The sequence below is a fragment of the Dyella sp. genome (genome assembly GCF_036384435.1).
In the GTDB taxonomy this organism is placed as follows: domain Bacteria; phylum Pseudomonadota; class Gammaproteobacteria; order Xanthomonadales; family Rhodanobacteraceae; genus GSA-30.
Map to the genome: position 1 here is coordinate 1 of NZ_DASVMI010000042.1, position 55,142 is coordinate 55,142.

The 55,142-nt window shown below is 62.2% G+C and carries 49 protein-coding genes and 1 riboswitch; of the genes, 19 read left to right on the forward strand and 30 right to left on the reverse strand.

Annotated features, from left to right (window positions below):
* Both VF436_RS03690 and VF436_RS03695 read left to right on the forward strand, forming a co-directional pair.
* Positions 1-1,299 (forward strand): MFS transporter (locus VF436_RS03690; RefSeq protein ID WP_330902631.1); only part of this gene is annotated, 1,299 nt, incomplete at its 5' end.
* A 29-nt stretch (positions 1,300-1,328) separates the two neighbouring features.
* The gene (locus tag VF436_RS03695) at positions 1,329-2,963 is read left to right on the forward strand and encodes an alpha-amylase family glycosyl hydrolase (protein WP_414649810.1); all 1,635 of its coding nucleotides are present in this window, start codon (positions 1,329-1,331) and stop codon (positions 2,961-2,963) included.
* 71 nt (positions 2,964-3,034) lie between these two features.
* Here the strand turns inward: VF436_RS03695 and VF436_RS03700 are convergent, their stop codons facing one another.
* Both VF436_RS03700 and polA read right to left on the reverse strand, forming a co-directional pair.
* Positions 3,035-4,069 carry a LacI family DNA-binding transcriptional regulator gene (locus VF436_RS03700; protein WP_330902632.1) on the reverse strand — a complete coding sequence of 345 codons (1,035 nt, stop codon included), beginning with the start codon at positions 4,067-4,069 and terminating at the stop codon, positions 3,035-3,037.
* A 370-nt stretch (positions 4,070-4,439) separates the two neighbouring features.
* Positions 4,440-7,172, reverse strand: coding sequence for a DNA polymerase I (gene polA / locus VF436_RS03705; RefSeq protein WP_330902633.1), 2,733 nt, complete (start codon positions 7,170-7,172; stop codon positions 4,440-4,442).
* Positions 7,173-7,304: 132 nt separating this feature from the next.
* Here polA and VF436_RS03710 point away from each other — a divergent pair, with 132 nt between their 5' ends.
* Entirely contained in the window at positions 7,305-7,835 is a 531-nt protein-coding gene (locus VF436_RS03710) for a DUF2782 domain-containing protein (protein ID WP_330902634.1), read from the forward strand.
* A 5-nt stretch (positions 7,836-7,840) separates the two neighbouring features.
* Complete coding sequence (locus VF436_RS03715) at positions 7,841-8,272, forward strand: EamA family transporter (RefSeq protein WP_330902635.1); 432 nt, start codon at positions 7,841-7,843, stop codon at positions 8,270-8,272.
* A 9-nt stretch (positions 8,273-8,281) separates the two neighbouring features.
* On the opposite strand, the gene VF436_RS03720 is transcribed toward VF436_RS03715, so the two are convergent.
* A complete protein-coding gene (locus VF436_RS03720) occupies positions 8,282-8,989 on the reverse strand; it encodes a glutathione S-transferase (protein WP_330902636.1) in 708 nt (235 codons plus the stop codon).
* 193 nt (positions 8,990-9,182) lie between these two features.
* Positions 9,183-10,073 (reverse strand): LysR family transcriptional regulator, encoded by an 891-nt coding sequence (locus VF436_RS03725; RefSeq protein ID WP_330902637.1) that lies wholly within the window; start codon positions 10,071-10,073, stop codon positions 9,183-9,185.
* Between the two features lie 91 nt (positions 10,074-10,164).
* Here VF436_RS03725 and VF436_RS03730 point away from each other — a divergent pair, with 91 nt between their 5' ends.
* Positions 10,165-11,163: a bile acid:sodium symporter family protein gene (locus tag VF436_RS03730; protein ID WP_330902638.1), complete on the forward strand. Its 999-nt coding sequence runs from the start codon at positions 10,165-10,167 to the stop codon at positions 11,161-11,163.
* A gap of 190 nt (positions 11,164-11,353) precedes the next feature.
* On the opposite strand, the gene VF436_RS03735 is transcribed toward VF436_RS03730, so the two are convergent.
* From VF436_RS03735 to cutA, 15 genes are all read right to left on the reverse strand, one after another.
* Positions 11,354-12,418 (reverse strand): alpha/beta hydrolase family protein, encoded by a 1,065-nt coding sequence (locus tag VF436_RS03735; RefSeq protein WP_330902639.1) that lies wholly within the window; start codon positions 12,416-12,418, stop codon positions 11,354-11,356.
* Positions 12,415-13,608 (reverse strand): DUF459 domain-containing protein, encoded by a 1,194-nt coding sequence (locus tag VF436_RS03740; RefSeq protein ID WP_330902640.1) that lies wholly within the window; start codon positions 13,606-13,608, stop codon positions 12,415-12,417. The genes VF436_RS03735 and VF436_RS03740 overlap by 4 nt, the downstream gene beginning before the upstream one ends.
* Before the next feature lie 3 nt (positions 13,609-13,611).
* Positions 13,612-15,027, reverse strand: a complete 1,416-nt coding sequence (locus VF436_RS03745; protein WP_330902641.1) for an MBOAT family protein — start codon at positions 15,025-15,027, stop codon at positions 13,612-13,614.
* A 461-nt stretch (positions 15,028-15,488) separates the two neighbouring features.
* Positions 15,489-17,099 (reverse strand): bifunctional phosphoribosylaminoimidazolecarboxamide formyltransferase/IMP cyclohydrolase, encoded by a 1,611-nt coding sequence (purH, locus tag VF436_RS03750; protein WP_330902642.1) that lies wholly within the window; start codon positions 17,097-17,099, stop codon positions 15,489-15,491.
* Positions 17,100-17,177: 78 nt separating this feature from the next.
* Positions 17,178-17,459, reverse strand: a complete 282-nt coding sequence (locus VF436_RS03755) for a helix-turn-helix domain-containing protein (RefSeq protein WP_330902643.1) — start codon at positions 17,457-17,459, stop codon at positions 17,178-17,180.
* 250 nt (positions 17,460-17,709) lie between these two features.
* On the reverse strand, positions 17,710-18,519 hold the full coding sequence (locus tag VF436_RS03760) for a zinc-ribbon and DUF3426 domain-containing protein (RefSeq protein ID WP_330902644.1): 810 nt from the start codon (positions 18,517-18,519) through the stop codon (positions 17,710-17,712).
* A 132-nt stretch (positions 18,520-18,651) separates the two neighbouring features.
* Positions 18,652-19,551: a 50S ribosomal protein L11 methyltransferase gene (gene prmA, locus VF436_RS03765; protein ID WP_330902645.1), complete on the reverse strand. Its 900-nt coding sequence runs from the start codon at positions 19,549-19,551 to the stop codon at positions 18,652-18,654.
* Between the two features lie 81 nt (positions 19,552-19,632).
* Positions 19,633-20,277: a DUF7716 domain-containing protein gene (locus VF436_RS03770; protein ID WP_330902646.1), complete on the reverse strand. Its 645-nt coding sequence runs from the start codon at positions 20,275-20,277 to the stop codon at positions 19,633-19,635.
* A gap of 152 nt (positions 20,278-20,429) precedes the next feature.
* Complete coding sequence (gene accC / locus VF436_RS03775; RefSeq protein ID WP_330902647.1) at positions 20,430-21,803, reverse strand: acetyl-CoA carboxylase biotin carboxylase subunit; 1,374 nt, start codon at positions 21,801-21,803, stop codon at positions 20,430-20,432.
* Between the two features lie 10 nt (positions 21,804-21,813).
* On the reverse strand, positions 21,814-22,272 hold the full coding sequence (gene accB / locus VF436_RS03780; RefSeq protein WP_330902648.1) for an acetyl-CoA carboxylase biotin carboxyl carrier protein: 459 nt from the start codon (positions 22,270-22,272) through the stop codon (positions 21,814-21,816).
* A gap of 58 nt (positions 22,273-22,330) precedes the next feature.
* On the reverse strand, positions 22,331-22,777 hold the full coding sequence (aroQ, locus tag VF436_RS03785) for a type II 3-dehydroquinate dehydratase (protein ID WP_330902649.1): 447 nt from the start codon (positions 22,775-22,777) through the stop codon (positions 22,331-22,333).
* A 193-nt stretch (positions 22,778-22,970) separates the two neighbouring features.
* Positions 22,971-23,510 carry a TlpA disulfide reductase family protein gene (locus tag VF436_RS03790; protein WP_330902650.1) on the reverse strand — a complete coding sequence of 180 codons (540 nt, stop codon included), beginning with the start codon at positions 23,508-23,510 and terminating at the stop codon, positions 22,971-22,973.
* Positions 23,511-23,711: 201 nt separating this feature from the next.
* Positions 23,712-25,901: a protein-disulfide reductase DsbD gene (locus VF436_RS03795; protein WP_330902651.1), complete on the reverse strand. Its 2,190-nt coding sequence runs from the start codon at positions 25,899-25,901 to the stop codon at positions 23,712-23,714.
* A gap of 337 nt (positions 25,902-26,238) precedes the next feature.
* Positions 26,239-26,916 carry a glutathione S-transferase N-terminal domain-containing protein gene (locus VF436_RS03800; protein WP_330902652.1) on the reverse strand — a complete coding sequence of 226 codons (678 nt, stop codon included), beginning with the start codon at positions 26,914-26,916 and terminating at the stop codon, positions 26,239-26,241.
* A gap of 153 nt (positions 26,917-27,069) precedes the next feature.
* Entirely contained in the window at positions 27,070-27,384 is a 315-nt protein-coding gene (gene cutA / locus VF436_RS03805) for a divalent-cation tolerance protein CutA (protein ID WP_330902653.1), read from the reverse strand.
* Between the two features lie 307 nt (positions 27,385-27,691).
* On the opposite strand from cutA, the gene groES reads away from it, so the two are divergent.
* The gene (gene groES, locus VF436_RS03810) at positions 27,692-27,985 is read left to right on the forward strand and encodes a co-chaperone GroES (protein ID WP_049623107.1); all 294 of its coding nucleotides are present in this window, start codon (positions 27,692-27,694) and stop codon (positions 27,983-27,985) included.
* Between the two features lie 127 nt (positions 27,986-28,112).
* Positions 28,113-29,756: a chaperonin GroEL gene (groL, locus tag VF436_RS03815; RefSeq protein ID WP_330902654.1), complete on the forward strand. Its 1,644-nt coding sequence runs from the start codon at positions 28,113-28,115 to the stop codon at positions 29,754-29,756.
* Between the two features lie 255 nt (positions 29,757-30,011).
* On the opposite strand, the gene VF436_RS03820 is transcribed toward groL, so the two are convergent.
* Together VF436_RS03820 and VF436_RS03825 are read right to left on the reverse strand one after the other, a co-directional pair.
* Positions 30,012-30,308: a hypothetical protein gene (locus tag VF436_RS03820; RefSeq protein ID WP_330902655.1), complete on the reverse strand. Its 297-nt coding sequence runs from the start codon at positions 30,306-30,308 to the stop codon at positions 30,012-30,014.
* A gap of 228 nt (positions 30,309-30,536) precedes the next feature.
* Positions 30,537-32,456, reverse strand: a complete 1,920-nt coding sequence (locus tag VF436_RS03825) for an LTA synthase family protein (protein ID WP_330902656.1) — start codon at positions 32,454-32,456, stop codon at positions 30,537-30,539.
* Positions 32,457-32,644: 188 nt separating this feature from the next.
* On the opposite strand from VF436_RS03825, the gene glnE reads away from it, so the two are divergent.
* Complete coding sequence (gene glnE / locus VF436_RS03830) at positions 32,645-35,497, forward strand: bifunctional [glutamate--ammonia ligase]-adenylyl-L-tyrosine phosphorylase/[glutamate--ammonia-ligase] adenylyltransferase (protein ID WP_330902657.1); 2,853 nt, start codon at positions 32,645-32,647, stop codon at positions 35,495-35,497.
* On the opposite strand, the gene VF436_RS03835 is transcribed toward glnE, so the two are convergent.
* Positions 35,485-36,474, reverse strand: a complete 990-nt coding sequence (locus VF436_RS03835; RefSeq protein WP_330902658.1) for a mitochondrial fission ELM1 family protein — start codon at positions 36,472-36,474, stop codon at positions 35,485-35,487. The two genes, glnE and VF436_RS03835, sit on opposite strands and share 13 nt — an antisense overlap.
* A 129-nt stretch (positions 36,475-36,603) precedes the next feature.
* Between VF436_RS03835 and VF436_RS03840 the strand changes: the two genes are divergently transcribed.
* Entirely contained in the window at positions 36,604-37,197 is a 594-nt protein-coding gene (locus VF436_RS03840; protein WP_330902659.1) for a malonic semialdehyde reductase, read from the forward strand.
* Positions 37,198-37,252: 55 nt separating this feature from the next.
* A complete protein-coding gene (locus VF436_RS03845) occupies positions 37,253-37,828 on the forward strand; it encodes a YceI family protein (protein WP_330902660.1) in 576 nt (191 codons plus the stop codon).
* An 83-nt stretch (positions 37,829-37,911) separates the two neighbouring features.
* Here the strand turns inward: VF436_RS03845 and VF436_RS03850 are convergent, their stop codons facing one another.
* The gene (locus VF436_RS03850) at positions 37,912-39,174 is read right to left on the reverse strand and encodes a Yip1 family protein (RefSeq protein WP_330902661.1); all 1,263 of its coding nucleotides are present in this window, start codon (positions 39,172-39,174) and stop codon (positions 37,912-37,914) included.
* A 189-nt stretch (positions 39,175-39,363) separates the two neighbouring features.
* Between VF436_RS03850 and VF436_RS03855 the strand changes: the two genes are divergently transcribed.
* The 4 genes from VF436_RS03855 (at position 39,364) to VF436_RS03870 (ending at position 42,968) form a co-directional block, all read left to right on the forward strand.
* Entirely contained in the window at positions 39,364-39,567 is a 204-nt protein-coding gene (locus VF436_RS03855) for a zinc-finger domain-containing protein (protein ID WP_330902662.1), read from the forward strand.
* Positions 39,568-39,662: 95 nt separating this feature from the next.
* Positions 39,663-40,793: a glycosyltransferase gene (locus VF436_RS03860; RefSeq protein WP_330902663.1), complete on the forward strand. Its 1,131-nt coding sequence runs from the start codon at positions 39,663-39,665 to the stop codon at positions 40,791-40,793.
* A gap of 149 nt (positions 40,794-40,942) precedes the next feature.
* Positions 40,943-42,223 carry an O-antigen ligase family protein gene (locus tag VF436_RS03865; RefSeq protein ID WP_330902664.1) on the forward strand — a complete coding sequence of 427 codons (1,281 nt, stop codon included), beginning with the start codon at positions 40,943-40,945 and terminating at the stop codon, positions 42,221-42,223.
* Positions 42,213-42,968, forward strand: a complete 756-nt coding sequence (locus VF436_RS03870; protein ID WP_330902665.1) for a glycosyltransferase family 2 protein — start codon at positions 42,213-42,215, stop codon at positions 42,966-42,968. Before VF436_RS03865 ends, VF436_RS03870 begins: the two co-directional genes overlap by 11 nt.
* Before the next feature lie 86 nt (positions 42,969-43,054).
* Here VF436_RS03870 and VF436_RS03875 read toward each other — a convergent pair whose 3' ends face one another.
* Complete coding sequence (locus VF436_RS03875; RefSeq protein ID WP_330902666.1) at positions 43,055-43,972, reverse strand: VirK/YbjX family protein; 918 nt, start codon at positions 43,970-43,972, stop codon at positions 43,055-43,057.
* A 114-nt stretch (positions 43,973-44,086) separates the two neighbouring features.
* Complete coding sequence (lpxL, locus tag VF436_RS03880; protein WP_330902667.1) at positions 44,087-45,013, reverse strand: LpxL/LpxP family Kdo(2)-lipid IV(A) lauroyl/palmitoleoyl acyltransferase; 927 nt, start codon at positions 45,011-45,013, stop codon at positions 44,087-44,089.
* Between the two features lie 146 nt (positions 45,014-45,159).
* Here lpxL and waaA point away from each other — a divergent pair, with 146 nt between their 5' ends.
* Positions 45,160-46,425: a lipid IV(A) 3-deoxy-D-manno-octulosonic acid transferase gene (gene waaA, locus VF436_RS03885; protein WP_330902668.1), complete on the forward strand. Its 1,266-nt coding sequence runs from the start codon at positions 45,160-45,162 to the stop codon at positions 46,423-46,425.
* Between the two features lie 47 nt (positions 46,426-46,472).
* Here waaA and VF436_RS03890 read toward each other — a convergent pair whose 3' ends face one another.
* The 4 genes from VF436_RS03890 to VF436_RS03905 all read right to left on the reverse strand — a co-directional run bounded on the left by VF436_RS03890 (position 46,473) and on the right by VF436_RS03905 (position 50,805).
* Positions 46,473-47,837, reverse strand: a complete 1,365-nt coding sequence (locus tag VF436_RS03890; RefSeq protein ID WP_414649809.1) for a TolC family outer membrane protein — start codon at positions 47,835-47,837, stop codon at positions 46,473-46,475.
* 386 nt (positions 47,838-48,223) lie between these two features.
* Entirely contained in the window at positions 48,224-49,612 is a 1,389-nt protein-coding gene (locus tag VF436_RS03895; protein ID WP_330902670.1) for a TolC family outer membrane protein, read from the reverse strand.
* Between the two features lie 34 nt (positions 49,613-49,646).
* Positions 49,647-50,306, reverse strand: a complete 660-nt coding sequence (locus VF436_RS03900; RefSeq protein ID WP_330902671.1) for a protein-L-isoaspartate O-methyltransferase — start codon at positions 50,304-50,306, stop codon at positions 49,647-49,649.
* Positions 50,307-50,469: 163 nt separating this feature from the next.
* Entirely contained in the window at positions 50,470-50,805 is a 336-nt protein-coding gene (locus VF436_RS03905) for a hypothetical protein (protein ID WP_330902672.1), read from the reverse strand.
* A gap of 89 nt (positions 50,806-50,894) precedes the next feature.
* On the opposite strand from VF436_RS03905, the gene VF436_RS03910 reads away from it, so the two are divergent.
* From VF436_RS03910 to VF436_RS03920, 3 genes are all read left to right on the forward strand, one after another.
* Entirely contained in the window at positions 50,895-51,545 is a 651-nt protein-coding gene (locus tag VF436_RS03910) for a TetR/AcrR family transcriptional regulator (RefSeq protein ID WP_330902673.1), read from the forward strand.
* A gap of 242 nt (positions 51,546-51,787) precedes the next feature.
* A riboswitch (TPP riboswitch) is annotated at positions 51,788-51,886 on the forward strand.
* Between the two features lie 84 nt (positions 51,887-51,970).
* On the forward strand, positions 51,971-53,848 hold the full coding sequence (gene thiC, locus VF436_RS03915) for a phosphomethylpyrimidine synthase ThiC (protein ID WP_330902678.1): 1,878 nt from the start codon (positions 51,971-51,973) through the stop codon (positions 53,846-53,848).
* Positions 53,849-54,001: 153 nt separating this feature from the next.
* Positions 54,002-54,601, forward strand: coding sequence for a ferritin-like domain-containing protein (locus VF436_RS03920; protein WP_330902674.1), 600 nt, complete (start codon positions 54,002-54,004; stop codon positions 54,599-54,601).
* Here VF436_RS03920 and VF436_RS03925 read toward each other — a convergent pair.
* Positions 54,595-54,786, reverse strand: a complete 192-nt coding sequence (locus VF436_RS03925; protein ID WP_330902675.1) for a hypothetical protein — start codon at positions 54,784-54,786, stop codon at positions 54,595-54,597. The two genes, VF436_RS03920 and VF436_RS03925, sit on opposite strands and share 7 nt — an antisense overlap.
* Before the next feature lie 52 nt (positions 54,787-54,838).
* Here VF436_RS03925 and VF436_RS03930 point away from each other — a divergent pair, with 52 nt between their 5' ends.
* Positions 54,839-54,997 (forward strand): hypothetical protein, encoded by a 159-nt coding sequence (locus VF436_RS03930; protein WP_330902676.1) that lies wholly within the window; start codon positions 54,839-54,841, stop codon positions 54,995-54,997.
* Positions 54,998-55,142 lie beyond the last annotated feature (145 nt).

Here is a 55,142-nt window from a genome sequence, read left to right on the forward strand (position 1 = left end):
ATCGTGCAGCCGATCGTCGGCCATTATTCCGACCGCACCTGGACGCGGTTGGGACGTCGCCGCCCTTACTTTCTCGTAGGCGCGATACTGACGACCCTCGCGCTGCTGTTCATGCCCAACGCGCCGAGCTTGTGGATCGCAGCTGGCCTGCTATGGATCATGGACGCCTCGATCAACATATCGATGGAGCCATTTCGCGCCTTCGTCGGCGACCAGTTACCGACCACGCAGCGGCCGCTCGGCTATGCAATGCAGAGCTTCTTCATCGGCATCGGCGCGGTGATCGCTTCGGCGCTTCCCTGGATATTGGAATACCTGGGAGTCAGCAACGTGGCGGTGGACAAGGCCATTCCCGACACGGTGCGCTATGCGTTCTACGCTGGCGCCGTGGTGCTGTTCGGTTCGGTACTGTGGACGATCGTCTCGACGCGAGAGTATCCACCTCAAACGTTGCATGCGTTCGACGCGGCGCCGGCGCATGCCATCCCTCCCATCGGGCCGCGGGCCCGGCTGTGGGGCATGTCATGGCTGTTACTGGGTGCTTTTGCCACTGTCATGGTCTGGGTGTTGCGGATCGATCACCAGTTGCTCTTGCTCACGGTTGGCGTGGCGCTGTTCGGGGCGGCGCTATGGTGGCTGAGCGTGACGGAAAGCAAAGGCATGGCCAGACAGGTGTTGACTGACCTGTTCGCCATGCCCGATGCCATGCGTCGCTTGGCATGGGTGCAGTTCTTTTCATGGTTTGCGTTGTTCGCCATGTGGATCTACACCACTGCCGGCGTGACCGCGGTGCACTACGGCAGCAGCGATCCGCATTCGGCCGCCTATAACGAGGGTGCCAACTGGGTGGGCGTGCTGTTTGCCGCCTACAACGGCTTTGCGGCCATGGCGGCCGTCATCATTCCCTGGATGGTGCGCTGGTGGGGCTTGCGCGTGAGCCATCTGATCAATACCTGGCTGGGTGCCGCAGGATTCGTCTCGATCCTGTTGATCGGCAATCCGCACTGGTTGCTGGCGTCGATGGTCGGTGTCGGTTTTGCCTGGGCGTCGATTCTCTCGCTGCCTTATGCACTGCTGTCGGACAACCTGCCCGCGGCGAAGATGGGCATATATATGGGCATCTTCAATTTCTTCATCGTCATTCCACAGTTGCTCGCCGCCAGCGTGCTTGGCCTGTTGTTAAAGCTGTTCTTCCATGGGCAACCCATCTACGCCTTGGTGCTGGGTGGCATCAGCCTGTTTATCGCCGGGCTTTGCACGCTGCGCGTGCGCGAGCCGATTCAACGAGTGGAACCATGAAAAAGCACTTCCTTGGGCTCGCGCTGGCCATGACCATGGCGCCGGCAATGGCGCAGCAGGCCGAGTATGTGGGCACCGATGCACCGTTTGCCTCCAACGCGATCTATTTCGTCATGACCGATCGCTTTGTCAATGGCGATCGGTCCAACGATCATCGTGACCAGGGTGGAGCGCACCATACCTTCGATATTCCCGTGCCCGGTCCGAACGGCGAGACTGCGAACATCGGCTATCTGGGTGGTGACTTCAAGGGCGTGCTGGACAACGCGCGTTACATTCGCGACATGGGGTTTGGTGCGGTGTGGATCACGCCGATCGTGGACAATCCGGATGAAGCCTTTACCGGCGGCGATCCGGTGACCTGGGGCGCATCGCTTGCCGATCGTGGCAAGGCTGGTTATCACGGCTACTGGGGCGTGAATTTCTACAAGCTCGACGAACACCTGCCGAGCAAGGGCCTGGACTTTGCGCAGTTTACCCAGAAAATGCGCGCGCAGGGGTTGAAGACGGTGTTGGACATCGTGGCCAATCACGGCTCGCCATCCTTCAGCATGCCCCAGGCGCAGCCGCAATTCGGACAGATCTTCGACAAGGATGGCAAGCTGATCGCCGATCACCAGAACCTGCGCCCTGAGCAACTCGATCCGGTGCAAAACCCCTTGCATCGCTTCTATCACGCATACGACGACCTGGCGCAGTTGTCCAATAACGACGACGAAAATCCGCAGGTGCTCGATTATTTTGTGGGCGCCTACGAGAAGTGGGCCGACCAAGGCGCCGATGCTTTCCGTATCGATACCATTAGTCACATGTCTACGGATTTCTGGCGTCAGTTTGCCGCGCGGATCCGTGCGAAGCATCCGGGCTTTTTCATGTTTGGCGAGGCGTTTGACTACAGTCCCGACGATATCGGCCAGTACACCTGGACGCGCAACGGCGGCATCAGCGTGCTGGATTTTCCGTTGCGTCAGCGTGTGGCCGAGGTGTTCGAACATCCGCACAGCGACTATGCGCGCATTGCCGAGCGTCTGTATCTGCGTAATGGTCCGTACCACAATCCCTATGAGTTGGTGACGTTCTACGACAACCACGACATGGCGCGCCTCAATGCCACTGATGATGGTTTCATCGATGCCAACAACTGGCTGTTCACCGCACGAGGCATTCCGGCTATCTATTACGGTTCGGAAATCGGTTTCGAGCGCGGTCGTGCCGAGCACCAGGGCAATCGCAATTACTTTGGCCAGGAACGTATAGACACGGCACCCAAGAGCCGGATCTACCAGCAGCTCAAGCGCATCGCACAACTAAGGGCACGTACGCCGGCCTTGCAGCGTGGCTTGATGTTGCCAGTGGAATTGAAGGGTGATCATGCGGTGTTCTATCGGGTCTACCAGAAGGGTGATGAGCATCAGTTGGCCCTGGTCGTTCTGAACAAGGGCGACACTGCTATCGATATTCCCGTGTCGTCATGGTTGCAGGCAGGCGCCTGGAAACCTGCTCTGGGCGGAAACTCCGTGAAAGTCGGTGAAAACGGCACTCTGCAGGCACATGTCGGCCCCCATGACGTGCAGGTGTACCTGCTGGATGCCCCGGTGACGCGTCGTGACTTGCGTGAACAGTTGGCGCTATCGATGGAAGAGCGCGGGCATCCGGAGCGGTGAGGTGCGGGTGAAGGCGCTCGCTGCGCAACTTCACAGCTCGCGCTGCCAGCGGCCTTCCTGCCACACGCCGCTTACTTCCCCAGCAAGCTCGACTTGCGCACCACCAGCTTGACCGGCAATACGTCGCTTGCCACCGGCTCGCTGCGGATCAGTTTCAACAAAGCATCCACCAACGCTTCTCCGGCTTGTCCGGTGTCCTGGCGTACCGTCGTCAACGGTGGATTGACGAACGTGGCCGTAGGGATGTCGTCGAAGCCGGCGACAGCGACATCGCCGGGAACTTGTTTGCCGTGATCGGCCAGCGCACGCATGGCGCCGATGGCGATCAGGTCGCTGGCGGCGAACAGGGCGTCGAACGGCTTGCCCCTTGCCAGCAGGGTTTCCATGGCGTCATAACCGGATTGCTCAGAGCTTTCCGCGTTGACTTGAAGCTCGGGATCGACGGTCAGGTCCGCTTCGCGCAGCACCTGTGCATAACCACGATAGCGAGCGAAGAATTCGGGGTAATGGCTGGATGCGTCGCCCAGGTAGGCCACATGGCGGCAGCCTTGGTCGAGCAAGTGGCGCGTTACATCCTGGCCGCCGACATAGTTGTCGCAGCCAATGGAGATATCGGGCTGGTCGGCCAATACCGCCCCCCAGCGGACCGAACGGGTGCCCTGGGCGACCATCGCGTCGAGTTTGTCGCGGTAAGCCAGATAGTCGCCATAGCCGAGCAGGATGATACCGTCGGCCTTGCGGGTGTCGGCGTAGTCGGCGTGCCAGTCGTGCGACAACTGCTGAAATGACACCAGCAGATCGTAGCCGCGCTGGGCGCAGGCACGTGTGATCGATCCCAGCATGGATAGAAAGAACGGGTTGATATGGGACTCATCAGCCGTCGGATCCTCGAACAACAGCAGGGCCAGCGTGCCGGAGTGGCGCGTGCGCAGATTGGAGGCGTTCTTGTCGACCTTGTACTTGAGCTCGGTGGCTGCCTGCTGGATGCGCTGTCGGGTCTCCTCGCTGACCAGTGGGCTGCCGCGCAAGGCGCGTGACACCGTGGACTGGGATACCCCAACCCGGTGGGCAATGTCGAAGGAAGTGGCCTTGTCTTTCTTTTGCACTGTTGCCGCAATCCGATGAAGTCACGTCCGGGTGTTTTGGTGCCCGGCTGGAAACGCACCGATGCTAGCGGGTTTTGCCGGTCGCTGCCCCTCAACCCGGTGAGCGGGCATAAAAAAGCCCCGAAGGTTAGGGGGGAACCTTCGGGGCCGGTAGGCTGCGTGACCCAGGGGAGTGGTCCGCCTTGCCTGGTTGGGGCTCGCTATAGGGAGGTAGCGAGGATCCCAGGAGGACGCCGTTGCGTGCGTCCCAAGACTTAGTACGCACCAGACGCCTTTAAGTTTCGTGGGTGAGCCAAAAATGTTTAGCCAGCATTCATTTTTGATATAATGTAACAATTGTGACTATCGCCATGACGGTCATGTCCCAGGCTCAATGGGCTTCGTCCCAGTTGGTGCCCACACCGGCCTCGACCAGAAGCGGCACGCTGAGCTCGGCTGCGCCGGACATGCGCTCGACCACGGCGCTACGCACGATGTCGATGGCGTCTTCGCGGACTTCGAAAACCAGTTCGTCGTGCACCTGCATCAGCATATGCGCGTCATCGCGGTCCTTGAGCCAGGCGGCAACGGCGATCATGGCGCGCTTGATGATGTCTGCCGCGCTACCTTGCATCGGCGCATTGACGGCGGCGCGTTCAGCGCCAGCGCGCAAAGCCTGGTTGCGCGCGGTCAGATTCTCCAGGTACAGGCGTCGGCCGAAGATGGTTTCAACGTAGCCATCCCGATGGGCCTGCTCGCGCGTGGCTTCCATGAATGCCTGCACGCCGGAGAAGCGCGAAAAGTAGCGTGCCATGTAGTCACTGGCCTCGCCGCGATCCACACCGAGCTGGCGAGCCAGCCCGAACGCGCTCATGCCATACATGAGGCCGAAGTTGATTGCCTTGGCGGCGCGGCGCTGGTTGGTGGTAACTTCATCGGGCGCGACGCCGAAGACCTCTGCGGCGGTCGCGCGATGGACGTCGCCACCTTCCTGGAACGCACGTACCAGGCCCTCGTCGCCGGACAGGTGCGCCATGATGCGCAGTTCGATCTGCGAGTAGTCGGCTGCCATCACCCGCCAGCCTGGCGGCGCGACGAATGCCTTGCGGATGCGCCGGCCCTCCTCGGTGCGCACGGGAATGTTCTGCAGGTTCGGATCGGATGAGGAAATGCGCCCGGTGGCCACCGCGCCCTGGTGATAACTGGTGTGCACGCGACCCGTCCGCGGATTGACGTTGTCGGCCAGCTTGTCGGTATACGTCGACCGCAGCTTGGCCAGGCCGCGGTAGTCGAGGATCAGCCGCGGCAGCTCGTGCGCATCGGCGATCGCTTCGAGCGCTTCTTCATTGGTGGAAGGCTGGCCGGTGGGCGTCTTGAGCTTGACCGGCAGCTTCAGTTCATCAAACAGCACCGCCTGCAATTGCTTGGGCGAATCGAGGCTGAAATCGTGACCAGCCAGCTTGTAGGCTTCCTGTTGCAACTCGACCATGCGCTTGCCTAGTTGCTGGCTTTGCAGGCGCAACTGGCTCACGTCGATCAACACGCCGCGCTGCTCCATGCCGGCCAGCACGGATACCACCGGAATCTCGATCTCTTCGTAGACCTGGCGCAGTTTCGGTTCGCCCTTGAGCCTGGGCCAGAGCGCGTGATGCAGGCGCAAGGTGATGTCGGCATCCTCGGCGGCATAGCGGCAGGCAGTATCAAGGTCCACTTGGGAGAATGAAATCTGCTTGGCGCCCTTGCCGGCGACCTGTTCATACTTGACGGTTTCGTAGCCTAGGTATTTGCGCGCCAGCGAGTCCATGTCATGGCGGGTCGCGGTGGCATTCCAGACGTATGATTCGAGCATCGAGTCGTGTTGCAACCCCTGCAACGTGATGTCGTAGTGCGACAGGATGTTGATGTCGTACTTGGCGTGCTGGCCCAGCTTGGGACGGGAAGCATCTTCGAAGATCGGCTTGAGCGCGGCGAGTACGGTGTCCCGATTCAACTGGACGGGTACGCCAGGGTAATCGTGCGTCAGCGGGATATAGCAGGCCTCGCCAAGCTCGACCGCCAAGCTGAGGCCGACGATTTCCGCCTGCATGGAATCGATGCTCGTGGTTTCCGTATCGAAGGCGATCAAGGGTGCATCGCGCAGCTTGGCGATCCATAGGTCGAAGGCTTCGGGGGTGGTGACCAGTTCGTAACTGCCAGGGCCCGACAAGGCCGTGTCCTGCGCCTGGACTGGTATGACCGCGGCGGTTGCCGTCACCGGCGCATCGCTTTCGCCAGTGGGACTGTCGGCGTCCAGGTCCTTCAGCGCGGCCTTGAATTCGTAGCGGATGAACAGCTCGCGCAGTTGCTCGGTATGCCGCTCGCGCATGGTCAGTGCGCTCACTCCTGCGTCAAGTGGCACATCGGTCTTGATCGTCACCAGCTCCCGCGACAAGGGCAGCGTCGGCAAGGCGTCACGTAAATTGTCGCCGATCTTGCCGCCAATCTTGTCGGCATGAGCGATTACGCCATCGAGCGTGCCGTATTCGGCTAGCCACTTGGCAGCGGTCTTGGGGCCGCACTTGGTCACGCCGGGCACATTATCGACGGTGTCGCCGGTCAGCGAGAGGAAGTCGACGATCTGCTCGGGCTTGACGCCGAACTTGTCGAACACGCCATCGACGTCCATGGTGGTGTTGGTCATCGTATTGACCAGGGTCACGCCGGGGCGCACCAATTGCGCCAGGTCCTTGTCACCGGTGGATATCACTACTTCGATGCCCTGCTCGTGCGCTTGCCGCGCAAGCGTGCCGATCACGTCGTCGGCTTCCACGCCCGGCACGCACAGCACGGGAAAGCCCAGCGCGGCCACGATGGCGAGCATGGGCTGCACCTGCGCGCGCAGGTCATCGGGCATCGGCGGGCGGTTGGCCTTGTACTGGTCGTACATGTCGTTGCGGAAGGTCGGGCCGGGGGCATCGCTGACGAAGGCCAGGTATTCGGGCCGCGCCTTCAGGGTGGAGCGCAGCATGTTGACCACGCCGAACAGCGCCCCGGTGGGTTCGCCCTGGGCATTGCTCAACGGGGGCAACGCATGGAAGGCGCGATAGAGATAGGACGAACCGTCGATAAGGATGAGCTTGGCCATTGCCCATTGTCTCATGCGCGGAATTTTTCGATGTTAGGGATGTCTTGGTTTCGCTCTCCCATGGCAAACCGTTCACGCAGTGCATGGCGCCACGGCTGTTAAACTGAGTCACCCGCCCGGAGGCCTTACCCGATGAAAAACCTTGTCTTGCTCGCCCTCCTGGGCGCCGCGCTTGCAGCACCGGCCTTCGCGCAAGATACCCGGCCTGCCTTCCAGCCGGCACCGCCGCCGCCGGGCATGAACGATCCGGGCGTCAAACCGACCGCCAGTGCACCGAAGGCCTCCAGCGCCACCGCATCGACGCCGGCCGAGACCACGCCGACGGTACTGCCTGGCAAGCCGATCCCGCTGCCCAACATGCAGGACAACAGCCCCCGCGATGCGCGTGGCGAGCCGCCGCCGTCGGTCAAGGTGTACAAGCGCGGCGAGGACACTGTGCAGGAGTACAGCCGCAATGGACAGGTCTACCAGGTCGTGGTGACGCCCAAATCCGGCGTCTCGCAGACCTACGACGTCGACCAGAATGGTAAGTACCGCAGTGGTGCCCACGAACAGGTCAAGCCGGTGATGTACAAGGTAGCCGAGTGGGGAACGTCCAAGCCGGCGGCTGACGACAACGACAGCGCCCCCGCCGCCAAGCAAGGTACCGAAAGCGGCCATTGAGCTGGATGGACGCACGCGGCAGCTGGTTGCTCTTCGCACTGGGCTCGGCGCTCTTCGCCGCGCTCACGGCGATATTCGGCAAGCTCGGTGTCGCTGGTATCAACGCCAACCTGGCAACATTCATTCGGACGATCGTGATCGTGCTCGTCGTAGCCGGAATCGTCACGTGGCGTCACGAATGGAGCCGGCCCACGGGTCTGCCGTGGCACGCCTGGTTGTTCCTGGTGCTGTCGGCGATCGCGACAGGGCTTTCCTGGCTGTGCTACTACCGAGCCCTGCAACTGGGACCTGTCAGCAAGGTGGCGCCGGTCGACAAACTGAGCGTAGCCATAGCCATAGTGCTCGGCCTGGTATTCCTGGGGGAGAAGCCAAGCCTCCCCTTGATGATCGGGGGTGGCCTGATCCTTGCCGGTACGCTGGTGATTGCGCTCTTCTAGCGCACCTGATCAATGATCGTCCAATGCTCGATAGTGACGAAAGATGCCGCTCTCGTTGAAGGCAAGCCGACGACCGGAGGTCAGGTAAGCGGCGATGTTGGGACGATCGGCCACCCGCTGCTGCACACCGCGCAGCAATGGCATGCGTCGATTCAATCGGCGCATGGCCTTGGGAAACGCATAGTCCAGGCCGGACATCATCTGGAACAATGACAGGTCCACGTACGAGTGCGTGCGCAGTACGTGCTTCTTGCCACCCCGTTCGAGCACGTGCTCGAAGTAGTCGAGAAACTTCGGTAACCGATGCTTGCGGAAATCCTCCGAGCGCCGGATGGCTGCCTCGCGCTGGTCCTCGAAGTATTGGCCACTGGCGATCGGATGATGGGTGTCGTGGATCTCCACGACGAAATCGGCCAGAGTCAGTTGTACCTGATGCGCATAGGACTGCGCGGATGCACTGTCTGGTACCAGCTTCAGTCGTGGACCGAGGAACAGCAGGATGTTGGCGACCTGTGCAATGACCGTGCGTCCTGCCTTGAGGAAAGGCGGTGCGAACGGCAGGCTACCTGGATGTTCGCCTCGAAGAAACGGCGTGATCGCGTCATCGCCCTTTTCTCGCGCCACATCGATGTAAACGGCGCCGGCATCTTCCAGCGCCAGCCGCACGTACTCGCCACGGCCCTGTATACCTGTCCAGTAATAGAGTTCGTAGCGCACGTGTTTCTCCCAAGGTTTACGAGGCGGGCAGCGTATCTAATGTGCGCTCAAGCCGGTGTGTAAGAGGGACGGGAGGCGAGCAGCGAGGGTGCCCACTTAGCTACTTGTCGCTCGGCCAAGGTAGACGATCATGAGCTAACCGCATTATCACGGGCTGCGAAAGACCTGAATTCGTGCCCTCGCTGCGCACCCGTCAGCCGACCCAGCTAGCCGTCTCTCGCATCTGCGCCCATACCAGCTCCGCCACGGGTGATAGCGAGCGATGGCGGCGGCGGATCAGGGTGATGGCGCGACGGGCGACAGGAGTCAGCGGCAGAGCGATCAGGGCGGGTGGCAGGCGTGCGGTCGACAGGGTGGGGGTGATAGTGATGCCCAGGCCTGCCTCGACCATGCTGAATGCGGTGTGCGTGTGTCCTGTCTGTTGTACGACACGCGGTTCGACGCCGTGTTGACTGAGCTGATGGTCGATCAGGCGGCGGCTGCCTGAGTCGTGATCGAGCAGGATCAGGGGGTGTGCCTGGAGTCTTTTCCAGCCAACCTGTTTTTGTCGCGCCAAGGGGTGGGCGCGTGGGCAGACCAGTACGAAAGGGTCGTGCAGGATGGTTTCGCTGTCGAAGTTTTCCGTGTCGGCTGGTTCCACCGTGACACCGAAATCCACTTCGCCGCCACGCACGCTTTCCAGGACCAGGGTCTGCGCCTGGTCGTGCATCTGTACGGTCAATTGCGGATAGCGCGATGCACAGGCGGCGATGCAGGCAGGCATCAATGCGGCCGAGAGCGTGGGCACCGAGGCAACGCGCACCTTGCCATGACGACGCTCACTCTCGGAGTGGGCGTGCGCCAGCACGCCTTCCAGTTCGTCCAGCACGCGCTCGATCGCGCTGTGCAGATAGCGGCCGGCCTCGGTAGGCACCACTTCGCGCGTGTTGCGGTCGAATAGTTTCACCTCCAACTCGCCTTCCAGCTCGGCGATGTGTCGGCTGACTGCCGGCTGGGTCAGGTGCAGGCTATCGGCGGCCCGACGGAAATGCCGAAGCTTGGCGACCGCCAGGAAGGCCCGGAGTTGGCGCAGACTGATATTCATTCGGAAATCGTATCAATAAATAAGATAAAACGATTTGAATTATCAGTCCGGAGGCGCTGCAATAGCTCCTGCATTCCTCGGCTCGCCGTCCATGAACCTGCGCCGCTTTCTTCCCGACCGCTTTACCTGCTGCCTAGTACTGACCGTGCTACTGGCCAGCTTCCTGCCTTGCCAGGGCGCCACGGCGCAGGTCTTTGGCTGGCTGACCGACCTGGCCATTGCGCTGCTGTTCTTCCTGCATGGGGCCAAATTGTCGCGCGATGCGGTGGTGGCGGGCATGACCCATTGGCGGCTGCACCTGACCGTCTTGAGCAGTACCTTCGTGTTGTTCCCGGTGCTGGGCTTGCTGCTCAAGCCCTTGCTCGCGCCCCTGGTCACGCCGGACCTGTACCTGGGCGTGCTGTTCCTGTGCACATTGCCCTCAACGGTGCAATCGTCGATTGCCTTCACGTCGATGGCGCGAGGCAATATTCCCGCTGCCATCTGCGCGGCATCGGCATCCAGCCTGCTCGGCATCGTGATTACTCCGCTGCTGGTTGGGTTGGTGCTGCAGTCGCACGGCCAGGGAGCGATGCGCTGGAATGCAGTCGGCGATATCGTGTTGCAACTGCTGGTGCCCTTCGTCGCAGGCCAAGTGGCGCAGCGTTGGATTGGCCGCTGGGTCGAGCGGCACCGCGCGATGCTTGGTATCGTCGATCAGGGTTCGATCCTGTTGGTGGTCTATACCGCTTTCAGTGCTGCGGTGCTGCAAGGCCTGTGGAAGCAGACGCCGCTGCCGGTATTGCTGGGCCTGCTGGTGGCCGATGCGGTGTTGCTGGCCTGCGCCTTGCTGGTGACCCGCTACGGTGCGCGCGCCATGAGGTTTGGTCGCGAGGATGAAATCACTATTGTTTTCTGCGGCTCGAAGAAGAGCCTTGCCAGCGGTGTGCCGATGGCCAAGGTGCTGTTCGCCAGTCAGCCCCTGGGAGCGATCGTGCTGCCGCTGATGCTGTTCCACCAGGTGCAGTTGATGACTTGCGCAGTACTGGCTCGCAGGTATGCGCGCGGGCTCGACGATGTGGGCGCTTCACGAGATCGTGCCGTGCGGTGAGGCGGGTAGTGGGGGGCGCAAGTTCGAACGTGTGAGGTATGCGGTGAGGTTGCGAAAGTTTCTTCGATGCGTGTCGGCTTGAGAAAGTACTCAGCGATATGCTCCCACTACTTCGCCTTGCATCTCTCGCTTCGCGCGCAACGTCAAAGCGCCCAACCCCATCAATCGCTCCGAAACGCCCATCAACACCTCATCGGCAAGCCTGCTCCACGCGAGCCGGTGCATACGGTGTGCCGTCTGGCCAGGTGCCCAGGTATAGCTGTGCGGGTGTGCCGTTGCCAAAGACCGCGTCAGATAGCTTGCCGGTAGCCAGGGTATCGGTCATGGCGTCGATGACCTTCCAGTAGCCATAGATATCCAACTGGTTGAACGAGGGCGATGCTTCGAAACCGGCTCGGCCGGGAATCTGCGTGGGAATGTCCTGCCGCTTGAGCGCGAAGTCGTAGCGTTGATCCGGGGCGCCCGGCGAGCCGTGCGCGGCATGTACTTTCTTGCCGCCGTGTTCATCGCTGGGCAGCACCATCAGCACGCGGCGGTCGGCGCGGATCTGGCACAGCCGTGCAGCCAGCTTGCGCGCGGTCGGCAGGCCGATGGAGGTATCGGATGAGCCGGTGAGAATGGCTACCGGCAGGTCGGCGGGAAGCTTCTCGACATCGCCGATGATGCTGCGCGCATCGGCGCCATGGGCGACGTGATAGGCATCGCCGGGCGCTTCGAGCACCAGGGCGCGCGGTGCCGGCAGCTGGTAGCGTGCATGATCCAGGGCGAGATTGAGCGAGATCGCCGCGCCCATGGAATAACCGACATAGAGCACTCGCTGTGGATCGGGTCGCAGGCCGCGTCGGGTCTTCAGCGCGTTCAGTGCACGCTGATCGGCCAGTGCGGCGTTGCGCGTGACCACTTGCGGCGACGTATCGGCATCGAGCTGGTAAACCGGATAGACCACCACGTTGCCGCTGCGCACCAGATGATCGATCAGCGCGCCGAAGTTGAGCGTGTTCATGCCCTGCCAGCCGTGATGCAGCAGTACCAATGGCACCTTGTCGTGCAAGACCGGCTGCGCGGGCGTGAATACATAGACACGCTCGGATCCGTTGCCCAGCGTCATGACATCGACCGCGGCGTGGCGCTGGCGCATCTGCAAGGCAGCCGGACCTAGCCGTTGTTCAAGCTTGTCGTCGGCCAGGGCCAGCGAAGGCAGGAGAACAAGCGCCGCCGACATGGCGACACGGCGTAAGAACGGGGCAATCATCATGGCGAGGCGGTCATGGTCACGGGCGTGGCCGAGGCGACCACGGAGGTGGTCGGTGGCGTGGCGGCGGGCGCAGGCGAGTCAAGCCAGGCAAGCAGGGGTGGTGCGAGCAGGCTCGCGCCGTCGTCGGACAGGTGGATGCCGTCACCGGCACGCAGGCGAATGCTGGCACCCTTGGCGTTCTGTGCATATTCGCGGTATTGGCCCTGAGGGTCGGCGATCAGCGTGGCCGAGTTCCACCACGTGATGTTCTTGCGATGGCCAACCGTGTCGTAGGCAATGCGGTTGATCAGTGCCATGCGGGCATCGTACTTGGCAAGCCGCATGGGCGGCAGCCCGATCCAGATGATGGGAGTGCCGTTCTGGCTGAGCATGTCGACGAACTGTTCCAAGCGCTGGCGATAAGCGGCGATCCAGGCGTCGCTGCCGAAATCGAGCACCTTGCCGTCCTGCACGAAGCCTTGGCCATCGTTGGCGCCGATGGCCACGATGATCGCATCGGGCCGGGCGCCAGCAAGCATCTGCGGATACTGCTGCATCCAGTCGAACACTTCCGGACGACTCAGGCCCGTGCCGGAGCGAAAGGCGCGCACCGCTTGCAGTTCCTTGTGGCGAGCGATGCCGCGCAGCAGGTTCTCGCTCAGGCCCACAGCCATCATCGAGTCGCCGACCAGGGCGACCGTGCGAGTCTGGCCCGAGGGAATGGGCGGCAAGGCTTCCAGGGTTGCCGCCGAGGGCAGGTTGGTCGGCAGGATCACCTTGGCAACCGGTGTCGATGTGGCAGGCGTGGCCTGTGGCCGAGTCGGGGAAGGCGGATTGGCCGTGATGGCCAGGGCCTGGCCTGTTCGTGACATGCCGATCGTCTGCCAGACGGTAGCCGAATCCGCCAGGACTGGCGCCTGGGTCGTGCTCGGCAGGCTGGCTGCCGGAGCAGGCGCCGTGCCGGTATGCTGCCAGCGCTCCAGGCCCGCCAGCAGGCGCGTTCGCCACTGGCCGATACCGAGCGGATGCAACGTGTCGTCGAGTCGAGTCATGGCTGGCTGTGCGACCTGGCGTAGCGGCCCGATCTCCAGGCGATTGGCCCAGGTCGCCAGGCCGCCCGATTCGAGCAGCACGCCGACGACCACGCAGCTAGCCAGCAGCCATCCCAGGTTGCGGATCGAATCGGTCGAGGAGGGATGCATGGTGGACATGGATCAGAATTGGAAATAGATGAAGGGAGCGACGCCACTGGGACCGAGCAGCTCGATCACGAACAATGAGGCGGCCAGGGCAGCCCCGCGCACGGGCGCGGCCCAGCGTGCCAGTTCACGATCCAGGGCTTCGTGCCAGCGCGGTGGTGCGTACTGCCCGGCGATGCCGAGCACGATCAACACCACGCTGCCGGCGCTGGCCAGGGTGACTGGGCCGGCGACGGCAAAGCGGGCAAAGACGTCGCCCACCAGGTCCAGCGACGGTGCACGGAAAAAGATCCAGGCCGCACAGACGGCGTGAAACAGCAGCACGCGTGCGACCCAGCGCCAAGCCGTCGTGTCGCGCAGGCGCTCGATCGCCGGGATGGCTGCCCACAGGCGATGGGCAATCAGGTAGCTGCCGTGCAAGGCGCCCCAGATCACGAATGTCCACGAAGCACCGTGCCAGAGGCCGCCCAGCAGCATGGTGATCATCAGGTTGCGCGCGGTGAACCAGCTACCGCCACGCGAACCGCCCAGGGGGATGTACAGGTAATCGCGCAGCCAGCTCGACAGTGAGATGTGCCAGCGACGCCAGAAGTCCTGGGGGTCGGTGGCAATGTATGGGCGGTCGAAATTGGCCGGAAAGCGATAACCGAACAGCAGCGCCACGCCGATGGCGATGTCCGTATAGCCAGAAAAATCGCAGTAGATCTGCACGGCATAGCCGTACACCGCCAGCAGCATGTCTGGGCCGGACAACGACTGCGGTGCGGCAAACGCCGGGTCGACCAGGTTCACCGCCAACTGGTTGGAGATGATCACCTTCTTGAACAAACCGGTGATAATCAGTAGCAGGCCGCGGTTGACGTGCACGGCTTGCGGATCGCGTGGCACCGCCAACTGCGGCATGAAGTCGGAGGCTCGCAAGATCGGGCCGGCGATCAGTTGTGGGAAGAACGCCACATAGAGCAAAGCGTCAGGCAGTGTCACCGCCTGCTTGAGCTTGCCGCGATACACATCTCCCAATAGCGAGATGGCGTGGAAGACGAAGAACGAAATGCCCAACGGCAGCAGCGGGCCTTCGAACGCCAGTTGCGGCGGGCGGCCGAACCATGCCCAGGCATCGAGCATGTTCTGGAGAAGGAATCCGGTGTACTTGTAGTAGACCAGGGCGGACAGGCATATCACTACGCCGCCGATCAGCCAGCGCTTGCGCACGCGTGGGTCTTGGCTGCGCTGGATGCGCTGGGCGACTAAACCTGCAAACAGCGAGATGCCAAACAACAGCGGGACGTAGGTCCAGTTCCAGCAGCCGTAGAACACATAACTGGCCAACAGCAGGAAATGCTTGTGCCAGGACAAACGGCTGGCCAGCACCCAGGCGCCAGCCAAGGTGACCAGGAAGAAAATGGCGAATTCCACCGTGGGGAACAACATCGCTCAACTCCCCGCCCTGACGGGGTTGGCGACACACGGATGGGCATACATCCAGTCGAGCAAGGCAGGGAAAATCCGTTCCATGCGAGGCTTCCGGCCTGAAGAAAACGTGAATTACTTGTCGAGGCGCAGTCTACCGGGCTGCTGGCGAAAGATCAGCAGTTGGATGACAAAAAAGTGCCGTTCCCAGCGATTGACAGATTTTTGCCCGATTTGAGCCCGGATGAGGGCCGGTTTGACGTTGGGCTTGGCGGGCAGTCGTAGGTGGGCGGGGCGCGTGGCGCTCGGGGGAAAGGGGCGAGGGCGCAAGTGCGCGCGAAAGCGCCGGGCCGACAGGTTGCGAAGGCGCTTTGGCTGCGTGAGGGTTGGGGAAGGCATGGAACGGTGCGCCCTCGTTACTCACCCCTCGTCTTGAGGGCGCGCGCTCGAACCTGCTGACCCTTCACTCCCAACCCCTCACCTCAATGCCTGAAATGCCGCATCCCGGTAAAGACCATCGCGATGTCGTGTTCGTCGGCGGCGGCGATGACTTCGCCGTCGCGCATGGAGCCGCCTGGCTGGATCACCGCGCGGATGCCGGCGGCGGCGGCGGCGTCGATGCCGTCGCGGAAGGGGAAGAAGGCGTCGGAAGCCATCACGGAACCGGCCACTTCCAGCTTTTCGTCGGCGGCCTTGATGCCCGCGATGCGCGCGCTGTAGACCCGGCTCATCTGACCTGCGCCGATGCCGATGGTCTGACGATCACGGGCATAGACGATCGCGTTGCTCTTGACGTACTTGGCAACTTTCCAGGCGAAGATCAGGTCATGGACTTCCGCTTCCGTGGGGGCGCGGCGAGTCACCACCTTGAGCTCGTCCGGTCCGACCATGCCCCGGTCGGCGGACTGGATCAGCAAGCCAGAGCCGACACGGCGCGAATCGTTGCCTGGATGCGCGTCGTACAGGTTGCCATCGGTCGGCAGCGGAATTTCCAGTACGCGTACGTTGGCTTTCTTGGCAAAAGCCTTGAGGGCGTCGTCGTCATAGCCGGGAGCCAGCACCACTTCGATGAACTGTCGCTCGACCATCGTGCGAGCCGTTGCGCCGTCGACCACGCGGTTGAAGGCGATGATGCCGCCGAAGGCGGAGGTCGGATCAGTTTGGTAGGCGCGTTCGTAGGCCTGACCGATCCCTTCGAGATTCACGGCCACGCCGCAAGGGTTGGCGTGCTTGACGATCACGCATGCCGGCTTCTTGAAGCTGCGTACGCATTCCCACGCGGCATCGGAGTCGGCGATGTTGTTGAACGACAATTCCTTGCCTTGCAACTGGCGGAACGTGGCCAGCGTACCCGGTGCCGGATAGCGATCGCGATAGAACGCGGCCTGCTGGTGCGGATTTTCACCGTAGCGCAGATCCATCACCTTGGTGAAGCGCGAATTGATCTGCGCGGGGAAGGCCGCGTGCCCGGCGATGGCGCCATGTGCTTCGTCGAGCGTGATGCCGGAGAGGAAGTCGCTGATTGCGCCATCGTAGTCGGACACGCGATTGAACGCCGCGACCGACAGCTTGAAGCGCGTGGCACGGCTCAGGCCGCCGTGTGCCTCGATTTCGGCGAGCGCTTCGTCATACTGGTCCGGCGAGGTAAGCACGCCAACGTCGTGCCAGTTCTTCGCGGCAGAGCGCAACATGGCCGGGCCGCCGATGTCGATGTTTTCGATGGCCTGTTCGAGCGTGCAGTCGGCCCGCGCGACGGTCTGCTCGAACGGATACAGGTTGAGCACCAACAGGTCGATGGGAGCAATGTCCAGGTCGGTCATCACTTGGTCATCGGTGCCGCGACGGCCGAGCAGGCCGCCGTGCACCTTGGGATGCAGCGTCTTGACGCGGCCGTCCATGATCTCTGGAAAACCAGTGACGTCGCTGACGTCCTTTACGGCGATGCCTGCGTCGCGCAATGCCTTGGCACTGCCTCCCGTGGAGAGCAATTCGATGCCGGCAGCGGCCAGGCGCTGGCCCAGTGCGATCAGACCGGTCTTGTCCGAAACGCTCAGCAGCGCGCGGCGGATAGGTGTGATGGCGGGCTGTGACATGGCGGCTTCCTGGAGAGGCGAAAGCCGCTGATTATAGCGGGCGCGAGCTTCAGGGGCCGCCCTGGATGCGATGTGGCCTTACAGCAGGCCGTGCTGGGCCAGTTTCTTGCGCAGGGTGGCGCGATTGATGCCAAGCGCGGTGGCGGCGCGGCTCTGGTTGCCTTCGTGGAAGGCCAGGACTTCGCGCAACAGCGGACCTTCCACTTCACGGATGACCATGGCATGCAGACCTTCGCTGCATTCGGTGTCGCCGATGTCGGCGAGATAGCGGCGAACGGTACGACTGACGCACTCGCTCAGCGCGCTCTGCGACGAAGACTCCCTCACGGCCTCGCTAGCAGGCAGCCTGACCACGTTCAATGGCAATCCCTCTTGACTTCTCTCACGCGGCGGCTGCTTGGGCCGCTGCAATGGTTATGGCGGATACCGCGGGCGGCGGCTCGCATGGAACGCCGGTTGCAGCATGGGACAAGGGGAGCGAGTGTACCTGTGATGGCAAAGAATTTTAAGAGCCCTGGGCCACGTTCCGCGAACCGCGCGCTCTCGCCATCGGCTTATGGACAAGCGCCCTGCGGTGCGCTAGCCACACTTGAAACACAATGAAGTACGATCATTCGAAACCCAGTTCGAAGGCCACCGCCTTGCTGCCAGGGTCTTCCACTTCCAGCACGATGGCCGTGTTGGCACCCGGCGGCAGGCCGTGCTGCAACGCATAGCTGTCGGCGACATATTCGGCGGGTCGCAACCGGCGCAGTGCGATGCGTTTGCCATCGACATCGGACAGGGTAATCGACACGACCGGATACGGCTGTGCGAAGTGTGCCTCGTTGCGTACGGTGGCACTGATCAGCAACGCACCGGGCACCGAAGGATGCGCCTGCACATCCCGCGCCAGCAGTCGAAGTTGTTTGACGTCCTGCACCAGCGGCAGCTGACAGCCAAGTGAGAGGCAGGCCTGTTGCAGCACAGGGCCTACGGTTGCGTCCGCTACGAGTTGGTCGCGCAATGCCCAACCCAGTTGCGCGGCCAGCAACAGAAGCAACAACAAGGTGCTCACCACCCACGGCCAGCGCCGCGTGCGCGATGCGTGTTCACGCACGAACCGTGGCGCGAAATCGCTGGGCAGCAGATCGTCGAAGGCGGTGACAGGACCATGGGCCGATTCGGATGGCGAGGCCGGCGTTTCCACCACGACCACTGGCTTGGGTCGATAGACCGCCAGTTCCAGATGTGGCGGCTCGATACCTGGCTCGTTGATCGGTAATTCGGTGAACGGCTCCGGCGGCAGCACATCGGCCAGGGTGGCGATGCTGTCAAAGCCTTCCCCGCAATGCCCGCACATGACAAACCCGTGCGCCTGCGCGACGGTGCGCGCATCGAGCGAGAACACGGACATGCATTGGGGGCACTGGGTGTACATGGAATATTGGTTGTTGTGCAACCAGTCAATGGTGAACAGTAAACAGTAAACAGGAAAAGCTGAGCGGATGCCATGCGGTATCGCGCGCTTTTCCTGTTCACCATGGACTCGTCACAGGCCGCATGGCCGGCTTCACTGCCGACGTATGCCGCTCACCCTCACCCAATCCTCGCGCACATCCACGCGTAAATCCTCGAACCATTCAGCGTAGCGTGCAAGCAGTTCATCCTGTTGACCTTGCAGGATGCCGGAAATCGCGAAGGGTGCGCCGGGTCTGGCGGCCGCGGCGAATTGCGGAGCCAACTCGCCGAGTGGGCCGGCGAGGATATTGGCGACGAAGACGTCGGCGGGCTCGGCGATGAAATCGTCAGGCAGAAACAGGGCAAGCCGATCGGCCACTTCGTTGCGTTCGGCATTGTCGGCCGATGCGATCAATGCCTGCGGATCGTTGTCCACGCCGATGGCTTGGGCCGCGCCAAGCTTGAGCGCGGCGATCGCCAGGATGCCCGAGCCGCAACCGAAATCGGTGACGGTCTTGCCGGCCAGGGATTGCCCATCCAGCCATTCCAGGCACAACGCAGTGGTCGGATGCGTGCCGCTACCGAAGGCCAGGCCCGGATCGAGACGCACCACGACGATGTCTTCGTCTTTCGGCGGCTCGATGTTCCACGGATAGATCCAAAGGCGGCGGCCAAACGGCATTGGCTTGAATTGGTCCATCCAGGCGCGTTCCCAGTCTTCGTCGGCCACGTCGCGAAACGCCAGTTGCTCAGGCTCGATCCATGGCAGCAGATCGCCCAGTGCCTCGATAAGGCCACGCCGATCGGTATGGTTATCGAACAACGCATTCAGCGTGATGGTGGGCCATAGCGGCAACTCGCCGACGCCGGGCTCGAAAATGGCCTGCTCGTCGGGCGTTTCCGCATCGGCATCCTGCAAGGTGATCGATAACGCGCCCAGATCGTCGAGCGCTTCTTCCACGCGCGGCTGCTGCTCGGCGCGGACGGTGAGATGGAGTTCGAGCCAGGGCATGCCAGTCAGGGAGTAAAGAGAGAAGGGTAAAGAGTAAGAGCAAAGAGGCGTTGCATGCACCCGGCAGATCGTGGTGGTGGGTCAGGCCCAGGGTAGGGCGCGGTATTCGGTTTTTTGCAACGGTAGACCCATCGCGGCAAAACGGCGCTCGATTTTTTCGCAGTCGCGCAGATTGACTCGGCGACCCAGGCTCAAAGGCAACTGCCGGCATAATGACAGGGCGTCGGCGATGGACAAGCCAAACAGGTCGACGGCGGTGCGTGCCGCCTCGCCGACCTTGGCGGGCGGACAAGCCGTGAGCACAAGATCGTATTCGGTGAACATGCCGGTTGAGATACCCGCGCGCAGTGCGTTGTCGACATCGATCTCGGAGGCTTCGCCCAGATCGAGGAACGCATCGCGGTGCACGTAGAAGTCGAGTGCGACCGCGTAGTCGTCCAGCGAGGACATCGGCCGCTGGCGCTTCTGCACGATCAGCACATCGGCAAACGTTGCCGCTTCCAGATAATGGGTAAGTGCATGTTCGGCGGCGAACGGCGGCAGGCCTTCGCCATCCTCGTCTACCAGCAGGTCTTCTTCTTCGTCGCCGGATGACAGGTAGAAGCGTGACGACAAGGCGCCGTCACCGTCGGCGTAGACCCAGGCATAGCGATCCCACACGTCGCCGTCGTCGCCGCAGGCAACGATCGCTTCGATGGTCTGGCGCAGGGATAGAAGTTCTGGCATCGGGTACGTCACGTGCGTTGCATCATGCAAGATAGGAGCGACTTCAGCCGCGAAGCCATCTGCGATTCAGTCGCAGATTGAGGGTTTTAACACCTCCAAGCCGCGACCATGTCGCAGCTTGCATCGCCACTGAAGTCGCTCCTGCCGTTCTTTTAGCCGCCGGTGGCTGCTTTTTCCTTCTGCTCGGCCATGCGCTTTTCCAGGTAATGGATGTTCTGGCCGCCATGCTGGAAGCCGACATCGGCCATGATGCGCTGTTGCAACGGGATGTTGCACTTGACGCCCTCGATCACCGTCTCGGCCAGGGCCAGGCGCATGCGTGCGATGGCGGTCGCGCGATCGGGACCGTGCACGATGAGCTTGCCGATCATCGAATCGTAGTTTGGCGGAATGCGATAGCCGTCATACAGATGCGTATCCACGCGGACACCGGGGCCACCCGGCGCCTCGAAACGCTTGACCTCGCCGGGACTGGGCATGAAGTTGTCCGGGTCCTCGGCGTTGATGCGGCACTCGATGGCGTGGCCGTTGATCCTGATGTCTTCCTGACGGATCGATAGTTTTTCGCCCGCGGCGATCAGCAATTGCTCGCGTACCAGATCGATGCCGGTAATCAGTTCGGTCACCGGATGTTCCACCTGGATACGCGTATTCATTTCGATGAAGTAGAAGCGGCCGTCCTCGAACAGGAACTCGAAGGTGCCAGCGCCGCGATAGCCGATACGCAGGCACGCTTCCACGCAGACCTGGCCGATTTGCGCACGCAGCTCTGGTGTGATGCCAGGCGCGGGGGCTTCCTCGACCACCTTCTGGTGACGGCGCTGCATCGAGCAGTCGCGCTCGCCCAGGTGGATGGCATGACCCTGACCATCGGCCAATACCTGGATCTCCACATGGCGCGGGTTTTCCAGGAATTTCTCCATGTACACCTGGTCGTTGCCGAAAGCCGCCTTGGCTTCCTGCTTGGTCATGGTAACCGCGTTGCCCAGGTGTGCCTCGGTGCGCACCACACGCATGCCACGGCCGCCACCGCCACCGGCCGCCTTGATGATGACCGGATAACCGATCTCGCGCGCGATGCGCATGTTTTCGTCGACGTCATCGCCCAAGGGGCCGCCGGAACCGGGGACGCATGGCACGCCGGCAGACTTCATGGCGCGGATCGCCTCGACCTTGTCGCCCATCAGGCGAATCACTTCGGCGGTCGGCCCGATGAAGATGAAGCCGGACTTCTCCACCTGCTCGGCGAAGTCGGCGCGCTCGGACAGAAAACCGTAGCCTGGGTGGATGGCCTGGGCGTCGGTGATCTCGGCTGCCGCGATGATGCGCGGGATGTTGAGATAGCTTTCGGCCGATGGTGCCGGGCCGATGCAAATGGCCTCGTCGGCCAGGCCCACATGCTTGAGATTGCGGTCGGCGGTGGAGTGCACGGCGACGGTCTTTATACCCAGGCTGTGGCATGCGCGCAGTACGCGCAGCGCGATTTCGCCTCGATTGGCGATCAGTACTTTTTCAAGCTTCTGCATGGCGCGACGCTCAGGCGATCACGAACATCGGTTGGTCGAATTCCACCGGCTGTCCGTTCTCGATCAGGATGGCCTGCACCGTGCCGCCGACGTCGGCCTCGATCTGGTTGAACATCTTCATGGCCTCGATGATGCCCAGCGTCTCGCCGGCCTTGACCTGCTGTCCGACCTTCACGAAAGCGGCGGCGCCCGGGCTGGCCGAGGCGTAGAACGTACCGACCATCGGAGCCTTGACCACATGGCCGTCCGGCATGGTCGGAGCGGCAGGAGTGGCGGCCACCGGGGCTACTGCCGTGACGGCAGGTGCGGCCACGGCGGGCGCGGCGACAGCCATGGGGGCGGCCATGGTCACGCTTCCCTTGGGCACGCGGGACAGGCGAACGACTTCCTCGCCCTCCTTGATTTCCAGCTCGGCGAGGTTGGATTCCTCAAGCAGGTCGATCAGCTTTTTGATCTTGCGCAAGTCCATGGGTCAAAACCTTTTTCGTTGCTGCCGCGCCGAGGCGGCCGGAAGGGATATAGAGGTGTCAGGCCACGCGGCCTAGCCGCGCGATGGCCGCATCCAGCGCCAATCGATAACTGTCCGGGCCGAAGCCGCAGACCTGGCCGATTGCGATGTCGGCCAGATACGAATGCCGACGGAAGGGCTCACGCGCATGCACGTTAGACAGGTGCAGCTCGATGAACGGAATCGCCACGCCAAGCAGTGCATCGCGCAGGGCGATGCTGGTATGGGTGAATGCGCCGGGATTGATAAGGATCAGCCCCACGCTCTCGTCGCGGGCCTGGTGTACGCGATCGATCAGGGCATGTTCGGCGTTGGACTGGAAACAGGTCAGTGCATGGCCGGCGACATGAGCCTGATGAGCGAGGGCGGCATCGATATCGGCCAGGGTCTGGTGGCCGTAGATCTCCGGCTCGCGCGTGCCCAGCAGATTCAGATTGGGCCCGTGCAGGACCAGTATCTTCGCCACGCCTGTTTCCCTGAAACGCACCGGCCGGGTGCGGACGGGGCGGAGTGTGCGCGCACTCGGCGATCTTGTCCAGTTCGGCGCAGATCGGCGATGTTTGGTGCAGAAGTGTGAAGAAGGCCGTGCGGCTGCGTATGTATTGATCAGAGGCCGTGCCGCTGGGTGAGGCTGAAACTACAGTCTTTGCCTAAAATGCCTAGGGCATTTGCCTCATCCAATCGTCGAGCTTGCCAGGAGGCAACGGGCCGCGCCAGGTTGCCAATACGCGGCCATCGGCGTCCAAAAGCACGCTAAAGGGCAGAACCTGGCCATCGTCGCCCAGGAGCAGCGAGGTGCTGGGGTTGTCCAGTTGCCCCAGCAGCACTGGGTAGTTGACCGGGTGAGCAGCCAGAAAATTACCTACGCGACCGGGATCGTCCATGGCGATCCCAACGACGATCAACTCCTTTTCGCCGAACTTGGCTTGCGCTTGAGCCAACTCGGGCATTTCTTTCAAGCAGGGACCGCACCAGGTGGCCCAGGCATTGAGCAACACCCGACGCGCGCGGAACGAGGACAACGTGTGCCGCTGACCACGGATATCGGGTAGGGAAAGATCCGGTCGCACCTGTCCCGGCTCGGCCAGCGTGGCACCTCCCGGTGCGCGTGCCTCTTGGTTTGCATGCTGTAACCAGCCACCGGCGACGGCGGCCAGCACGGCCATGGCGAGAATGAAAGTGTTGCTGCGCGAGATCATGCGTAAGCGATAAGTGAGCGAGCCAGGGAGGATCCCGAGAGCCGCCATCGGGCGACCCACGCCCTGGCCCTCCGCCAGCACGGGCGGCAAGTCTAGCCCAGACCCCGGCCCCGCTGCGCTTGCCAGTCTCTTGCTACGGCGCTACTCCGCTTTTCTCACACCTTTCCGCTGACCACTCCACTCCTTGAGTTCTTGAGCAGTTCACTCCTGAGCCAGGGCGCGCTCTACCAGCGATGCGGTAAGCACCGTGGGCAGTTTGCGGCCGGGGCCGTCGCCCTTGGGGAAGTACACGTAAAGCGGCACGCCAGGGGTGTGATATTGCTGGAGGAAGGCGGTGATGGCGGGATCTTCATTGGTCCAGTCGCCTTTCATGTACACGGCGCCAGCCTGCTTGAGCTGCGCGCGGAAAGCATCGGTATCCAGCACGGCGTGCTCGTTGGCTTTGCAAGTAATGCACCAGTCGGCGGTCATGTCGACGAATACCGGCGTGCCCGCCTTGCGCAGTTCTTCCAGCTTGGCGGGTGTGAAGGCCACGATGCCATCAGCGGTGGCGCCCGAATTCCGCCCGGCGGCGGGCAGGCGATGCATGACGTAGACCGGGGCGATCGCCAGCACCAGCGGCAGCAGCACGCATATCCGGCTGAGCGGGCCGCGCATGCGGCTGCGCTCGAACCACCATAGCGTCATCGATAACATCACTGCGGCCACCAGCAACAGGCCCACCGCATCGGCGCCGCGCTGGTTGGCCAAGACCCAGGCCAGCCACGCGGCAGCCAGGTACATGGGAAAGGCCAGCACCTGCTTGAGCGTCTCCATCCAGGCACCTGGCCGGGGCAACAGGCGCCCCAGCGCCGGGATGTAGCCGATGGCCAGGAATGGCAGCGACAGGCCCAGTCCCAGCATCACGAATACCAGTAGCGCGTTGACCGTGGGCGCGGCAAACGCATAGGCCAGCGCGGTACCCATGAATGGTGCTGTACAGGGGCTGGCGACCACGACAGCCAGCACGCCCGTAAAGAAGTCGCCGATCGGGCCAGAGCGGTTGGCCAGCGAACTGCCGGTATTGCCCAGCGAAGCGCCGAACTGCACTACGCCGGACATCGACAGCGCCACGGCGAGCATCACCAACGCCAGCATGGCCACCACGACGGGGTTCTGCATCTGAGAACCCCAGGCCTGTTTGAGCGAGATGATCACCAGCCCCAGCGCGATGAAGCTGAGCATGACGCCCGCGCTGTACATCAGGGCATGACCACGCCGCCGCGCCGGGCTCTCGCCACCCTCGATCAGGCCAATGGCCTTGATCGATAGCACGGGCAGCACACAAGGCATCAGGTTAAGAACCAGGCCGCCACCCAGGGCCAGCAGCAGGGCCGACCACAGGCTGACGTCGAGGGGGGCGCTCGATGCGGGGCGTGCTTGCGGCGCCGGACCGTCGGTGGTTGTGCCGGTAGCGACGCCTCCGCCCAGGTCCACCGAGACCGCCTGGGTCATGAGCGGATAGCACAGGCCGCCATCCTGGCAGCCCTGGAAGCTGGCTTCGATCTCCAGTTGCTTGTGGCCATCAAGATTGCCTTGGACCTTGACGGGCAGTTCCAACTGACCGAAGTACACGGTGGTCTGGCCGTAATGCGGATCATCTTTGTCCGTACCGGCCGGCCATTGAGGTTCCAGTGTCACGCCATCAAGGCCCTTGGCGTGCAGCACTGTCTGGTCGCGATACAGGTAGTAACCCTTGGGCATGGTCCAGCGCAGTAGCAGATCGCTGGGCGTGCGTGCCAATGCCTCGAAGTGAAAGGCCTGTTCGGCTGGCAGTGGCGCGGCATCCATGCCCGGTGCGGCCGGTTCGGTCGGGGTCGGCTTGCTGCCGAACTGGCTTAACGCACTGCCCAGGGTCCGGGCCGGTGCACCAGGTGCCGGGGCGGCGACTTGGGGCACGTCAGCCGGCAGCGGCAGGTCGAGCTTTTCCGTGTGAGGCGGATAGCAGATCTTCGGTTCCACCTCGTGGCAGCCCTGGTACTGCACGCTTAGCGCCAGTCGCGTGGTGCCAGGGGCTGCGGTATACGGGATGCTGGCATCCACGCCGTGGTGATAGGTCTCCACATCGCCGAGATACTCGTCGTGATGCTTCTCGCCATCGGGCAGGCTGGCCTCGCCCAGCGTGATGCCGTCGCCGCCCTTGAACTTCATGCGGCCGCGATAGAGGTAGTAATCCTGTGCGATGGTCCAATGCAGCTTGAGTACACCGGGCGTGCTGGTATCGGTACTTAGCTTATAGGCCTCGGTCACCGGCAGCAGGTTGTCGCCATCGTCCTGGGCCACGGCCGATGCGCTGGCAAACAGCAGCATCATGGGCAGAAGGACGCGCAAAGCCAGGGAAATCGAACGCATTGCAACTCCAACCAATCAAGCGGCGCGCGGGCAGCGCGCAGAAAAACATTATGGCTTGGACAACAGGCCAGCGTCAGGGTTTATACCGCCCCGCCACGGGCTGGTTTCATGACATTCGTTTGCGTAGTGCTGAAGGAAACGCGCCGGTGCCAGGGTGTTCAGCCGTTGGTGGGTATCGCCGGATTGGCGGTGGGGGATGGGAGACAGGCAGTGGGGCGCTGAGTCGAAGATTGAGAGATCCCGGCGGGTCGCTAAAGCGCTCTCGCGGCCTGGCGTTTTGCGTTGAGCCTACGGACTTGCGCATCCGCCACCCAGCTCCAATCTCGAACGCGTCCCCTCACTTGCCAAATAGTACGCGCCGTTCCTCCTCCGACACATGCCTGCGCACGTACGAACTTTCCACGCCTGCATACGTACGCTGCGCGGCTGGGCGTGCGCCGATGGTCTCGAACCAGCGAAGCAGATGCGGGAAGTTGTCCAGTGACTGGCCGTGGCCTTCGTGCGGCACGATCCATGGGTAGATGGCCATATCGGCGATGGAATATTCGCCGGCGATGAACGGACGGTCCGCCAAGCGGCGATCGAGTACGCCGTAAAGGCGTGCGGTTTCGCGGGTATAGCGGTCGATCGCGTAGGGCACAGGTTCTGGCGCGTAGATATTGAAATGCCCGATCTGGCCGGCCATCGGTCCCAGGCCTCCAACCTGCCAGAACAGCCATTGAAGTACCTCGCCGCGCTCACGCGTGCCCTGCGGAAGGAATCGGCCGGATTTTTCAGCCAGGTAAAGCAGGATGGCGCCCGATTCGAACAGGTTGATCGGCGCGCCACCACCCAGCGGAGCATGATCGACGATGGCGGGAATCTTGTTGTTTGGTGAGATGGCCAGGAAGGAGGGCTCGAACTGCTCGCCCTTGCTCAGGCTTACCGGAATCACCCGGCAGGGCAGACCGCTCTCCTCGAAGAACAGCTTGATCTTCAGGCCATTCGGCGTGGCGGCAAAGTACAGGTCGATCATGGTGGGTGCTCCGGAGGGGACCGGCTCACTTTAACAAGCCGGCAAATACGCAAGTGTGCCCAGGAGTCAAGCCACCGGCACCTATGCGATCAGGTCCCGCAACGCGGCGGCTGTCCGACGTCTACAGACTTGCGCCCGATGCCCTCGTGCCGATCAGGTTTCCCGCCGTACCCATTCCAGGTAGGCGTCATGGCCATGTTCAACCGGGACGCCGATCAGCTCCGGTACGTCATAGGGATGCAGCTCGACCAGTCGCTGGCGCAGCGCTTCAAAGCGCGTGTCTGTGGTCTTGATCAGCAGCAGGGCCTCGCTTTGGGTGGTGACCTTACCCTCCCATCGGTAGACCGAGGTCATCTTGGGCAGGAGGTTCACGCAGGCGGCCAGGGACTCCCCGACCAATCGTTCGGCCAGATGCTGGGCCATGTCGGCACTGGGGCAGGTGCAATAACACAGAAGGATTTGGCTCATGACCGTGAGCCTAAGCCCAAGCGATGCGAGGGGCCAGGGGCTGGCTGGGATTTGGCCGTTACCGGGGCACCCCCCGTCCCTTATGTGCTTGCGTGCGATGGCTGGCATTTACTGGCGCCCCTTGAAACCGGGCCCCGGTTCCCCCAACTGCGTTTCCAGGTTGGAAGGACGCGACCTCTTGCGAGGGGCTTCTGCATCGTTAAAATTGGCACTCACTACGGTGGAGTGCTAACAATGCGGGTCTCCCGTGATCGCGGCCTTTACCGAGAAAACCTTTTAACTCAATCCACTAGATGGAGTGCTATCCATGAGCAAACTGCGTCCGCTGCACGATCGCGTCATCGTCAAGCGCCTTGAAGAAGAGCGGGTCTCCGCTGGCGGCATCGTCATTCCTGACAGCGCTACCGAGAAGCCGACTCGCGGCAAGGTCATCGCTGCCGGCACCGGCCGCATCCTGGAAGACGGCAACGTTCGCCCGATGTCGCTGAAGGAAGGCGACGTGGTTCTGTTCGGCAAGTATGCCGGCCAGGAAATCAAGATCGACGGCGAAGAGCTGGTCTTCCTGAAGGAAGACGACATCGTGGCAGTGATCGAAGGCTAACAGCCCGAAGAGAGTGAAGAGGGGTGAGAAGTGAGTTGTGCGCGCCATCGCGAACACTCCTCGAACGCCTCGGTCCGCTCTCTCTCATTCCTTACTCCTATTCACTATTTTCTAAAGGTCTTCAGTTATGGCAGCTAAAGAAGTTCGCTTCGGCGAAGATGTCCGCGCCCGTATGCTCAAGGGTGTCAACACCCTGGCCAACGCGGTAAAGGTCACCCTGGGTCCGAAGGGCCGCAATGTCGTGCTCGAGAAGAGCTTTGGCGCCCCCACCGTCACCAAGGACGGCGTGTCGGTCGCCAAGGAAATCGAACTGGCCGACAAGTACGAGAACATCGGCGCTCAAATCGTCAAGGAAGCCGCTTCCAAGACCTCCGACGTAGCCGGCGACGGCACCACCACGGCCACCGTGCTGGCCCAGGCGTTCATCCAGGAAGGCCTCAAGGCCGTCGCCGCTGGCATGAACCCGATGGATCTCAAGCGCGGAATCGACCAGGCCGTCACCGCGGCCGTGGGTGAGCTGAAGAAGCTCTCCAACCCGACCGCTGACGACAAGGCCATTGCCCAGGTCGGCACGATCTCGGCCAACTCCGACTCGGCGATCGGCGAAATCATCGCCACCGCCATGAAGAAGGTCGGCAAGGAAGGCGTGATCACGGTCGAGGAAGGCTCGGGCCTGGACAACGAACTGGATGTCGTCGAAGGCATGCAGTTCGACCGCGGCTACCTGTCGCCGTACTTCATCAATAACCAGCAGAGCCAGCAGGTCGAGCTGGACGACCCCTTCATCCTTATCCACGACAAGAAGGTGTCGAACGTTCGCGAATTGCTGCCGGTGCTCGAGGCTGTCGCCAAGGCCGGCAAGCCGCTGTTGATCGTTGCCGAGGAAGTCGAGGGCGAAGCCCTGGCCACCCTCGTGGTCAACACGATCCGCGGCATCGTCAAGGTCGCCGCCGTCAAGGCGCCGGGCTTCGGTGACCGCCGCAAGGCCATCCTGGAAGACATCGCTATCCTGACCAATGGCCAGGTGATCTCCGAGGAAGTGGGCCTGCAGCTTGAGAAGGCTACGATCCAGGATCTGGGCCGTGCCAAGCGCGTGGTGATCACCAAGGAAAACACCACCATCATCGACGGCGCTGGCGAAGCCGAGCGCATCCAGTCGCGCATCGGCCAGATCAAGGCGCAGATCGAAGAGACCTCGTCCGATTACGACCGCGAGAAGCTCCAGGAGCGCGTGGCCAAGCTGGCTGGCGGCGTAGCCGTCATTAAGGTCGGTGCCGCGACCGAAGTGGAAATGAAGGAAAAGAAGGCCCGCGTCGAAGACGCCCTGCACGCCACTCGTGCAGCTGTCGAGGAAGGCGTGGTCCCGGGCGGTGGTGTTGCCCTGATCCGTTCGCTCAAGGCCATCGAAGGCATCAAGGGCGGCAATGCCGACCAGGACCTGGGTATCGCCATCACTCGCCGCGCCCTGGAAGCCCCGCTGCGCGCCATCGTGGCCAACGCCGGTGACGAGCCGTCCGTGATCCTCAACAAGGTCAAGGAAGGTAACGGCAACTTCGGTTACAACGCGGCCACCGGTGAATTCGGCGACATGATTGCCTTCGGCATCCTGGATCCGACCAAGGTGACCCGTTCGGCGCTGCAGTTTGCCGCTTCTGTGGCGGGCTCGATCATCACGACCGAAGCGGCCGTGACCGAGGTGCCGAAGAAGGAAGAAGCTCACGCCCACGGCCCGGCCGGTGGCATGGGTGGCATGGGCGGTATGGATTTCTGATCGCTCTTCAGCCACACAAAAAACCCCGCGAAAGCGGGGTTTTTTGTATATGAAGTCGGTGCTTTGCAGCCTGTCAGATCATCGCCTTCGGCATGCTGCGAAGCATCAGGAGGTGGGATCGAGCTCATCAGGCTTTTGCGCCTGACTTCTCACACCTGATTGCTCTAGAAACAAAAATCCCCGGAGGTTTCCCCCCGGGGACGACTGCCGAACGCAAGGCGTTCGAAAGCGCAAGGCATTCGATAGCCCCGATAATCACTCGCCGCTGGTGGCGCCGCCGGTGCTGCTGTCCTTGCTGGCTGCGGCCTTCTTGCTGCTCTTCTTCTTGTGCTTGGCAGTCTTGTGGGCCGCCGGCTTGGTGCTGGTGTCGCTCTTGGTTGTGCTCGCATCGCTGGTCTGCGGCGTCGAGCTCTTCATCGCGTCCTGTTTCATCGCGGTTTGCTGCGTGGCCGCGCCACCCTTTGCGCTGGTGTCGGCTGGCGCGTTCTGCGCGAAGGCAGCGGTGGACAGCACGGAAGCAGCAACGAAAGCGGCGAGGATGGTCTTACGCATGGATGAACCTCCAGATTTGGTGAGACCAAGGACATGTCGTCCCTGGTTGGACATCACGCTAGACGCGGTCAACCTGCTGATTGCTGAATCGAACTGGAGTGTGTTGGCAAGCAGACAGCTCACTGAATCGTGAGCTACGTGAGTTACTAAATTCTCGTTATTGCTGCTTGATTTGTTCGGCACGCAAAGCGCCGTGCGCATGCGCGGGCTTTGCAAGAGGGAGCACGCCTATTGTTTGGCTCCCGTTGCCACGCGTTCAAGCGCATTGGGATCGTGGCTGGCCACGGCATCGTTCGGTAGGCCGCCACCTTTGGGAAGCAGCGGATCGAGCTTGCCTTTCATGCGAAGCAAGGCCACGTTTTTCATGCCCTGGTCGAGGCCATCCTCGCTGGCATCATGCGCGTCACGCGGTGCGTTTGGATCGTGGGTCAACGAGGCCAGTTGTGGCGCAAGCACCTGGGTCAAGGCGAAGTAGGCATCGTCATGGATACCAGCGCGTTCGAGCAACTTCCCGGGCAGCATCCATGAGGCCATGTCTTGGCGTTCGGGCTTTCCCGGATTACGCGGATTGACCAGCAACCAGGTGCCAGCCTGGCTCAGCATGTCCTTGCCATCGACGAATCCAGCCTTGCGATACATGTCTGTGAGGCCAGGTAAATGGTCGCCATAAAACAACAGCAGCGTCGGGCGATCGCGCTTGGCGAGCGTATCGGCCAGGCGACCCAGCTCCTGGTCGGCGTGCCGGATGTGATAGAGGTAATTCTGGGTTTCCGTCCGTGTCTTGCCGTCGATGCCATCGGGCACGGTGATCGTGTCGCGCTCGGCGATGTCAGCCGGGTTTACGTCGTAAGGGCCGTGGGCTTCGATGCTGATGGCAAACAGGAACTGCGGCGGTCCGGAATCTTTCAACTGGTGGATGATTTCGTCGGTCATGGCGCTATCGGCCATGTACTTGCCATCCATCGGGGCATTTTTTGGAAAGGACGATTGCGAAACGAAGCGATCAAAGCCGATCGCCTGAAATGCCGTATTGCGATTCCAGAACGTTGGATCGTTGCCGTGGATGGCCACGGTTTCGTATCCGTGCGAACGCAAGGTGCGCACCATGCTCGGCACCACCTTATTGCTCATTTGCAGATACGGGAATTGCATGCTGTTGAAATACCGCAACGACAGGCCGGTAAGCACTTCGAATTCGGTGCGAATCGTGCCACCGCCGAACGTAGGCACGTGCAACGGTCCGCTGCTACCTTCTGCGGCCAGGCGATGGAGGTTGGGTGTCAGATCGCTGTTTTCATATCCCTTGACGATGGATGGATCGAAAAACGATTCACTCTGGATCACCACGATGTCGGGTTGTTCGCCTTGCGCCGCTCGACTGTCGGGCGCCATGTGTTCACGCAGCTGCTGATTGGTCTGCGCCAGCAACTGCATGGCGGCCTGAGGGTCACCTTTCTTGTGTTGCTGACGCGCCTGATCGAGATGGAACATCACCAGCGAACTGACCAGGCCCGAATGATCGGCGGTACCGGTTGCCGACCATGGCTCCATCCACAGTCGCTTGCCGTTGTACATATGGGCCCAGCCAGGAACGCCAGCCAACAAGGTGCCAAGCACGCCTAGCACCACCACGCTCGCGACCATCCGCCTGCCATAGGTACGCCGATGGAATAAGGCCGGTTCCCATTTCCAGATGCCAATGATCACGGCGATACCCGCAAGCGTGGCCAGGTATGGCCAGGGGCTGGACGGCAGATATCCGCCCAGCAGATGCAGGCCGCCGTTGCGTAACTGACCGACCATGCCGAAATCCTGGGGCATCAGGGGAGCGCTGAGATTGGCAATCTTGAGCCGGTTTACCGCGTACAGTGCCGTTTGCAGCAGGAAAGCCAGTCCAAATGACAGCATGGCCCTGCCAGTGAGCATCAGCAGCAACATCGCCACCAGTAGCCCCGGCAGGGCATTGGCGAACAAATACAGCGGTTGGGCGAATGCCTGTGCTGGCGCCACGCCAACACCACCATCGACCAGGCCGGTCAACAGGATGTAAGCCAAGGCCAGCAGCGCCGGCCAGACGATGTGCCAAGCTAGGCTGTCGCGCCAATCCTGGCGCTTGAGCGGGTTTTTTTTGTTACCAAACAGGGGCATGGCAGGTCCTCTGTCATGACATGGGAACAAAACTGTAATCAGCGGTGCATGAACCAGTCGTATGGGCAGATTTTTGCGGTATTGCGGCGTTCAGTCGCGAAATGCTGCTAATCGACGCTGCAGGGTGGGTGTTAGCAGCCGATGCTCCCCAGGAGACCGCAGCAGCAGGTCTGCGGCACAATGGCGCCATGGCCGTTTCCTCCGAATCGATGGCGCTGCGCGCCCTGATCCATGACCGCTATAGCGAGTTGATGGCCCGTTGTCGGGCTATGGGTGTGCCCGTGCACGACGATGCGGGCGTGGCCGAACGCATTCGCCGGACCTTGCTGGCTAGCGATTTTGCCTTCGACACTTGGCTGCGCCAGCCGCAATTGCTTGCCCCGCAAGGGCTTGAGCGCTTGCGGGCGGCAGGCGATGCAGGAACCCGTATCGATGCCCTGAAGCTCAGTGCCGACGAAGGCGAATGCATGTCGGTACTGCGGCGATTCCGGCATGCCGAGGCCCTGCGGCTGGTGTTTCGCGACGTCAATGGCCTGGATGAACTTTCCGACACCCTGGCGGCCACCAGCGTGCTTTACGAGGCATTGCTTGGCGCGGCGCTGGGCTGGGGCGAGGAAGCCCTGGCGGCGCGTTACGGTCATAGCCGCAGCCATGAGGGCGTGCTGCAACGCATGGTCGTGCTCGGTTTTGGCAAGCTGGGTGGCAGCGAGCTGAATTTTTCGTCCGATATCGATCTGGTGCTGGCCTATCCACATAGCGGCCAGAGCGATGGCCACCGCTCGCTGGACAACAGCGAGTATTTCGTAAGGCTTGGACGCCAACTGGTGAGGTTGTTGCACGAGCCCACGGTGGATGGCATCTGTGCACGCGTGGACCTGCGCCTGCGTCCTTTTGGAAACGCCGGGCGCCTGGCGCTTCCGTTCAGCGCGATGGAGCAGTACTACCAGAGCGAAGGACGGGACTGGGAGCGCTATGCATGGATCAAGGCGCGCCCGGTTGCCGGTGATCGCAACGCCGGCAAGCAGTTGCAGGAACAATTGCGCCCCTTCGTCTATCGCAAGTATCTCGATTACACGGCTTTTGCAGGCTTGCGCGAGATGAAATCGCTGATCGATGCCGAAGTGGCACGCAAGGATCTGGCGGACAATCTCAAGCTGGGGCCAGGGGGTATCCGGGAGATCGAGTTCATCGTGCAGCTCACGCAACTAATTCGTGGCGGCCGTGAGCCGAGCCTGCGCGTGCGCGGCCTGCTACCGGCGCTGACGGCCTGTGAGGCGCGTGGCCATATCGGCGCGACGCGGGCCAGGGCATTGCGCGAGGCCTATGCATTTTTGCGTCGCGTCGAGAATCGCGTGCAAATGTTGCGCGATGCGCAGACACACGATATTCCCGAGGATGAACTCAGTCGCGAACGCATTGCCCGCGGCCTTGGGCACGAGCACTGGGAAGAACTGGAACAGACGCTGGCACATCACCGAGGCATCGTCAGCGAGGAGTTCGCGGCAGTGCTGATGCCGCAGGGTGGACGCACGGCCAGTGCACCGGTGGAAGACGTCATATTGTGGCGGCAGGCTTGCGTGGGCGAGGTCGATGCGGCTGCCGCCGAGGGCGCTGGTTTCGTCCCGGGCGGCGAGGTGGCCGAGGCCTTGATGAAGCTGCCGCAGGCCGCTGCCGTGCGCGCGATGTCGCAGCCCTCGCGCGATCGTCTGGATCGCTTGATGCCGCAGTTGTTCATTGCTGCCCGTGCCAGCGCAGCACCGGTGGCCTGCCTGTTGCGGTTGTGCCGGCTGGTACAGGCGGTGGCGCGCCGTTCGTCGTACCTTGCTTTGCTGGAAGAGCAACCGGCCGCGCGCAAGCGCCTGGCCGGCCTGTTCGCGGACAGTGCGTTCCTGGCCGAACGGGTGATCGTGCAGCCGTTGCTGCTTGACGATGTACTTGATCCGCGCATCGATCAAATACCTCTCAAGCGGGCGGACATCAGCGCAGAAATCAGTCGCGTGCTGGCTACGCTCGACGAGCGCGAGGCAGAGTCGGAGCTCGAACGGATCAACGAGTTCCAGGCGAGTATCGCGTTTCGCCTCGGGCTGGCATTCAATGACGGGCGTGCCGATGCCGTCGCCACAGCACGGCGTCTGGCGGCGCTGGCCGAATCGGTCGTGCTAGCGGTGACGTCGATGGCCGAGCGCGAATTGATCGCCCAACATGGTCGTCTGCCGGGCGAGGGCTCGGGCTTTGCCGTGCTCGGATACGGCAGTCTTGGGGGTGAGGAACTGGGCTTTGCCTCCGATCTGGACCTGGTGTTTGTCTATGACGGCAAGCGCGCGCAGGCGATGAGTGATGGCGCTCGTCCGCTCGAAGGCGCACGCTGGTTCCAGCGCCTTACCCAGCGCATCGTCAACTGGCTGACCGTGCTTACGCGCGCCGGGCGGCTGTACGAGGTGGATACGCGTCTGCGTCCGGATGGTTCCAAAGGCTTGCTCGTTGGCAGCCTGGAGGCCTTTGTTGCGTATCAGCGCAGCCGTGCCTGGACCTGGGAGCACCAAGCCTTGTTGCGCGCGCGCACCGTGGCGGGCGATCCAGTGCTGTGCGCGGAACTGGCTGATGTTCGGCGCGAAATCCTTGCCGTGCAGCGTCAACGCGAAGCTGTCTTGCAGGAGGTCAGCGGCATGCGTGAGCGTTGGCGCGCCGAGCGCGATCGCTCCCATGCCGGCCAGATGGACCTCAAGCAGGGCCGTGGCGGCCTGCTGGATATCGAATTCGCCTTGCAGGGCCTGGTGCTGGCCGGTGCCGCGCAACACCCCCATGTCTTGCAGGTGACGGCCAACGCCGCCCTGATCGAGGCGTGTCGCGAGGCCGGATGGCTCAGCACGCGCCAGGCCGAGGTCTTTGCGCGAGCGCATGCTGAACTATTGCGTCGTTCCCTGGCATGTACGCTGGATTTGCGCTCGCGCATCGCCCCGCGCGATGGGGCACTCGATGCCCTGTGCGAGGAAGTTAGCCAGGTAACGAGCGATCTTGGCTTTGTGTTCTATCGCGCCTGATTGCCTGAATGTTCATGCTCGCGCATGCGTGCGAGTACCTGGCGGGCAATGGCCGGCAATTCCCGCAAGGGTGGCTGGCGCATCGTCCCCTCGTCATCGATGTCGTGCAGCAGGCCCGCCTCACCCAGCGCCTCATGGAAACGCCGCAGCCTCGCAGGCAATGCTGTGTCGACCAGCGTATGCACCGGGCAGCCCACGGCACAGGCTTCGGAGAGCATGTTGACCGAATCGGGCGTGACGATGAGGCGGTCCGCCCAGGCCAGGACGCCAGGATAGGGATTGTGGCCGTCCTGCCTGCCATTCCACACGAAACCCGGGACACCTTGCAGGGCGACGCGCAGCGCCTCGATGGCTGCCGTTGGCGTGCGTCGCGAGGCGAGGGCCATGATGCTGCCGCCGTCGCGCTGCTGGCGCGCGAGCAGGTGGCTGGCAAGCTTGTCCACGTAGGCGGCATCCAGTGGCCAGGTCTTGCGCGGCCCACCCAGCAGCACGCCGATGCGCGGCGTGGGCAGGTCGGCGATCGCGGGGGATGCATCGCGTGCATCTTCCAGCCAGGCGGCATCGATGGAGTGCAGCGATCCTAGGGGCGTAATCACGTTCTCGCCGGATAGGCCATCGTGACGCGGCGCGACGACCAGGTCCCAGTGGCCCGGATCGATGCGTGGATCGAGCAGTTGTACGGTGAAGCTGCGTCCATGCGACAGCCGGCCCAACATCCGCGTGAACAACCCTGAAGTGCGCCCGCAGCCGACCACAATGCGTGGCCAGGGCGTATCGGGCCGCAAGCGCTGTTCGGGTCCCAGGGCGCGCAGGTAGCCGGGAAACAGCCGTGGCGCGAACCACGACCAGGGTGCGCGCGGCACGCGGACCAGGTGACGTACCGGCATCCCCAAGGCACCGGCCAGGGCCAGTGCTTGCCGCTGATTGCCCGCGGCATGGTCGGTGATCACCCAGCACTCGTCGTGTAACCGATTCACGTTACATGGCCCATTGTTTCCCGAAACAGCACAGTACGTTCCACAAATCCTTACCCTGTCGATCCGCCGTCGCGTTTACACTCTCAGGTCTCGGCGCTCTTGAGCGCGCTGCCAGCCTGAAGGATAACCATGAGCGAGATGCTTTCCGAGTCCGCCCTTGACCAACTGTTCCGAACCGCGCGTACGTTCAATGCGTGGTTGCCCAAGGAGGTCACCGAGGACCAACTGCACCGGATCTACGAACTGGCCAAGTTCGGCCCCACCAGCGCCAACAGTTCGCCCATGCGCGTGGTGTTCGTCAAATCCCAGGAAGCCAAGGACAAGCTCGTACCGCTGATGGCCGAAGGCAACCGTGCCAAAACTGCGGCCGCACCGGTGACGGCGATCATCGGTACCGATCATGAGTTCTACGAGAAGTTGCCGGCGCTGTTCCCGCATGCCGACGCACGTAGCTGGTTCGTCGGCAACCAGCCGCTGATCGATGTCACCGCGTTTCGCAACGCCAGCTTGCAGGGCGCCTACCTGATGCTTGCGGCGCGTTCGATTGGGCTCGATTGCGGTCCCATGTCCGGATTCGATGCCGACGGAGTCAATGCTGCCTTTTTTGCCGGCACGTCGGTGAAAGTCAATTTCATCGTCAACATCGGTTATGGCGATGCTGGACGCGACCTGTTTCCGCGCAGTCCGCGCCTGTCCTTCGACGAAGCCTGCCAAGTGCTCTGATTTATCCGACTGGGCTCACGCACAGTCCTTTTGCAAACCCCAAGGAGAAATTCTCATGCGTGCTGTTCGCTATTTGCTTCTCGCCGGCCTGGTCGGTGCCGCCGTTTCCGCTCATGCCGATCCGGTCACCTACAAGCTCGACCCTGGCCATACGATGGTGCTGTTCACCTGGAACCACTTCGGTTTCTCCAACCCGACCGCCAACCTCGGCCTGGGCGACGGCACCCTGGTGTTCGACGAAAAGAACCCGGCCAAGTCCTCGGTCGAAGTGACCTTGCCGCTGGCCAACCTCGACACCCACGTGTCTGCGCTCGACGGTCATCTGAAGAAGCCCGATTTCTTCGACGCCGACAAGTTCCCAACCGTCACGTTCAAGAGCACCAAGGTGCAGGCTGAGGGCGCTGGCAAGTACAAGGTCACCGGCGACCTGACGGTGCACGGTGTCACCAAGCCGGTCGTGCTCGATGCCAAGCTCAACAAGAGTGGAGAGCATCCGATGCTGAAGAAGCAGGCGATCGGTTTCGATGCCACCGCCACCATCAAGCGTTCGGATTTCGGTGTGGGTGCGTACGTGCCCAATGTCAGCGACGAGATCAAGATCCACATCACCACCGAAGGCACTGTGCAGTAAGCACGATCGCCCCGATATGAAAAAGCCCGCGCATGAACGCGCGGGCTTTTTCTTTTCTGCGACAGAACCGCTTTGCGATCGTCTCAGTCCTTGATCACCCCTTCGTCCTTGAGATTTTCCAGCTTCGCCAGATCCACGCCAAGCACGGCTTGCTTGAGCTGGTCGATCGAATCGGCGTGGCCTGATGCCTTCACCGTGAAGCGCTTGCCCACCACCATGCTGTACTGGCCGCTCTTGTCGGTACTGTCCCAGGACTCCTGCACCAGGCGATCGTGGTCCATGTACGTCTTCTCATAGCCATGATCAGTCCGGTGCTCCGATTCTGGTGCCATCGAGGAAGCCATGGCCATCATGCCCTTCATGCTGCCGGTATCGGAAACTGCCAGCTCCAGGTCGTGCGCCTGGTCGTCGCCGTAATGGGCGCGGGCTTCGGTGACCTGGATACCCATGGCGGCGTTGCGTGAGGCATCGATGCTTTGCCGTTTGAGGCTTCCCAGTGCATCGGGCAGGAAGAATTTCATCTGGTCGGTCGACAACGACTGTACTTTGCCATTGCCACCAGTGGCGGCTGCAAGCGCCTGGCCGGCCGCGGCTTGCTGAGCGGCGGTGTCGCCGGATCTGCTGGCTTCCTGGAGTTTCCTTTCGGCGTCGCGCGTGCGATCAGCGGCAGCCTGCCACTGCGCCGACATCGCATCGGCGTCGATCGTCGCCTTGTTGCCGTTTTCATCGGAAAACGTGATCGTGCCGACCGTGGCACGGTTTGCCATGTGCAGGAAAGTGCCCGAAATCGCCATCGTCAGCAGCCAGGCGATCACGACGCTTATGGCCATGCTTGCCGCCGTGTAGCCACCCAACCGATCGTTAGGCGCCTTCATGGTGTGCGGAAGGCCCAGGTAGACCAGATAGATCGCATAGGCGAGCCCGGCCAGAAGCACCAGCACGCCAATCCATGGCAGCAGCGTGGCGATACTGGCCACCCATACGGCGGTCCATGCATAGGCCACCGTCTTGAGGGCCTGCGTCATGTCCTTCTGGCCGCCGAAGGAGGGCGCCAACGCATTGATCACCAGGGCCACCACGTAGACCTGCACCAGGCTGGCCAGGTAGCTGCCGATCATCCAGCCCAAGCCGATCGTGATCGGGATCCGCATCGAGAAATTGCTGATGCTCAAGCCGATGATGCTGTTCTTGATGAATTCGATCAGGGCCGGGATCGCCGCGACCACGACGATGTAATTGAGATACAGCCCCTTGGGTGTTTCCGGCTCGGCGGCGAGTGCCGGCCATTCGGTTTTCGGCGTGGTCAGGATGGCCCTGGCGCGCGCCACGATCTTCGCAAAATCCATAATTTTCCCTCTGCGTAAGTGCCCCTGGGGCCAAGTGTGACCCAGCCCCATGACAGCTCGAATAGACCGCCTGCCCTAGGCCGGCGGCAAGCGTGCTGCGAAGTCCCCATTCTTCGTCGTCCGGACGCTGTCCGGACCCTGGAGCCTGCTACCATTAGCCGCTTGATGTCCAGTTTCCGGAGCCTGCCCATGTCGCGTTCATCCACGGCCGCGCCGATCCCGGCGAATGCCGAAAATCGTTACGAAGTGACGCGCGCCGACCTGCCGTTGTCCTGCCCCATGCCCGGCATGGCGTTGTGGAACTCGCACCCGAAGGTCTACCTGCCGATCGTCGATGACGGCGGCGAGTCCACTTGTGCCTATTGCGGCGCACGTTACGTGCTCAAGGACTGATCCAAGACCTTCCTGGCGGGATACCCGCCCAACCTGGCCCCCCCAGGCATGATTGCTGCTTGTCTGGTGCGATGAAGGCTCGAAACGAAGAATTCATGTCTGCCGTCGCCACCACCGCCAGGTCTCTGACCGTCGTTCAGCTCATCCCGTCGATGCATGCGGGTGGCGCGGAGCGCTCGGCGCTGGAAATCGCCCGTGCGCTGGTCCAGGCCGGTCATCGTTCGGTGGTGATCTCGGCAGGTGGGCGCCTGGTCGAGCAACTGTTGGCCGAGGGCAGCGAGCACGTCACTCTGGATATTGGCAAGAAATCGATCAGCACCCTTGGGCGCCTGCATGCGTTGCGCCGCGTGCTGAGGCAGCTTCGTCCGGACATCGTGCATGCGCGTTCGCGCCTGCCGGCCTGGATGGGCTGGTGGGCCATGAAGGGCCTCCAGCCGCGTCCCCATTTTGTCACCACCGTGCATGGCCTGAACTCCCCTGGGCGTTACAGCGCCATTCTGTTGCGCGGCGAGCGCATCGTGGCGGTGTCACAGACCCTGCGCGACTATGTGCTCAGCCACTATCGCTGGCTGGAGCCGGGGCGCGTGCGGGTGATTCCCCGCGGCATCGATCCCATCGCCTTCCCCTATGGCCACCGCCCCGACGATGCCTGGACACGCGCCTTTCTGGCCCAATACCCGCAGTTGGCTGGCGCGCCGATCCTGACATTGCCCGGCCGCGGCACCCGGCTGAAGGGCCACCACGACGGCGTGAACCTGATCGCGGACCTGCGCCGTCGTGGCATCGACGCGCGCCTGCTGCTGCTGGGCGTCATCGAGCCAGGACGGGAGGCCTATGCTGAGGAACTGCGCGTGCTGATCCGTTCGCTGGACCTGGAGCGGCACGTCGTCATGACCTCGGCACGCAACGACGTGCGCGACATCTACGCCATCTCCGCGTTGGTGCTGCAACTGTCCAACAAGCCTGAATCCTTCGGCCGTACGGTCGTTGAGGCTCTGTCGCTCTGCCGTCCAGTACTCGGCTATGCGCACGGCGGTGTCGGCGAACTGCTGGCTGAGCTCTATCCCGCCGGTCGCGTACCGCCTGGTGACCGCGAACGACTGGTCGAACGCGCCGCCGAACTGCTGCGTGTGGCACCCGCTATCCCCATGCTGCACAACTATCGCCTGAGCGATATGCAGCAGGCGACGCTGGCGCTGTATGACGAGGTGATGGCGGAGCGTTAGGTTGCTCGCATGGCTCACTGTGAAGTCGGCTGCTAGCGAGAGCAACGGTCGGCACGGCGGGTCCTGCTTTCTCCTTTTACGCTTTACAGCGAGTGCGAGCTCGCGACTTTACAGGCCGCGCAGTGGCCGACTTCACTACAATAAGGGCCATGCCCACCTTCCCAGCTTTCTCCCTGCGTGCCGCGCTGCGCTCTCCCTTGCTGCCGTACTGGTTGCTGATCGGGTTATTGCCGTTCGGGCGCAGTGCCGAAGTGGCGACATGCCTGTGTCTGGTGGGAACAGGGCTGCTCTTTGCGCGGCATCCGCGTGCGCTGGAGGATCATGCCGGGGCTCGGCTGTTGCTGTGGTTATTGGGCGGCTATATCGGTGCCGCGCTGATTTCCGCCGTGGATTCGGTGGCACCGGGCAAGAGCTGGGCAACGGTGGCGGCACTGTCGCGCTTCGTACCGTTGGGGTTGTATGCATGCTTTGCCATTCGCCGCGCGGAAAAATTGCGTGCCGTGTATTGGGCGGTGGCGATCACGGTGGCTTTGTGGGCTGTCGATGCCTGGATGCAGGCAGTAGCGGGCCTGGGGTTGCGCGGACATTCCGATCCGGAGCGCCTGTCGGGCATTTTTGGCGCTGAGAATCTCAAGCTGGGCCCGGCATTGTCCGTGCTTTCGCCGTTCGTTCTTTGGGCTGCACGTGAACGCTGGCGTCAGCTCGGGCTGTTGGGGGCCTTTGTCTTGCTGCTTGGCCCGATCCTGCTGTCCGGGTCACGTGCATCATGGCTTTGTTATGGACTGGTGGGACTGGCGTTTGCGTGGCGCGAGGCGCGCGCGCCGGGCCGCTTTATGGTTTGGTGCGCCGCCGGTGCCATCATCCTGGGCTTGGCTGGCGCGGTAGCCTGGAAGACTTCCAGCCGTTTCCAGGCTCGCGTTGAACACACCCTGGTGGTGTTCCAGGGCTCGAACGCGGCGCTGGACACCGCGCTTACCGGGCGCCTGGATATCTGGCGTACCAGCCTCAAGATGATCGAGGCCCACCCGGTCAATGGTGTCGGTGTGCGTGCCTATCGCTATGCCTACCGACAATTCGCGCCGCCCTCGGATCACTTCCTTACTGCCGAAACTTGCGGCGAGGGCGAGGGGGCCTGTCATGCCCACCAACTGCTGCTTGAGATCCTCACCGAAACCGGGGTGATTGGCCTGTTTCTTTGGCTGGCGGCGGCAGTGTTGGCATTGCGTGCCTGGCATCGAGCCGGGCCAGCACGGGAAGCGATGTTTCCCGCTTCGGTCGCGTTGATGGCGATGCTGTTCCCGCTCAATACGCATCTGGCCTTCTATTCGGCCTGGTGGGGTTTGTTGTTTGCATGGCTGCTGGGCTTGTGGTGCGCTGCGCTGGCTGTGCACGGGCCTTGGCACTCGGCGAGGGTCGGCGATGCAGCGTGAACCGCTATCGGTGGTGGTGATCACCTACAACAATGGCGATACCCTTGATGCCTGCCTGGACAAGGTCGGCTGGGCAGAAGAAATCGTGGTGCTCGATTCAGGCTCCACAGACGATACAGTGACCATTGCCCGGAGGCATGGTGCGCGCATCGATGTGCATCCGTTCGACGACTACGGTCCGCAGAAGCAACGTGCCTTCGCGATGGCCAGCCACGACTGGATCCTCAACCTGGATGCCGATGAAATGCTTTCGCCGGGCACGCGCGAAGAGATCGAGCGCGCGCTGGTGCAACCGCGATATGCTGGCTTTCGACTGCCGCGTCGCGAGCGCATGTTCTGGACGGTGCAACATCGCTGGAGTTGGCGCAACGGGCACCTGCGCCTGTTCGATCGCCGGTGCGGCGGCATGAACGACGTCGACGTGCATGCCGCGGTCGAGGTGAACGGACCGGTCAAGACACTCTGGCGTGCCGATTTCATCAACGACGGCGACGGCGACATTGCCACGCGTGTAGAGAAGATCAATCGCTATACCACTGGCATGGTGGCGTACAAATTGCGCAAGCGCCAACGTTTTACCGGCCTGCGCATGGTGGTGTATCCACCGCTGTTTTTCTTGCGCCAGTACATCTTCAAGCGCTATTTCCTCAATGGCTGGGCCGGATTCATCGCCAGCGCCACGGGAGCGTTCTACGCGTTCTTGAAGTATGCGAAATTACACGAAGCGCGCCAGCGGCGGCGGTAGGTCGGTCGCTGCGCGACCTGTGAGGCGCAAGGATAAAGCCGGCAACCTTGCCGCTCCTCGCCCCTCACGGCGAGTGACCTGACGTATCACGCCGCCAGGCGTGCAACCTCGCCAGCCATTTTGCCGCGCATCGCAGCGACAAACCCGCGTGCCGCCTCCCAGCGCAAGGCTTCACGCTTTCGGAAAGCCGAGCGGTGCTTGCTTTCCACCTGCATTTCGTCACGCACAGTCTCGCGGGAGGGCAGGTCAAAGAAGCCATCGCCAGCGAGTACACCTTCGCATTCACGCCAAAAGCTGTCGTAGTCGGCCTTGATTTTGCCGCGTGACACTGAGAATGGATGAGCTGCCTGGCTGATGCCACGCACGCGCTCGATGCCATGGTCCTCGGCAAACGCCAGTAGCATGGATAGCAACAGGTTCTTCGGGCGCAGGCCATGGCATTGCTTGGTGAGTGTGCGTACGGCGTCGATGCCCAATGCCGAACAGGCGCCTTGTAGACAGCCGATCAGCAGGGTACGACCGTCGTCGGCGATCGTAAATATCATCGAAGACAAAACCTGCCCGGCAGCATTGGCCAATTGCAGGCATAGTTCGCCTTCGCGTCCGCGGCCAGTGGGGATGGCCAGGCGCGTCACCAGCACGCTGCCATCCTTGAGCATCACGTTGCCCAGCCATGCTACGCCGTCCCGATACAGCGCTTCGAACAGGGGTTGTGGCAACTGCGACTGCACGAACTGGTAGTGACTGCGCACGATGGCGTACCGCTGGGCGGCTTTGAAATGCCGGTTGATGTAACGGTGCTGCGGGCGGTCGAAGAGATAGGGATCGCGCTCATGCACCGCGATCAGGCGCGGACAGGCGTAGATGAACTTGAGCCACTCGGCCTGGGCGCGTGCATGCAGCAGGCAACGTGATGCATATTTGACCGCGTAGATGGCGCGCTTGTTGCGTGAGCCATGCCAGTCGCGGCGTTCGCGCATGGAGCGGAGAAACAGGTTCAGCATGGCGCGTTCCGGCCCGGTGGAAATCGTGTCGTAATTTCTACCGAATCACGCCGTCGACAAGCTGTCGCTTGCTGTCGAGAAACTTTCGCGCAGAGGCGCCGTTAAGAAAAATGCTCAGTAAATCGGTGGCTCGCCTTCCGGGCGCGTCTTGAAGCGTTTGTGTACCCACAGGTATTGCTCGGGTGCTTCGCGCACCATCGCTTCGATGCAGCGGTTGATACGCGCGGTATCGGCGACGGCATCCCCGCTGGGAAAATCAGCCAGCGGCGCGCCCAGTCGAAGCGCGTAGCCGCGCGCTTCCGGCAGGCGCCGATGGAAGAAGGGAATCACCACCGCCTTGGAAAGGCGTGCCAGATGATGGGTGGCCGTGATGGTGGCCGCCGTGACGCCGAAAAAGGGCACGAACGCGTTGTCTTTGCTGCGCATGTCCTGATCTGGCGCGTACCACAGCGTGCCGCCACTGCGTAGGTATTTCACCGTGCCACGAATATCGTCCTTGTCGAACATGGCATCGGCATAGTCCAGGCGTGAACGCAGGACGCAGTATTCGAACACGGCCGAATCCATCTGGCGATACATGCCGGCGATGCGCATGTGCTGCGATACCAGGCGCGCGCACAGCTCCAGGTGTGAAAAGTGACCGCCAACCAGCAGCACGCCCTTGCCTTGCATGCGCGCGGCCTGGAGATGTTCCATCCCCTCGATAGTGACGGGCACGCGCCTGAGTGCGCGGTCCGACCCCATCCAGCCCAGCGCGAACTCCATCATCATCAGTCCGATGTCGTGCAGGTTGGCGTCCACCAGCCGGGCCTGCTCCTGGGCCGGCAACTCCGGGAAGCACAGTGCGACATTGGTGGCAGCCACCTTGCGGCGCGGCGAGCGCACACGCTGGACCAGCGACCCTAGCAAGTGGCCCAGTCCCATCAGGGCTCGGTAGGGCAGGCGCGCAATTAGCCAAATGATGCCGATGCCCACCCAGGCAGGCCATTGCCGGGGCGAGAGCAGTCGGGGCCTGAACGTGGGGCGTGGTGTACCGGGCATCCGTCCTATTCTAGCCGGCCCCGTCGGAGACGTCCCATAGGTGAGCGACAGGGCGGGCCTTGAGCGCGCCACGGGTGGTATTGACGCCAAATCGTGGGCCAGGGGCGACCCGTTATAATCGTGCGAACCGTTCAAGGGATGTTCCGTTGCGTTATCTCTACACCCTCGCCATGTACCTGGCGACGCCGTTCATCGTGCTGCGCCTGCTGTTTCGGGGGGTGCGATACCGCGACTACCACCGCCGCTGGCGCGAGCGGTTTGGTTTCTCGCTGGCGCCTGCGGTACGGGGCAGCTTATGGGTGCATGCGGTGTCGGTGGGAGAGGTCAACGCCGCCGAACCCCTGATCAAGGCCTTGCGCGCCAGCTATCCGAACGCCCCGTTGGTGGTCACCACGGTGACGCCGACCGGGTCCGAGCGGGTGCGCCAGCTGTTTGGCGACAGCGTCATCCATGTCTACCTTCCCTACGACCTGCCATTTGCCGTGTCCCGCTTTCTCAAGCGGGTACGGCCGCGCCTGGCAGTGATCGTCGAGACGGAGATCTGGCCCAATCTATATTTCGCCTGCGGCAAGCGCGGCATTCCGATGATGATCGTCAACGCGCGCCTGTCGGAGCGTTCACTGCGTGGTTACAAACCGCTCAGCGGCATTGTGCGGGCGGCATTGCGTAGTGTGCGTGTGATCGCCGCGCAATCGCGCACGGACGCGGCACGCTATCGGTTGCTGGGTGCCGAGCCGTCCACGATCCTGGTCAGCGGCAACATGAAGTTCGACATGCCCGTGCCGTTCGATGCGGTCAACGCCGGCTCGCACCTGCGTGAGCAATGGGGGCGTCTGCGACCCGTATGGATTGCCGCCAGCACGCATGAAGGCGAGGAGATGGCCATCCTGGAAGCGCATCTGGACGTACTCAAGCGCCTGCCCGACGCTTTGCTGCTGATCGCGCCCAGGCATCCGGAACGCTTCAAAGTGGTGGAGAACTCCGTGCGCAGCCTGGGCTTCACGCTCGCCACGCGCAGTGTCGAGCGGGTGCCTTCGGCTGCGCATCAGGTGTTCGTGATCGATTCGATGGGCGAGTTGATGCCGTTCTATGCAGCGGCGGATCTTGCCTTCGTCGGCGGCAGCCTGGCGCCGATCGGTGGGCATAACGTGCTGGAACCGGCAGCCTTGTCCCGTCCCGTCCTGGTCGGTCCGCATACCTTCAATTTCGAGGAAATCACCATCACCCTGATCAAGGAAGGCGGCGCGGAAAGAGTCGACGGCAATGAGGATCTGGGCGCCAAGGCGCTGCGGCTGTTGCTCGACTCTTCCCGCCGCGGAAACATGGGGGAGAGGGCGCGCCATGTGTTTGACAGTGAGCGCGGCGCAGTAAAAAGAGTTATGAAGTTGATCGACCAGCAATTGCAGGAGTGATCTGACGAGCGCGATGTCCAGCGCTGTCGAGCAAAGGCCGTGCGCTGTCACCATAGCAGCGTGTTGATCGCTTCGATATCCCGTCGCTCAAGCGTGCCTGCGGCCTGTTTCAGTCGCAGTCCATTCAACAGCAAGTTGTGACGCGATTGCGAGTAATTGCTCTGTGCTCTGGTGAGGTTCTGAATCGCGGAGAGCATATTTGGCATGGTCTGTTTGCCGATATCGAAACCCGCGCGAGTGGCCTTGAGGGCCTCTTGCCCGGCCTCCACACTTGCCTTGGCCGCTTTCACCGCAGCCATGCCAGCGATTGCGATGCGATAAAAGTTGAGGGTATCGCGGACAGCTTTGCGGCGCTGCTCTTCGAGGCCGTTCTGGGCTTTTTCTCGGTTGTAGACGGACTGTCGGATCTTCGCTTGCGTGGCGCCGCCGGCGAAAATCGGAATTTTCAGGTTGATGCCGACCGTCCAGCCCTTGGTCGAGCCGCTACGAGTACCGAACGAGGCCGTGTCCGGCCGCCCACCAGAAGTGGCGGCCCACTGAGCAGACTTGCTGTAACTCAATGATGCGTCGAGGGTCGGTAAGTGTTCGGCCTGGGCTGAGCGCGAAGCATGCTCAGTTGCCTCGAGGCTGTGCTGCTGTGCCGCGATGGCCTGATTATGCTCCCAAGCTAACCGCAGCCATGCCTGCGGATCGGCCGGTGATGGAGCGTCCATGGGGATGTCCTCACGTAGCTTCTTCAAAGCGCCGGTCGATTTGCCGGTAATCTGTGTGAGCGCCTCCCTGGCATCGTGGAGCTTGTTCTCAGCCTGGATAGTTTGTGCCTTGGCGTGTTCGTATACCGATTTGGCTTGATATGTGTCGGTGATCGCCGAAAGGCCTGCCATGAAACGCTGATCGGTTTGTTCGTACGCTTGCCGGAATGCTTCTTCGTTAGCCTTGGCGAAGGTCAACTGATCCGTTTTGGTCAGCACCTCAAAATAGGCGGCTGTGGTGCGTACATATAGGTTTTGGAGTGCTGCCCGATAGTTGGCATTTTGTGAGGCTGCCTTGGATTTGGCTTCCGATAGATCGGCCCGTTTGCCTAGGTCGAATATCCGCTGACGCATCGTGATCGTTACGCTACGCGACTGGCTGCGACTTGAGCGGTCCCAGTCGTTGCCGTTCCCGCCTGACAGGGGAGCGAAGTCGTTGCTGTCGCTTCGTCCCCACGATGCCGCTCCCTGGACCTGGGGCAGCAACAGGGCGCGCGCTTGGCTTGTATCTTCGGATGCGGATAGACGCTTGGCTTCAGATCGAGACAGCACTGGATCATTCGCAAGTGCGTCAAGATAGGTATCCATCAGGTCGTTACCAAACACTGACGGCGAAACAGTCATCAAAACCAGGGCTGCGTTGAAAAACTTCAAGCACATCGCGTCTTGCCTTCTTACGGACAGGCATCTTGGCGCGATGAGTCCCTCCCAAAATGTAGGCGCATCAATGGCTAGACTGTAAGGTTTTGCTATTAGCGTAGAGGAACTCACGCCTTGACGACCGGACGTGCAAGCGTCCAGGCAAGCGGCGCAAGTCTCAATGTCATGTAGCGCAGCATCTCAAGTTGCTACATACCGCAGGTCTCATAGCGACCCATGCGCCGCATGCACGGGATGATGGGTTCGTCCCCTGGGGACGGCGGACGCCCCTGTGTTCGGCAGCTCAACCTATGAGCGCGTCAATTCCATACGAAAAATGCCAGTCAGCGCTCACTGACTGGCATGGGAATGGGCCTTGCTATTGCAGATCCAGATCAGCGTGCCGCTTATTGCAGCAGGCTGTTGACCGCTTCCATGTCCTTCATGTCGATCGTACCGGCCTGCTGCTTGAGCTGCAGCTTGTTGAGCACGAACTGGTGGCGATTTTGCGAGTAGGTGCTTTGCGCCTGGGTCAGGGTCTGAATCGCGGTCAGTACGTTCAACATGGTCTGGGTACCCACGTCGAAGCCGGCACGCGTGGCCTCCAGGGCTTTCTGGCCGGAATCGACCGATGCCTTGGCCGCTTCCACCTGGGCGATGCCCGCCACGGCGGTGCGATAGAAATTGAGCGTGTCGCGGGTGACCTGGCGGCGCTCGATTTCCAGCGAATCCTGGGCGGAATCGCGCTCGTAGATCGACTGGCGCACCTTCGATTGAGTCAGGCCGCCTTCAAAGATCGGTACGTTCAGCGTAAGACCGATCGTCGTGCCCCAACGGCCGTTGGCACCGTTGCCCAAGCCATTTTGCGCGTCATTGACAATGGCGGCCGAGGTCGAGCCCGGCAGGCGGTTTTCGGCCCAGGAGTTGGATTTGCCGCGCGTGACCGACGCGCTGATGGTCGGCAGGTGACCGGCGCGGGCGGCGTCGATATTGTGCTCGGCCGCATCCACGCTCAATTGCTGCGACTGGATGGTCGGATTGTTCTTTAATGCCTGGGCAACCCATTCCTTGGGATCGGAGGGCGAAGGCGGGTCGAGCGGTAGGTCCTCGCGCAGCTTCTTCAGGTCGCCGGTCGGCTTACCGGTGATCTGCGTAAGGGCTTCCTTGGCGTCGTTAAGCGAGTTTTCGGCCTGGATGGTCCCGGCCTTGGCCTGCTCGTATTCCGATTTGGCCTGATAGACGTCCGTGACAGCCGAGAGGCCCACCTTGAAGCGCTGGTCCGCCTGCTCATAGGCCTGGCGGAGAGCTTCTTCGTTTGCCTTGCTGAAAGTCAGCTGGTCGGCGCTGGTCAGTACGTTGAAATAGGCCGTCGTCACACGGACGTACAGCGCCTGTACGGCTGCCTGGTAGGTGGCATCGCCGGCTTCGGACGATGACTTGGCGGCGGACAGGTTGGCCCAGTTGCTGAGATTGAAGACCGACTGGGACAGGGAGGCGCTAACTCCGCGTGTGCGAGTGTGTCCGGCGTCGAAGTATGGGCCGCTGCCGTCACTGGATAGCGACTGGGAGCCCGAACTGCTGTTCTGGTTGAGCGACACAGTGCCGGAGATCTGCGGCAGCAGCAAGGCACGCGCCTGCGGCACGCCTTCGGAGGTCGACAGGCGCTGGGCATCGGATTGCGACAGCGTCGGGTCGTTCGCGCGTGCTTCTCGATAAGCGTCCAGCAGGTCTTCGCTGTGGCCCGCCAGCGGCAGTACCGCCAGGGCCAGGGCAAAGGTCAGAAGCTTCAAGCGCATGGGGTGCCTCATCGGAAAGGGGTCGAAGGGGAAATCAGAATACAAAGCGTCGCGGCGGAGCGGCGTGCGCAAGGTAGGGCAGGTCGGTCTCGAACAGGCCTTCCTCACGGAAACGGCCATTGCCTTCATGCGTCAACAACAGCACGTGCTGCACCGGGGACTCGCCGCGGATCACCAGCAGGCGACCACCTGTGCGCAGCCAACCCAAAAAGCGCTGCGGAATCTGGTACACGGCACCGGTGACTACCAGGGCATCGTAACTATCCTTGGGTTGCCACTCGTTGACCGCCTCGCCGGTCTCCAGCGAAATATTGGCGATACCGGCCTTGGTCAGGCGCTCGCCCGCCAGGGCCGTGAAATCGGCATGCATATCCACGCTGGTCACGTGGGCGGCCAGCTTGGCCATGCAGGCGGTGAGGAAGCCCGAGCCGGTGCCGATTTCCAGCACCTTGTCGCTTGGCTGCAGTTCCAGCGCTTGCAGGAAACGGCCTTCCACCACCGGCTTCATCATCACTTCGCCGTGGCCCAGCGGCAGGCACAGGTCGGCGAATGCCAGCTGGCGGTGTTCGGCGGCGACGAAATCCTCGCGGCGCACGCGGCTGATCACGTCCAGCACGCGGCCGTCCAGCACTTCCCACGGGCGCACCTGGTTTTCCACCATGTTTTGCCTTGCCTGATCGAAGTTCATCGCCATGTTGCTCACATCTCTATTTAGTCGAAAAAGGGCTGAAAGGATAAGTGCTTACGCCGCGCTCGACAATGACCAAAGCCTGCGGCCTGGCCTTTGTCATACGAAGTGCCGGAAGTCACCGCGCGCAGTTGACGGAAGTCATGCCGAGCGCCCTGTCCGCGGACACTCATGCGCTAAGGCGATGATTTTGCGGAGCCTGGTTGACAGTTTTCATGGGAAGCCGCGCAAGCGCGTCTTCCATGGCAAGATGCAGCCCCCCGTCGAGCCGGCGCACACGTGCGGCCAGGCCCATGTCTCCACGGTAGCTGTCAGCCACTACGAGCCATGCCAGCCAGCGCGCCAGGCGCCCGCGCTCGGAGGGGTCGAGCAGCCCCAGGGCGGCTCGGGCGGCGAAGGCGCTCTGGCGGGCGGCGCGCACGCCCTGTTCCAGCCATGCGGCCAGAGCGCGTTGCGCCTGCCGGTAGCCGGCGCTGAGGTTGAGTTCGACTGATGTAGAAGACATAGGAACCGGGCCGTTCAGGATGGCCGTGGAAAATAATTGAACCGCGGCGTATACTAAACCCGCGTCAGCCATTTGTGAAGGTGTATGTCATGACCATCCTCCCGCAAGCCAAGCCGCAGGGACCGGGCCGTCCCAAGGACATGGAGAAGCGTGCGGCGATTCTCGAAGCGGCTAAGGCCCTGTTTATCCGCAATGCGTTTGCCGGCACCAGTATGGACGCCGTTGCTGCGGAAGCAGGCGTCTCCAAGTTGACGGTCTACAGCCATTTCGGGGACAAGGACAATCTGTTCCGCGAAGTTATCCGCGCGCGCATCCAGGACTTGGTGCCCGAAGACATCTTCCGCTACGACCCCGAGGCGGATATCCGCGACATGCTTTTGAAGATTGCCCTCCATCATGCGCATCTGGAATGCGACGTGCAGAACGTGGGTACCTTCCGTGCCATCCTGAGCGACTGTCGTCAAGGCAATCCCCGCTACGGCAAGCTTATGTGGGAAGAAGGCCCCGACCGCACGCATGGTCTAATGGAACGTCTGCTGGCACAGGCGGTTGACGGTGCCAAGTTGGACATCGCCAACCCCAAGCGCGCGAGCGCGCAGTTTTTTTCGTTGATCAAGGGTGAACTGCTGTTGCGCCGCATGTTCGGCTGCGAGGATTGCGCCACGGCCTATGCCGCCGAGATCGAACAGACCGCTCGCGATGGCGTAGACACCTTCCTGCGCGCCTATTTGCCTCGATAGGCGCGACTTCAGTCGCCAAGCAATCTGCGACAGTCGCAGATTGCACGCTGAAACCTCCCCTGCTGCGCGGCCTATCAGCCGCTCGCTGACGCCCGTGGTGAAGGGTAAATAGAGAAATACGGGCGCGCGGGCGCCGGTTCTTGCTGTTTTACCCTTTACTTTTCAGAGCACCGCCGGCGCGGCTTCCCCCTCCCTTTCCCGATTTCACTCGCGACTAACCCCGGTTTCTGGTCAAATGAGCACCTTGGAAGCGGGGGTGCCGGTATGACAGGCCGGCTGAGAGAGTCCCTTCGAACCTGATCCGGTTAGCACCGGTGTAGGGAAGCTTCGTCGCACAGGCTCCATGCCCCCTGTGCTTTCGGCGCCATCGCTTTCGTCCGAACCCGTCCATGCGGGTGGTCCACTTCTTTCAGGACGTATTGCCGATGAATGCCTTGTCCTCCGACCTCGTGCGCGCCACGCAGGAACTATCCGAAGCCGTGACCCGGCCTATTCCCGGTTCGCGAAAGATCTATGTGAAAGGTTCGCGCGATGACTTGAGCGTGCCATTGCGTGAGATCGAACAGGCGCAGACGCCCACGCTGTTTGGTGGCGAGAGCAATCCGGCGATCACCGTGTACGACACCTCCGGCCCGTATACCGATCCGGCGTACCAGGTGGACCTATCGGCGGGCCTGCCCGCATTGCGGGCGAAGTGGATCGCCGAGCGTGGCGACGTGGAGCAACTGGCGGACCTGACCTCCAGCTTCGGTCGCCAGCGCGCGAACGATCCACGTCTGGCGCCGCTGCGCTTCACCGGCACGCGCGCACCACTGCGCGCGAAGGCGGGCGCCAACGTTACGCAGATGCACTATGCGCGCCAGGGCATCATTACACCGGAAATGGAATACATCGCCATTCGCGAAAACCAGCGCCTCGAAGTGCTGGCGAGCAGCGCGTTGCGCAACCAGCATCCGGGCGAATCGTTCGGCGCGGCGCTGCCGAGGTTGATCACACCCGAGTTCGTGCGCGATGAAGTCGCGCGCGGTCGCGCCATCATTCCGGCCAACATCAACCATCCGGAAAGCGAGCCGATGATCATTGGTCGCAACTTCCTCACCAAGATCAACGCGAACATCGGCAATAGCGCGGTGTCATCGGGCATCGCCGAGGAAGTGGAAAAACTGGTCTGGTCGATCCGTTGGGGCGGCGACACGGTGATGGATCTTTCCACTGGCAAGAACATTCATGAGACGCGCGAGTGGATCATCCGCAACTCGCCCGTACCGATCGGTACCGTGCCGATCTACCAGGCGCTGGAAAAGGTCGGCGGCGTGGCCGAAGACCTCACCTGGGACCTGTTCCGCGACACACTGATTGAACAGGCCGAGCAGGGCGTGGATTACTTCACCATCCATGCTGGCGTACTGCTGCGTTTCGTGCCGCTGACGGCGCGTCGCGTGACCGGCATCGTTTCGCGCGGTGGTTCGATCATGGCCAAGTGGTGCCTGGCCCATCACAAGGAAAATTTCCTCTACACGCATTTTGAGGAAATCTGCGACATCATGAAGGCCTACGATGTGTCCTTCAGCCTGGGCGATGGCCTGCGCCCCGGTTCGGTGGCCGATGCCAACGATGCGGCACAGTTCGGTGAGCTCGATACGCTCGGTGAGCTTACCCAGGTGGCGTGGAAGCACGACGTGCAGGTAATGATCGAAGGCCCAGGACACGTGCCGATGCAGTTGATCAAGGAAAACATGGAGCGCCAATTGGAGAAGTGCCATGAAGCGCCCTTCTACACGCTGGGGCCGTTGACCACGGACATCGCTCCCGGCTACGACCACATCACCTCGGCGATCGGTGCGGCGATGATCGGCTGGTTTGGCACCGCGATGCTCTGCTATGTGACGCCCAAGGAGCATTTGGGCCTGCCGAACAAACAGGACGTGCGTGACGGCATCATCGCGTACAAGATCGCCGCCCATGCGGCCGATCTGGCCAAGGGGCATCCCGGTGCGCAGGTACGCGACAACGCCTTGTCGAAGGCGCGTTTCGAGTTTCGCTGGGAAGACCAGTTCAACCTCGGCCTCGATCCGGAAAAGGCGCGTGAATTCCACGATGAGACCATGCCCAAGGATGCGCATAAGTCAGCGCATTTCTGCTCGATGTGCGGCCCGAAGTTCTGTTCGATGAAGATCACCCAGGACGTGCGCGACTATGCGGCCGAACACGGCGTGGAAGAGGTCACGGCGCTCGACGAGGGCATGGCCGAAAAGGCGGCCCAGTTCCGCCAGCAGGGCTCACAGGTCTATCACAAAGCCTGAAGCGTGGCTGCCCAAACGTGAACGACGACGATGCCGCGTATCGCACGATGCGCGGCATTTTCACTCATGCTTCGCGGCCACGATTCCAGGATGGGCACGTTGTGCGGACAGGTTCCGCGCGTTCTCCCACCCACTCGTCACGAGGAGGCAGGCATGTCCGCCAAGAAGCCCTTTCTTACCGATATCGAAACCATTCGTCGCCGTGCGCGCGAACACATCGACAAGGGCGCCATCACCGAGGGTTACAGCGCCGATCGCGACACGGTGATCAAGATCCTCAACGAAGCTCTCGCCACGGAAATCGTGTGCGTGCTGCGCTATAAGTATCACTACTTCATGGCCAAGGGCATTCATGCAAAGAGTGTCGCGGCGGAGTTCCTCGAACACGCGGCCGAAGAACAAGGCCATGCCGACCGCATTGCCGAGCGCATCACCCAGCTCGATGGCACACCAGACCTCAATCCGGAGGGCCTGCTCAGCCGTAGCCACTCCGATTACGCCGAAGGCGACGACCTGGCCGACATGCTCAAGGAGGACCTGGTCGCCGAACGCATCGCCATCGATAGTTACCGCGAGATCATCCAATACCTGGGTAACGACGATCCGACCACGCGTCGCATGATGGAAGAAATTCTCGCCAACGAAGAAGAGCATGCGGAAGATCTTTCGACGCTGCTCGACAATCTTGGTCGCAAGGACGAGCCTGCCAAGGCCGCCAAGGAGCGTAAGAGTTCCTCATCGGTGCATCATTGACGCAAGGGGTGACGCCGCGATGCTTGCGTGTAGCTGACAACGGTGAAGCCGGCGGCCATGTCGCCATTGAATGAGGGAAGCAGAACATCCACCGGGTGGGCCGCTTCCTCCATTTTTCGTGGATTGCCTGCGCAGGCGAATAACTTGGCGGGCATCTTCGGTGCGGCCCGGGTGGGTTTGTGCACCGATTTTTTCCTGTGGCGTTACTTCTACTATTCCCGCTCTGGAGTCGCCGCCGTGTCCGAGTCTCTGCCTCCGCGCTCCGACCACCGTTGGCTGCGTGCCATCCTCACCGTGATCTCCGTAATGGTGCTGGGAGCCTGCATTTTGATGTGGTGCTGGAACGAGGCTCCCAGCACCGCCTCCCTGGCCGTCAGCCAATCCGGCGGCGAGTGAGCCTGGCTGCTCTGAAAAGGCAAAGCGGCCTGTAAAGAGTCGGCTGCGCGGCTGTTTTTCCAGCCTTTACAGCGAGCGCCAGCGAGCGAATTTACACGTGCCGAAGACACCGACCTTACCCAACAAAAAGGCGGCTAGTGCCGGC

Coding starts and splice junctions, on each gene's coding strand:
- VF436_RS03920 (WP_330902674.1), top strand. CDS start 54,002: ATGTCCGCCAAGAAGCCCTTTCTTACCGATATCGAAACCATTCGTCGC.
- VF436_RS03725 (WP_330902637.1), bottom strand. CDS start 10,073: ATGAATATCAGTCTGCGCCAACTCCGGGCCTTCCTGGCGGTCGCCAAG.
- VF436_RS03710 (WP_330902634.1), top strand. CDS start 7,305: ATGAAAAACCTTGTCTTGCTCGCCCTCCTGGGCGCCGCGCTTGCAGCA.
- VF436_RS03800 (WP_330902652.1), bottom strand. CDS start 26,916: ATGATCGACCTGTACTTTGCCGCCACGCCGAATGGCCTGAAGATCAAG.
- thiC (WP_330902678.1), top strand. CDS start 51,971: ATGAATGCCTTGTCCTCCGACCTCGTGCGCGCCACGCAGGAACTATCC.
- VF436_RS03865 (WP_330902664.1), top strand. CDS start 40,943: ATGCCCACCTTCCCAGCTTTCTCCCTGCGTGCCGCGCTGCGCTCTCCC.
- polA (WP_330902633.1), bottom strand. CDS start 7,172: ATGGCCAAGCTCATCCTTATCGACGGTTCGTCCTATCTCTATCGCGCC.
- accC (WP_330902647.1), bottom strand. CDS start 21,803: ATGCAGAAGCTTGAAAAAGTACTGATCGCCAATCGAGGCGAAATCGCG.
- VF436_RS03795 (WP_330902651.1), bottom strand. CDS start 25,901: ATGCGTTCGATTTCCCTGGCTTTGCGCGTCCTTCTGCCCATGATGCTG.
- glnE (WP_330902657.1), top strand. CDS start 32,645: ATGGCCGTTTCCTCCGAATCGATGGCGCTGCGCGCCCTGATCCATGAC.
- purH (WP_330902642.1), bottom strand. CDS start 17,099: ATGTCACAGCCCGCCATCACACCTATCCGCCGCGCGCTGCTGAGCGTT.
- VF436_RS03850 (WP_330902661.1), bottom strand. CDS start 39,174: ATGGATTTTGCGAAGATCGTGGCGCGCGCCAGGGCCATCCTGACCACG.
- VF436_RS03905 (WP_330902672.1), bottom strand. CDS start 50,805: ATGTCTTCTACATCAGTCGAACTCAACCTCAGCGCCGGCTACCGGCAG.
- VF436_RS03735 (WP_330902639.1), bottom strand. CDS start 12,418: ATGATGATTGCCCCGTTCTTACGCCGTGTCGCCATGTCGGCGGCGCTT.
- VF436_RS03870 (WP_330902665.1), top strand. CDS start 42,213: ATGCAGCGTGAACCGCTATCGGTGGTGGTGATCACCTACAACAATGGC.
- prmA (WP_330902645.1), bottom strand. CDS start 19,551: ATGCCCTGGCTCGAACTCCATCTCACCGTCCGCGCCGAGCAGCAGCCG.
- VF436_RS03790 (WP_330902650.1), bottom strand. CDS start 23,510: ATGATCTCGCGCAGCAACACTTTCATTCTCGCCATGGCCGTGCTGGCC.
- accB (WP_330902648.1), bottom strand. CDS start 22,272: ATGGACTTGCGCAAGATCAAAAAGCTGATCGACCTGCTTGAGGAATCC.
- cutA (WP_330902653.1), bottom strand. CDS start 27,384: ATGAGCCAAATCCTTCTGTGTTATTGCACCTGCCCCAGTGCCGACATG.
- VF436_RS03890 (WP_414649809.1), bottom strand. CDS start 47,837: ATGTGCTTGAAGTTTTTCAACGCAGCCCTGGTTTTGATGACTGTTTCG.
- VF436_RS03760 (WP_330902644.1), bottom strand. CDS start 18,519: ATGTACACCCAGTGCCCCCAATGCATGTCCGTGTTCTCGCTCGATGCG.
- VF436_RS03820 (WP_330902655.1), bottom strand. CDS start 30,308: ATGCGTAAGACCATCCTCGCCGCTTTCGTTGCTGCTTCCGTGCTGTCC.
- groL (WP_330902654.1), top strand. CDS start 28,113: ATGGCAGCTAAAGAAGTTCGCTTCGGCGAAGATGTCCGCGCCCGTATG.
- VF436_RS03740 (WP_330902640.1), bottom strand. CDS start 13,608: ATGTCCACCATGCATCCCTCCTCGACCGATTCGATCCGCAACCTGGGA.
- VF436_RS03745 (WP_330902641.1), bottom strand. CDS start 15,027: ATGTTGTTCCCCACGGTGGAATTCGCCATTTTCTTCCTGGTCACCTTG.
- VF436_RS03895 (WP_330902670.1), bottom strand. CDS start 49,612: ATGCGCTTGAAGCTTCTGACCTTTGCCCTGGCCCTGGCGGTACTGCCG.
- groES (WP_049623107.1), top strand. CDS start 27,692: ATGAGCAAACTGCGTCCGCTGCACGATCGCGTCATCGTCAAGCGCCTT.
- VF436_RS03695 (WP_414649810.1), top strand. CDS start 1,329: ATGACCATGGCGCCGGCAATGGCGCAGCAGGCCGAGTATGTGGGCACC.
- VF436_RS03855 (WP_330902662.1), top strand. CDS start 39,364: ATGTCGCGTTCATCCACGGCCGCGCCGATCCCGGCGAATGCCGAAAAT.
- VF436_RS03845 (WP_330902660.1), top strand. CDS start 37,253: ATGCGTGCTGTTCGCTATTTGCTTCTCGCCGGCCTGGTCGGTGCCGCC.
- VF436_RS03910 (WP_330902673.1), top strand. CDS start 50,895: ATGACCATCCTCCCGCAAGCCAAGCCGCAGGGACCGGGCCGTCCCAAG.
- VF436_RS03825 (WP_330902656.1), bottom strand. CDS start 32,456: ATGCCCCTGTTTGGTAACAAAAAAAACCCGCTCAAGCGCCAGGATTGG.
- VF436_RS03715 (WP_330902635.1), top strand. CDS start 7,841: ATGGACGCACGCGGCAGCTGGTTGCTCTTCGCACTGGGCTCGGCGCTC.
- VF436_RS03860 (WP_330902663.1), top strand. CDS start 39,663: ATGTCTGCCGTCGCCACCACCGCCAGGTCTCTGACCGTCGTTCAGCTC.
- VF436_RS03900 (WP_330902671.1), bottom strand. CDS start 50,306: ATGGCGATGAACTTCGATCAGGCAAGGCAAAACATGGTGGAAAACCAG.
- VF436_RS03730 (WP_330902638.1), top strand. CDS start 10,165: ATGAACCTGCGCCGCTTTCTTCCCGACCGCTTTACCTGCTGCCTAGTA.
- VF436_RS03770 (WP_330902646.1), bottom strand. CDS start 20,277: ATGCCAGAACTTCTATCCCTGCGCCAGACCATCGAAGCGATCGTTGCC.
- VF436_RS03840 (WP_330902659.1), top strand. CDS start 36,604: ATGAGCGAGATGCTTTCCGAGTCCGCCCTTGACCAACTGTTCCGAACC.
- VF436_RS03875 (WP_330902666.1), bottom strand. CDS start 43,972: ATGCTGAACCTGTTTCTCCGCTCCATGCGCGAACGCCGCGACTGGCAT.
- lpxL (WP_330902667.1), bottom strand. CDS start 45,013: ATGCCCGGTACACCACGCCCCACGTTCAGGCCCCGACTGCTCTCGCCC.